Source organism: Vibrio chagasii (genome assembly GCF_024347355.1).
In the GTDB taxonomy this organism is placed as follows: domain Bacteria; phylum Pseudomonadota; class Gammaproteobacteria; order Enterobacterales; family Vibrionaceae; genus Vibrio; species Vibrio chagasii.
The window spans coordinates 1,787,820-1,845,490 of record NZ_AP025465.1; the positions used below are offsets into that span (position 1 = coordinate 1,787,820).

General features: G+C 47.3%; 31 protein-coding genes (2 of these 31 cut by a window edge). 15 read left to right on the forward strand and 16 right to left on the reverse strand.

Translation table 11 applies throughout. The features are described from left to right. The 10 genes from rlmKL to OCV52_RS08480 form a co-directional block, all read right to left on the reverse strand. On the reverse strand, window positions 1–1,296 hold the 5' portion of the coding sequence (gene rlmKL / locus OCV52_RS08435) for a bifunctional 23S rRNA (guanine(2069)-N(7))-methyltransferase RlmK/23S rRNA (guanine(2445)-N(2))-methyltransferase RlmL (protein WP_137406465.1). Its footprint begins 825 nt before the window's first position; only the first 1,296 of its 2,121 coding nucleotides appear in the window; the start codon lies at window positions 1,294–1,296; its stop codon lies beyond the left edge, outside the window. Between the two features lie 505 nt (window positions 1,297–1,801). Then, entirely contained in the window at window positions 1,802–2,353 is a 552-nt protein-coding gene (locus OCV52_RS08440) for a cell division protein ZapC (RefSeq protein WP_008221983.1), read from the reverse strand. A 220-nt stretch (window positions 2,354–2,573) separates the two neighbouring features. Next, window positions 2,574–3,584, reverse strand: a complete 1,011-nt coding sequence (pyrD, locus tag OCV52_RS08445) for a quinone-dependent dihydroorotate dehydrogenase (protein WP_137406466.1) — start codon at window positions 3,582–3,584, stop codon at window positions 2,574–2,576. Window positions 3,585–3,889: 305 nt separating this feature from the next. After that, on the reverse strand, window positions 3,890–8,731 hold the full coding sequence (locus tag OCV52_RS08450) for an NAD-glutamate dehydrogenase (RefSeq protein ID WP_137406467.1): 4,842 nt from the start codon (window positions 8,729–8,731) through the stop codon (window positions 3,890–3,892). 228 nt (window positions 8,732–8,959) lie between these two features. Continuing rightward, window positions 8,960–9,178 (reverse strand): DUF2835 domain-containing protein, encoded by a 219-nt coding sequence (locus tag OCV52_RS08455; protein WP_081090361.1) that lies wholly within the window; start codon window positions 9,176–9,178, stop codon window positions 8,960–8,962. Window positions 9,179–9,384: 206 nt separating this feature from the next. Further along, the gene (pepN, locus tag OCV52_RS08460) at window positions 9,385–11,991 is read right to left on the reverse strand and encodes an aminopeptidase N (RefSeq protein WP_137406468.1); all 2,607 of its coding nucleotides are present in this window, start codon (window positions 11,989–11,991) and stop codon (window positions 9,385–9,387) included. Window positions 11,992–12,209: 218 nt separating this feature from the next. Further along, on the reverse strand, window positions 12,210–12,893 hold the full coding sequence (locus OCV52_RS08465) for a hypothetical protein (RefSeq protein ID WP_137406469.1): 684 nt from the start codon (window positions 12,891–12,893) through the stop codon (window positions 12,210–12,212). 260 nt (window positions 12,894–13,153) lie between these two features. After that, window positions 13,154–15,148 (reverse strand): carboxy terminal-processing peptidase, encoded by a 1,995-nt coding sequence (gene prc, locus OCV52_RS08470; protein ID WP_102426440.1) that lies wholly within the window; start codon window positions 15,146–15,148, stop codon window positions 13,154–13,156. A gap of 17 nt (window positions 15,149–15,165) precedes the next feature. After that, window positions 15,166–15,789 carry an RNA chaperone ProQ gene (gene proQ, locus OCV52_RS08475; protein WP_004742319.1) on the reverse strand — a complete coding sequence of 208 codons (624 nt, stop codon included), beginning with the start codon at window positions 15,787–15,789 and terminating at the stop codon, window positions 15,166–15,168. 97 nt (window positions 15,790–15,886) lie between these two features. Further along, entirely contained in the window at window positions 15,887–16,360 is a 474-nt protein-coding gene (locus tag OCV52_RS08480) for a GAF domain-containing protein (protein ID WP_137406470.1), read from the reverse strand. Window positions 16,361–16,449: 89 nt separating this feature from the next. Here OCV52_RS08480 and OCV52_RS08485 point away from each other — a divergent pair, with 89 nt between their 5' ends. The 4 genes from OCV52_RS08485 to rsmF all read left to right on the forward strand — a co-directional run bounded on the left by OCV52_RS08485 (window position 16,450) and on the right by rsmF (window position 23,810). Continuing rightward, window positions 16,450–18,246 carry an ABC transporter ATP-binding protein gene (locus OCV52_RS08485; RefSeq protein WP_137406471.1) on the forward strand — a complete coding sequence of 599 codons (1,797 nt, stop codon included), beginning with the start codon at window positions 16,450–16,452 and terminating at the stop codon, window positions 18,244–18,246. A 54-nt stretch (window positions 18,247–18,300) separates the two neighbouring features. Beyond that, window positions 18,301–19,584 (forward strand): paraquat-inducible protein A, encoded by a 1,284-nt coding sequence (locus OCV52_RS08490; protein WP_137406472.1) that lies wholly within the window; start codon window positions 18,301–18,303, stop codon window positions 19,582–19,584. Beyond that, a complete protein-coding gene (locus tag OCV52_RS08495; protein WP_137406473.1) occupies window positions 19,571–22,228 on the forward strand; it encodes an MlaD family protein in 2,658 nt (885 codons plus the stop codon). The genes OCV52_RS08490 and OCV52_RS08495 overlap by 14 nt, the downstream gene beginning before the upstream one ends. A 160-nt stretch (window positions 22,229–22,388) precedes the next feature. After that, window positions 22,389–23,810, forward strand: a complete 1,422-nt coding sequence (gene rsmF / locus OCV52_RS08500) for a 16S rRNA (cytosine(1407)-C(5))-methyltransferase RsmF (protein WP_137406474.1) — start codon at window positions 22,389–22,391, stop codon at window positions 23,808–23,810. Window positions 23,811–23,910: 100 nt separating this feature from the next. On the opposite strand, the gene OCV52_RS08505 is transcribed toward rsmF, so the two are convergent. Beyond that, on the reverse strand, window positions 23,911–24,819 hold the full coding sequence (locus OCV52_RS08505; protein ID WP_206383558.1) for a CvfB family protein: 909 nt from the start codon (window positions 24,817–24,819) through the stop codon (window positions 23,911–23,913). Window positions 24,820–24,847: 28 nt separating this feature from the next. Between OCV52_RS08505 and OCV52_RS08510 the strand changes: the two genes are divergently transcribed. After that, window positions 24,848–26,203: a hypothetical protein gene (locus tag OCV52_RS08510; protein ID WP_061033454.1), complete on the forward strand. Its 1,356-nt coding sequence runs from the start codon at window positions 24,848–24,850 to the stop codon at window positions 26,201–26,203. A 102-nt stretch (window positions 26,204–26,305) separates the two neighbouring features. Here OCV52_RS08510 and OCV52_RS08515 read toward each other — a convergent pair whose 3' ends face one another. Continuing rightward, window positions 26,306–26,791, reverse strand: coding sequence for a PaaI family thioesterase (locus OCV52_RS08515; protein ID WP_102425695.1), 486 nt, complete (start codon window positions 26,789–26,791; stop codon window positions 26,306–26,308). Window positions 26,792–26,967: 176 nt separating this feature from the next. Beyond that, on the reverse strand, window positions 26,968–27,855 hold the full coding sequence (locus tag OCV52_RS08520; RefSeq protein ID WP_137406476.1) for a putative PEP-binding protein: 888 nt from the start codon (window positions 27,853–27,855) through the stop codon (window positions 26,968–26,970). Window positions 27,856–28,063: 208 nt separating this feature from the next. Here OCV52_RS08520 and OCV52_RS08525 point away from each other — a divergent pair, with 208 nt between their 5' ends. Continuing rightward, window positions 28,064–29,122: a 3-deoxy-7-phosphoheptulonate synthase gene (locus OCV52_RS08525; protein ID WP_137406477.1), complete on the forward strand. Its 1,059-nt coding sequence runs from the start codon at window positions 28,064–28,066 to the stop codon at window positions 29,120–29,122. A gap of 12 nt (window positions 29,123–29,134) precedes the next feature. Next, the gene (locus tag OCV52_RS08530) at window positions 29,135–29,617 is read left to right on the forward strand and encodes a YajQ family cyclic di-GMP-binding protein (RefSeq protein WP_105024851.1); all 483 of its coding nucleotides are present in this window, start codon (window positions 29,135–29,137) and stop codon (window positions 29,615–29,617) included. A gap of 157 nt (window positions 29,618–29,774) precedes the next feature. On the opposite strand, the gene OCV52_RS08535 is transcribed toward OCV52_RS08530, so the two are convergent. Next, window positions 29,775–30,716 carry a precorrin-2 dehydrogenase/sirohydrochlorin ferrochelatase family protein gene (locus tag OCV52_RS08535; RefSeq protein WP_137406478.1) on the reverse strand — a complete coding sequence of 314 codons (942 nt, stop codon included), beginning with the start codon at window positions 30,714–30,716 and terminating at the stop codon, window positions 29,775–29,777. Window positions 30,717–31,196: 480 nt separating this feature from the next. Here OCV52_RS08535 and OCV52_RS08540 point away from each other — a divergent pair, with 480 nt between their 5' ends. The 6 genes from OCV52_RS08540 to OCV52_RS08565 all read left to right on the forward strand — a co-directional run bounded on the left by OCV52_RS08540 (window position 31,197) and on the right by OCV52_RS08565 (window position 36,915). Continuing rightward, the gene (locus OCV52_RS08540) at window positions 31,197–32,225 is read left to right on the forward strand and encodes an amino acid ABC transporter substrate-binding protein (RefSeq protein ID WP_137406479.1); all 1,029 of its coding nucleotides are present in this window, start codon (window positions 31,197–31,199) and stop codon (window positions 32,223–32,225) included. A gap of 147 nt (window positions 32,226–32,372) precedes the next feature. Further along, window positions 32,373–33,578, forward strand: coding sequence for an amino acid ABC transporter permease (locus tag OCV52_RS08545; RefSeq protein WP_137406480.1), 1,206 nt, complete (start codon window positions 32,373–32,375; stop codon window positions 33,576–33,578). Window position 33,579: 1 nt separating this feature from the next. Then, entirely contained in the window at window positions 33,580–34,677 is a 1,098-nt protein-coding gene (locus OCV52_RS08550) for an amino acid ABC transporter permease (protein ID WP_004742335.1), read from the forward strand. 22 nt (window positions 34,678–34,699) lie between these two features. After that, window positions 34,700–35,464 carry an amino acid ABC transporter ATP-binding protein gene (locus OCV52_RS08555; RefSeq protein ID WP_004742336.1) on the forward strand — a complete coding sequence of 255 codons (765 nt, stop codon included), beginning with the start codon at window positions 34,700–34,702 and terminating at the stop codon, window positions 35,462–35,464. A 295-nt stretch (window positions 35,465–35,759) separates the two neighbouring features. Then, window positions 35,760–36,425 (forward strand): Bax inhibitor-1/YccA family protein, encoded by a 666-nt coding sequence (locus OCV52_RS08560; RefSeq protein WP_008223498.1) that lies wholly within the window; start codon window positions 35,760–35,762, stop codon window positions 36,423–36,425. A gap of 160 nt (window positions 36,426–36,585) precedes the next feature. Further along, window positions 36,586–36,915 carry a TusE/DsrC/DsvC family sulfur relay protein gene (locus OCV52_RS08565; RefSeq protein WP_008223499.1) on the forward strand — a complete coding sequence of 110 codons (330 nt, stop codon included), beginning with the start codon at window positions 36,586–36,588 and terminating at the stop codon, window positions 36,913–36,915. A gap of 44 nt (window positions 36,916–36,959) precedes the next feature. Here the strand turns inward: OCV52_RS08565 and yccX are convergent, their stop codons facing one another. After that, window positions 36,960–37,247 (reverse strand): acylphosphatase, encoded by a 288-nt coding sequence (yccX, locus tag OCV52_RS08570; protein WP_008223500.1) that lies wholly within the window; start codon window positions 37,245–37,247, stop codon window positions 36,960–36,962. A gap of 88 nt (window positions 37,248–37,335) precedes the next feature. On the opposite strand from yccX, the gene OCV52_RS08575 reads away from it, so the two are divergent. Both OCV52_RS08575 and OCV52_RS08580 read left to right on the forward strand, forming a co-directional pair. Further along, window positions 37,336–38,739, forward strand: coding sequence for a methyl-accepting chemotaxis protein (locus tag OCV52_RS08575; protein WP_137406481.1), 1,404 nt, complete (start codon window positions 37,336–37,338; stop codon window positions 38,737–38,739). 150 nt (window positions 38,740–38,889) lie between these two features. Next, on the forward strand, window positions 38,890–40,083 hold the full coding sequence (locus OCV52_RS08580) for a class I SAM-dependent methyltransferase (protein ID WP_008223506.1): 1,194 nt from the start codon (window positions 38,890–38,892) through the stop codon (window positions 40,081–40,083). A gap of 55 nt (window positions 40,084–40,138) precedes the next feature. On the opposite strand, the gene OCV52_RS08585 is transcribed toward OCV52_RS08580, so the two are convergent. Continuing rightward, on the reverse strand, window positions 40,139–57,671 hold the 3' portion of the coding sequence (locus tag OCV52_RS08585) for an Ig-like domain-containing protein (protein WP_261900839.1). It continues 1,052 nt past the right edge of the window; 17,533 of the gene's 18,585 nt are visible here — the last part of the coding sequence; the start codon falls outside the window, past its right edge; the stop codon is at window positions 40,139–40,141.

Consider the following 57,671-nt stretch of genomic DNA (forward strand, 5'->3'; position numbering starts at 1 on the left):
GTATTCAGGTAAGTCTGCATCGTAGATACGGTAACAATCTAGTTGTTCCTTCTTAGCCCACTTGCCAATTTTGCCGATGTTCTTCTTAAGGCGGTTCGCGAAATCAGGCGCAATCTGCTGTTCTTGCTGTTCTGTTGGGCGCTCTGACATAGGACGATCGGAAATTGAGTAGTTCTTTTGGTGACACGGTAACGCACCGTTATTCAATTTGAACTGTTTGTCTGCACGCATACGCAAGCAGCTTAGAAGCTCGTCTGAGCTAGAGAAGATAGATGCGTGACAACCACCAAACTCAGCTTTTAGCTGCGCGCCAAACGCCGTGTATAGTGCAATCAAGCCAGGCTCAGTACCTAGACGCTCACCATAAGGTGGGTTTGATACAACCACGCCATTGTCGAATTCCGCAGGACGCTTAACAAGTGCAGCATCGCCTACTTCAAATTGAATTAAATCTTCAACACCGGCACGACGCGCATTGTCACGTGCAGTCTTGATCATTCGCTCATCGTTGTCATAGCCGTAGAACTTACACTCTACTTTCTTCACACCACGGCGACCTTGTACATTCGCCTCTGACTTAACTTCAGCCCATAGCTCTGGTTCAAAATCTTCTAGAGCCTCGAAACACCATTTCTGACGCTTAACACCCGGAGCCATGTTCGCAGCCATCATTGCCGCTTCAATCACAAGCGTACCTGAACCACACATCGGATCTAAGAAAGGTTTTGTTGCGTCCCAGCCACTACGAAGAAGAATCGCTGCAGCAAGAGTTTCGCGCAACGGTGCGCGACCTGATTCAGGACGGTAACCACGCTGGTGAAGACCGCTGCCGACCATATCAAGGCCAAGAATCGCTTTGTCACGGTGTAAACGAACGTGAATACGAACATCTGGATTTTCTTTGCTAATAGAAGGACGAGGTAATGACTTCTTCTCGAAGCAATCGACGATAGCGTCTTTCACTTTCATCGCGCCGTATTGGCTGTTGCGGATTTCACGGTTAGTACCATTAAAGTCAACCACAAAACGCTTAGAGCTATGGAATTGATTCACCCAGTTAACCGCAGTGGTCGATAGGTACAAATCCATGTCGTCCTGACAAGTGAATTCAGAAAGGACACGTACAAATCGAGAAGCCAAACGACTCCACAAACAACAACGATAAATTTGCTCATTGGTCGCTTTGAATTTAACACCTGCTTGAACAGGTTTTGCGTTTGTAATCCCTAGTTGGGTTAGTTCTTCAACTAATAAATTCTCAAGGCCGTTTGAGGTAACCGCTAGATATTGATTCATAGTGTTCTTTTATTGATAAAAATGAGCTCGATTATACCTGATTTTGTTACCAGAGCATCACTCTAAACTCGTCTTTTCATTGAATCTTTCGACTAACTGGCTAGCAAACACACAGTACTGAAGCGATCGCTTACCCAGTCCCCCTTACAGCATAAGACCTAACAAACCCAATTTTTTACATCCAATTCTCGACCGAATCAACATTGTGAATTAATATTCACCTTAAAATTGGTATATACCAATAGGAAGTGATGGGTGAAATTTAGCTACAAAAGAGCGAAAACAGGGAATAAAGAAGACTAAATTACACTTTTGAGGAATTAAATGAGGTGAAATTAACGTAAAAAAATTGTCTTAACTTCACTATTTTGATGGTTAGCGAGTGATGCATTTATCAGTATGAGGTTTTTTAGGCACAAAAAAATCGGCTATTAAGCCGATTATTTGGAAGGTTTGGTGAGGTTGTTCTGTGCGACGTATGGCGAAATGATGTATAAAACTTGGGTTAGCCTACCATCGCAATATGATGAGATTGATGCAGAATTGCGTTAGCATCAAGCATTCTATCGTGCATCACCTTGATTGAGTCGCCAAAGCGTAATCCTTTTGAAGGAGTCAGTAGGAACTCTTCTAGGTCTACAAACGCGCACAAGCTCGCACACTCGCCCACTTCTAATACAATGAAGTAACCAAGGCTATGCTCGTTATTCATTTGTACAATATCCCCTTCCTGAGGATACTCATGGCCTGCACCTTGGGGAGCGAAAAACCAACTCTTTGGTTGTACAGGCTTATGGAAACGCTTCGCAGCCACGCAGTAAAGCGCCAGTTCTGCTTGACGAGGCTCAGATAGCTCTAAGCCAGAAATTTGTTCTTTGAAGGTTTGGTATGATGATGCGTCATCAACGGTGAATTCATTATCTCGAAACGCACAGTCCACCAGCTTATTGCGGACCAGATTCGTTTTGAAAATCATATCCTCTCCGAGGTTTAGCATTAATGAACATTGCTGCTCATCGTAATACCAACTCCATGTATCGCTAGGTTTAAGCATCATTTCGTCTCACACTGTTGAACCATTCCATTAGGTAAAACGCAAAATTACCTTCAATTGCAGTAATTTTACTGAGCAATAGGCAAAAAAAAAGAGGAAATGAATTCCTCTTTCTTATCGCTTTTCTCTACAACTCGGGGAGTTACAGTGTCTCTTTTAGTAAGACGATGTCAGTTTATAGATACTTTTAGATTAGTGCTCTATAACGACTATAGTTGGTGAACTACAGGTTTTTGACAATGTCAGCTACAAGGCGTGGACCTTTGTAGATGAAACCAGAGTAAACTTGAACAAGCTGAGCACCTGCCATCATTTTCTCTTTTGCAGCAACATAAGAGTCAACGCCACCTACCCCGATGATCGGCAGTTTGTCACCTAGCTCTTGGTGAAGTTTACGAACTACTTCAGTGCTACGAGATTGAACTGGACGTCCACTTAGGCCACCCGCTTCGTCGCAGTGTTTCATGCCTTCGACAATTGAACGATCCAAAGTCGTGTTTGTTGCGATCACACAATCGATCTTATTTTTGATCAATGATTCGCAAATTTGGCTGATTTCATCATCACTTAGATCCGGAGCAATCTTAAGAGCTAGAGGAACATACTTACCATGCTTCTCTTCTAGTTCCGCTTGTTTTGCTTTGAGCTCAGACAACAAATCATCAAGTGCTTCGCCGTATTGTAGAGAACGTAGCCCTGGTGTGTTTGGTGAAGAGATATTTACCGCAATGTAACCCGCGTATTGATATACCTTCTCCATACAGATCAAGTAGTCTTCTGCACCCTTTTCAATCGGCGTGTCTTTGTTTTTACCGATGTTGATACCTAAGATGCCGTCGTAGTTTGACTTCTTAACATTCTCAACCAAGTTATCTACACCTAGGTTGTTGAAACCCATTCGGTTGATGATACCTTCAGCTTCAACAAGACGGAATAAACGAGGTTTATCGTTACCCGCTTGTGGACGTGGAGTCACAGTCCCTACTTCTACAAAACCAAAACCCATCGCGCCAAATGCATCAATACATTCGCCGTTTTTATCTAGGCCAGCCGCAAGACCAACTGGGTTTTTAAAAGTAAGACCCATGCATTCTACAGGTCGATGAGGTAATTGTTGGCGATACAAAAGATCAATGGGAGTGCCGGTAAAGCGTTTGAAATTTTGAATTGCAAGATCATGTGCCTTTTCGGCATCAAGTTGGAAAAAGCCAGTTCTGGCTAGACGGTAAAGCATTGTGCCTCCGATAGAAAAAAGCCCCGTGTAAACGGGGCGATATTATTTACTTATTTACCCAACTATTCAATCTATTACTGTCTGTAAGGGTAAGATAATCGAGTTTGCTAACGAATGAGCTTCTTTATTAAGCAAACGTTACCGTTATATAGGCAGTCAGCACTCTTTAATTCACCGTCCAGTGAATCGGTTTGAGACATTGCGAATTTACGGCTACTCACTTTCCAGGGTAAGCAATAATAATCCGAAACGAAAAAGGCAGACCAAATGGCCTGCCCTTAAATCGTTTTACTTGAGTCTAATCGTTAGTCTTTCGACATGCAGTTTAGATTCAGTAGCATCAATTCACGCAACGCAACTGAGAACTTAGCAAACTCGTGAACAGAACCCACTTTGAATTCGTTCAGGATACTTTCCCAACGATGTAGAGAAACAGAATTGCTTTCCATCCAATCGTCGAGCGCCTTGATCACATCAAGATCCGAACCACAACCGCAGCTAAGTACTTGACCTGTTAATTGACGTTGTTGCCAATCCAGATCTTCTCTGAATGCAGCACGTGCCAATGCTTGCCAGTTGTTATCGACTGCTTGACCATTGATTTGCTTCAAGAACCAGTGCAGAGACAAACGGTCGCCTAGATTGAAGTAAAGCTTAGACGCTTGTTGTACTGTTTTACCCGTTTCACGGGCCACTGTGGATATATCCAGTGCTGAGTACAAGCTAGACAGACGCGCTACTGAATTCGCCAATTCTGCAGTTACGCCTTGATCAATCCATACTTGCGCCATTGCTTGATGCTCTTCTACTTCTGAAGCAACCAGGTTTTCGTCCAGTTTCTCAGTAATAGCCACTACATCGCCTTGGTAAAGTTCAACCAGTGCTTTCACAGATTGCTTACCAGTACGATTTCTTAGCAACCAACGAGTCAAACGGCGCAGTGTACGACGTACGTGGTACAGCAACTCATATTGAGCCTGTGAGCTAGAGATGTTATCCAGTTCACGGATGCTCTTAAGCACTTGACCCAAACCATAGATTTCACGTGATGCCGCGTAAGCATTAGCGATATCGACAATGTTTGCGCCCGTCTCTTCTTGCAGACGAGTGATGAAGTTACAACCCATCTCGTTAACCATTTGGTTAGCAAGAGCCGTCGCAATGATCTCTGCACGCAGTGGATGGTTATCCATGTGCTGAGAGTAGTTACGGCGTAACTCAGTTGGGAAGTATTGCATCAATTGTTGAGCATGGAACTCATCATTCGCAATATCATCGCTCACAAGATCTTCTTTCAGAACCATCTTACCGTAAGCGATCAATACAGATAGCTCTGGTCTTGTCAGGCCTTGACCTTGCTTCTCACGCTCTAGCAGAGTTTCGTCATCAGGGATGTATTCTAGGCCGCGATCCAGATACCCTGCTTTCTCCATTGTGTGAATGAAGCGGATTTGCTCTTTAACTAAGCTCACGCCTTGGTGTTCAGTTACCGAAATAGACTCAGCTTGGCAGTAGGCGTCATCAAGTACAATCTCACCAACTTCATCTTCCATAGACTCTAGAACTTGGTTACGTTGCTTAACCGTTAGATCACCATTAGACACCAAGCCGTTCAAGAAGATCTTAATGTTCACTTCGTTATCTGAACAGTCAACACCACCCACGTTATCAACAAAGTCTGTGTTCACTCGGCCGCCTGTAAGCGCATATTCAATACGACCCAATTGAGTCATACCCAAGTTACCGCCTTCGCCAACAACTTTTGCTTTCAAATCGCCGCCGTTGATACGCAACACGTCGTTAGCGCGGTCGCCAACATCAGTGTGAGTTTCACTTGAAGACTTAACGTAAGTACCGATACCACCATTCCAAAGTAGATCAACTTCCATAGACAAGACCGCTTTGATCAAATCATTTGGCGCCATTGATGCTTTCTTGGTACCCAACATTTTCTGAATTTCAGGCGTTAGAGAGATAGACTTCGCTCGACGAGAGAAGATGCCACCACCTTGAGAAATCAATTCTTTGTTGTAATCTTCCCAGCTTGAGCGAGGTAGATTGAACAAACGATCACGCTCTACCCAGCTTGATGCTGAATCTGGATTCGGATCAACGAAGATGTGCATGTGGTTAAATGCCGCTTGTAGACGGATGTGCTTAGATAGAAGCATACCGTTACCAAATACGTCACCCGCCATATCACCAACACCGATAGCAGTGAAGTCTGTAGTCTGGCAGTTAATACCCATTTCACGGAAGTGACGCTTAACCGATTCCCAACCACCTTTTGCTGTGATACCCATCGCTTTGTGGTCGTAGCCGTTAGAGCCACCCGAAGCAAACGCATCACCTAACCAGAAGTTGTACTCTTCAGATACTGAGTTCGCTAAGTCAGAGAATGTTGCTGTACCTTTATCGGCTGCAACAACCAAGTACGGGTCATCTTCATCATGACGAACAACGTTCTTAGGTGGGATTACCTCACCTTCAATGATGTTGTCTGAAACGTCTAGTAGTGCACGGATGAAGCGCTTGTAACAACGTTGCCCTTCAGCAAAGATCTCGTCACGGCCAGACATTGTGTGCTGACGTTTACAAACGAAACCACCTTTTGCACCCACTGGTACAATTACCGTGTTCTTAACTTGTTGTGCTTTAACTAGGCCCAGAATCTCGGTACGGAAATCTTCTTGACGATCTGACCAACGAAGACCACCACGAGCCACTTTACCGCCACGTAGGTGAACACCTTCAATATCTGGTGCGTATACGAAGATCTCAAATGCAGGTACTGGTGCCGGGATATCTGGAATCTCGCTTGGTCTCATTTTTAGAGCCAACCAAGGCTTCGCTTGTTTGTTGTCGTCTACTTGGTAGTAGTTAGTACGAAGCGTTGCAGTGATCATCTCCATGTAGCGACGAATGATACGATCATCATCCAAGCTTTCTACATGATCGAGCTGCTCAGTGATCTTCTTAATAAGATCTTGTTGACCCTTCGCGCTGCCCTTCAATTTCGGATCAAAACGCTTACCGAATAAGCTCACCAAACCTTTCGCTAACTCTGGGTAATGGGACAATGTGTCTTCGATATATTGTTGGCTGAATGGGAAGCCCACTTGACGCATGTAACGAGCATAAGCACGCAAAATAGAAATTTCACGACCAGAAAGACCCGCGCCCAGTACCAAGCGGTTGAAACCATCGCTGTCTAGTTCACCCGCCCAAATTGCTGCGAATGCTTGTTGGAAAAGATCACGAGCTTCACGAAGATCAATCGTTTGGTCACTCTTATGAAGCATAGAGAAATCTAAGATCCAATAGGTTGTACCGTTGGTCTTACGCACTTCGTATGGCGACTCACCGATTACGCGTAGGCCAAAGTTTTCAAGCATTGGCATCACATCAGAAAGGTGAATTGGCTCTGCACTGTGGTAGAACAGTTTTAAGCGTACTGCTTTCGAGTCTGCCGCTTCTTCCTGAGGACGGTAGAAAAGCATACCAAGTTTATTATCTTCACTTAGTGCTTCTAAACGCTCAATATCTGCAACAGCAGAACCTGGCATCATGTCTTCTTTGTACGAACGTGGGAATGCACGCATGTACTCTTTCGACAATGGAAGACCTTTGCTCTCACCGAAGTTTGCAATGATTGATTCAGATAAGCGGTCATCCCACGTAGACGATACTTCCATTAAATTTTGCTCGATTGTTTTCACGTCCACGTCCATGTTGTTGTTATCAACACGAACAATATAGTGTGTTCTTGCCAGAGGGCTTTCAGAGAAATACGTTGTAAATTCAACTTCTTCTTCACAGCCAAAGTATTGCTTCAAGATGCGCTGAGTTTGGCGACGAAGCTCGGTGTTGTAACGATCTTTTGTTACGTAAACCATACAGCTAAAGAAACGGCCAAACGGGTCTTTGCGAACGAACAGACGCAGAAGATCACGATCTTGCATCTGTACGACACCCGTTCCCACTTCAAGCAGTTCTTCTTCTCGAGCTTGAAGCAGTTCATCACGTGGGTAGTTTTCAAGAATGTTGTGCAGAGCTTTGTAAGAGTATGAACCCTCACGATAACCACTCGCGTTTAAGATACGCTCTACTTTCTCACGAACTAGAGGAATCGTTTCAACGGTTTGGTTATAAACAGCAGAAGTGTAAAGACCAGTGAAACGGTGCTCACCAATTACCTTGCCGTTCTTATCGAATTTCTTAATGCCGATGTAGTCATTGTAAGCTGGGCGGTGAATGCGTGAAGCCGTGTTGCCCTTTGTTACGATAAGTACATACGGTTTTTTTGCTTCTAAACGCGCCGAGTCAGAAAACTCAGACAACTTAACGTTACGTACACGATCTGAATTCGCAAACAAACCAAGACCTTGCTCCTTGGTCGGTTGCAGCTCAGTATCGCCGTTAACTGAAACTAGGTCATATTCCTTATAACCCATAAAGGTAAAGTTGTGTTCACCTAACCAACGAAGAAACGCCAACGTCTCATCAAAACGTTGACCATCTACTGGAATGCTTTCTTTTTGCTGTTCAACTTGGTCAGTGACTTCTTTCAGCTTTTCAACCATCGTTAACCAGTCGTTAACCACTAGGCTAGTGTCAGTGAAAATGTCTAGAAGCTCTGTCTTAAGTGCCGTCATTTCTGCTTTGCTACTTAGACGGTCAACCTCGATGTGGAACAAAGATTGGAAAACACCTTCACCACTGCTCACACCCACTACACTTCCCGAATCAGAGCGAGAGATTTGCGTTGGGTTATGCAGCATAAGGTGAGAAGAAAGGTCTAGGCGAGTCAATGCCATTTTTACAGAATCAACAAGGAAAGGACTATCCGGTACAACTATCTCAACGATAGTGTGAGTGGACTGCCAACCTTGACGACTTACCGTCGGGTTGAAAACGCGTACCGAGATTTCATCGGCTTTCTTTTCGTTGATGTGGTGCCATAAACTAACTACAGCACCATATAAATCGGATTCATTTCTCTGAGTCAGGTCGTCATGAGAAACGTTACTAAACAAGTGTTGAGCAAGTTGAGTTACGAGAGGTCGATGAGCAAGGTCAAGTTTGTCTTGAATCAGCTTGTAAACTTTTTCAAGTAAAACTGGAACCACAGTTTCACGTGCGGTCATAGTCACACTCCACAATTAGAATTATATTTTATTATTAGGGGTATCACTTAATCTGGCGTTTGAATCGCGTTTTTTAACACTTTTCTACTAACGAGTTAAGCAAAGGTAATGCATTCATTTATTGTAAAAGCATTATTGAAAAATGGTTAATTGTTTTGGAGGTGGTAAGAGGTGAAATGTTTGATTATGTGATTAAGATTCCTTTTAACTCACTAGGCATGCCAAGCTTTACAGAGCTTCTAACTTAATAAACTTATTTTTTTGGTCAGTTGTCAGCCTAAATTGCCCTCTAACCCCTATTTGTGTAAGAAAAGGTCTGAACCGAGTTGCAGGTAACTGAATACGCAATCCTGTTGTTGTCATTACTTGTACTTTACTTGCCGCACCAGAATAACTGGCCAAAAACTGCTGATATGAGATGTTAAGTTGGAAAATATAGTGATTCATACGATACCTGTATAAGTATACAGTGCCGGTGTTTTTTGGCACTTAACGATGTCTGACAGTGAGACTGAGCTTGAAACTGTTCTAGCTTATCCAAAATTCGATGAGCCAGAAACAAAAAATCAGTGGCAGATATTCTCTACCACTGATGACTTTTCTTTGGAAGTAAACAGTTTATAAGTAAACCGTTAGCCTTGAGAACGCTTAACTTAAGCTTCTAGTGCTTTCGCTACTTTCTCAAATAAGTCTTTTGCTAGGTTATCCATGTTCTTCAATGTCTCAAGTTCCTGCTTGATAAGAGCTTGGCGATCATCATCATACTTACGGAATTTAAGCAGTGGATCAATCAGACGTGAAGCCACTTGCGGGTTACTGCTGTTTAGCTCACGTAAGATCTCACCAGCAAATGCGTAGCCCTGACCTGATTTGTCATGGAACTGAACCGGGTTCATGTTTAAGAACGAACCGACCAGGTTACGAGTACGGTTTGGGTTCTTTAAGCTGAACGCTTGATGTGACATAGACTCTTTGATCACTTCAAGGGCATTTGAACTTGGGTTTGTACCTTGCAATGCAAACCACTTATCCATAACAAGACCATCGTGTTTCCACTTGTCACTGTAATCCGCCATCAAGGCTTCACGACATGGTAGTTGCGCACTGTTTGCCGCGCCCATTGCTGCCATGGTGTCAGTCATGTTGTTTGCCGTTTGATACATCTCAACTACCAAGTCGTTACCCTGCTCAGTGTGAGCTAAGTAACTTAGGCAAACTTTACGTAGAGTACGCTTACCAATCGAATCGTGATCGATCGTGTATTCCGTTAGCGCATGGGTGTGATAAACCGCCGCTAACTCGTCTTCAAGTTCTGCAGCTAGTGTTACTTTCATCGAGTTAAGGACCGATGCGACCGCATCAATATCAACACGCTCGTACCAACCCGATACTTCATTGTGGCTTGGCAGTGAAAGCATTTCTGCAATAAACGCAGGCTCTAGTGAATCACTCAGCAGTACGCCACGGAATGCGTCAATAACAGAATCAGAAAGCTCAAACGCTTGACCCTGTTGAACCTTCTCCACGTTACTGCGGATGTACTTCGCTAATAGCATTTGACCCGCATTCCAACGAGAGAACTCATTGCGAGCATTCACCATCAAGAAGATCAGCTCTTCATCTGAATAGTCGTATTCCAATTTCACTGGCGCAGAAAATTCACGCAGCAATGATGGCACTGGTTTCTCGCTTACGTTCTCGAACACAAAAGTTTGTTCCACTTCTTTCACGTCTAACACGTTATGAACTGGCTCACCGTTACATTGTAACTCAACAACATCACCCGACGCAGTGTACAACTCGATATCTAGAGGGATATGCAAAGCCTGCTTTTCAGCTTGTTCGTGAGTTGGCGCCGTTACTTGGCGAGTTGTTAATGTGTACTGTTTCTTATCTGCGTCGTAATGGCTTTCAACAGATAGCGTCGGCGTACCAGACTGGCTGTACCATAAACGGAACTGAGACAGATCAACACCCGATGCATCTTCCATTGCGGCAACAAAATCTTCACACGTTGCTGCCGTGCCATCGTGACGTTCGAAGTACAGTTTCATGCCTTTTTGGAAACCGTCTTCACCCAACAATGTGTGGATCATACGGATCACTTCACTTCCCTTTTCGTACACGGTCAATGTATAGAAGTTATTCATTTCTATCACTTTTTCAGGACGAATTGGGTGAGACATTGGGCTTGCATCTTCGGCAAATTGTGGACCGCGAATGATACGCACATTGTTAATACGGTTTACTGCGCGAGAGCCAAGATCCGATGAGAACTCTTGGTCACGGAATACCGTTAGACCTTCTTTCAAACTCAGCTGGAACCAATCACGACAAGTCACTCGGTTACCTGTCCAGTTATGGAAGTATTCATGGCCAATTACCGCTTCAATACCTAAGTAATCGGTATCCGTTGCGGTTTGGTCGTTCGCCAAAACAAACTTAGAGTTAAATACGTTCAAGCCTTTGTTTTCCATCGCACCCATGTTGAAGAAATCTACCGCGACGATCATGTAGATATCTAGGTCGTACTCTAAGTTGAAACGCTCTTCATCCCACTTCATTGAGTTAATCAAAGACACCATTGCATGGTTTGCACGGTCTAGGTTGCCTTTATCAACAAAGATTTCTAGGTCAACTTTGCGACCCGATTGCGTGGTGTATGCGTCACGAAGTACATCGAAGTCACCGGCTACGAGTGCAAACAAGTACGCTGGTTTTGGATGCGGGTCTTGCCATTTCACCCAATGACGACCATTTTCTGCCTCGCCTTCATCAACACGGTTACCGTTACTTAATAAGAACGGGTTCTCTGCTTTGTCGGCGATAACTGTTGTTGTGAATTTCGCCAACACATCTGGACGGTCCATGTAGTAAGTAATACGACGGAAACCTTCGGCTTCACACTGAGTACAGAAAGCGCCGCCTGACTTGTATAAACCTTCTAGTGCACTGTTACCTTCTGGGTTCACTTCAGTAAAGATGGTTAACGTAAACTCCTTCGGAAGATCAGTTAACGTTAGTTGAGTTTCAGACAGCTCGTATTGCGTCCACTCGTTGCCTTCAACCAACACAGAAACCAACTTCAAGCCTTCACCATCCAGTACTAATGTTGAGCTGTCTTTTTCTTGCTTAACACTAGACACCGCAGTAATGATAGATGCTGAATCGTATAAATCGAAAGTAAGATCGATTTCAGAAATAGTGTGAGATGGTGATTGATAATCTTTACGATATTTGGCTTGAGGTGTATGTGCCATGACGAGTTCCTTTTGATCGTTATACGTAATAATTTTTTAACTGTATATATCTAAAGGTTGATCGCCAATAAAACAAGGGGAATATTAAAAAAAGGAGGCATTGTAGGAAAATGCCTCCATGTTTTGCTATTTTATCAATCAAATCAGACAGGAACGACTAAGAAATGAACTGTGCACAATATTATCAACGAGTACCACTTTACTGCTAAAACTCACGATTATCGGATGCGATTCAGCACCGCAAACATATCTCCCTCTTCACCTTGTAGCGTTAACACATCGCTGTTCAGTGTATATCGAGTGCCGTGTTCACCGTTTTCATAAAGTAACACTAGTTGGTCGCCTTCGGTGTAATACACCCCGCGACGAATAACTTCGCCACCTTCTTCATCAGACACGCGGAACATGAAGATAAAGTCAGGCTGCAAAACCAAATCCATTTTTTGGATGTTACTCGCTCTTAAATCGCTACCCGATAGCTCAGCGCTAGACCAAATACCCGCCAGTGCGTTGGGTAATGCTTTAGTAAACATCACACCATTAAGATTCAGCATGTTGTGATTACTGCTGTAAGAATAGACTTGAGGCTCAGAAGTGTTCAGACCCAGAATAATTGTGTCTTCATTGGCATTATATAAACCTTCCCAATGGTCGACACTATAGTCTTTTTTCTGGATATCGATAGTAAACGAGTAATTTGAATCGAGAGTCAGCTTTATTGCTCTAAAGTTTTCAGTGCCTTGCTCCGGATCTTGATTCATTAAATACCAGTCACCAAGCAACAAAGGAAGGTCAAAATGGGATAAGTTACTATCACTTTTTGATTGCTGACCGTTATGAGTAACTTCACTCCCAAAAGCAGCAAAACTTAAACAAGATAAAAATAGTAGAATCCATTTCATAAGCGCCCCCTCGTTTTTCTTTAAGCTTAGGCACGTAATGAATAGAAAGCGAAAAAATATGATCCAAGTCACTAAATTTTAAATGCGAAGTAACTTAAATGTCATTATTTACCAAACGGAAATCTAGAAAACTCACAGGGCATTCGCTTACTAACTAGCAATAAAAACCAAAAGAAACATATAGATAGAGATACATCAGACCGAACAGATACAAAAAAAGCGAGCCTAAGCTCGCTTTTTAATTTCAACAGGCGGTAAGCCTATTTCTTTATCATATCTAGCATGATTGCAACCGACTCATCAAGATAAGCGTCAGGGGCTTCATAGTCGTTCGGAACATCGTCCAACGTTTTGAAAGGCTCTAACTTAGCGACTTTTTGACGTTGATTAATACGTTCTAAACGAAGTGCTTCCGCATCATCACTCTCTTGCTGGCGAACCTTTTCATTCAGAGAAAGTTCGTTGTCGTCTTTATCCGCCTTATACTTTTCAATATCTTGCGCAATAAAGCCGAATTCCATGTCTGTCGCGATACGAGCTTGGTGTTTAGCCGTTAACGCTGCGATTTTCTCATCGTTACGCTGTAACACTGAGTACTTCGCTTTGTCGATGCTATCCCAAGGTAGTGCATTATCTTCGACACTTTCACCTGTATCTGCTGGATCAATCGGCGTTGGGTAAGCAATATCAGGAACTACCCCTTTATTTTGCGTACTACCACCATTGATACGGTAGAATTTTTGGATTGTGTATTGAACATAGCCTAACTCTTTATCGAACAAATCATAGATATGATTCAAAGAGCGATGCTGTTGCACCGTTCCTTTACCGAAAGAGTTCTCACCTAGGATTATCGCACGACCATAGTCTTGCATTGCAGCGGCAAAGATCTCAGATGCTGATGCACTGTAACGATTCACCAATACCGTTAACGGACCTTGGTAACTGATCTTACCATCGGTGTCGCTGTTCACTTTGACACGACCATAGCTATCACGAACTTGGACAACAGGCCCCTCTTTGATAAATAGACCAGAGAGTTCCGTTGCTTCGGTCAATGCACCACCACCGTTATTACGAAGATCGACAATGATACCCTCGACACCTTGCTCTTTGAGCTCAGTGATCAGTTTGTCGGTATCTTTAGAAAGGCCAACGTAGAAACTTGGCACTTCTAGTACACCAATCTTCTTACCATCTTTCTCGATAACTTCTGATTTAACAGCGCGGTCTTCTAGACGAATCTTATCACGAACAATTGTGACAACGTGACTTTTTGCATCTTTACCATCAGGTAAGATCTGCAGCTTCACTTTAGTCCCTTTCGGGCCTTTAATAAGTTGTACTACATCGTCTAAGCGCCAGCCGATAACATCAACAATCTCTTCTCCATCTTGACCAACGCCGACAATACGATCGCCATCGCTCAATTGTTTACTGTTTGACGCAGGGCCACCAGCAACTAAAGAACGGATAACGGTGTAGTCGTCTGTCATTTGAAGCACAGCACCAATCCCTTCTAGAGAAAGATTCATCTCAGATTGGAATTGCTCTGCATTTCTTGGAGAAAGGTAGCTAGTGTGAGGATCGACCTCTCGTGCAAATGCGTTCATGTAGATCTGGAAAGCATCTTCATTATGCGATTGCGTAATACGCTTCATCGCATTGTTGTAACGCTTTTCCAAAACTTCTTGAATCTCTGGCCACTCTTTACCAGTTAGTTTTAGATTCAACGCATCGTATTTAACGCGTTTTCTCCAAAGCTCATTCACTTCAGCGATATCTTTAGGCCACGCTGCTTCACTACGATTAAGTTCGATAGTTTCATCGGTATCAAACTTGATTTCAGTATCGAGCAAAGACAATGCATACTGGAAACGTTCAAAACGCTTCTGCATAGACAAATTGTAAACATCGAAAGCAATCTGGTTATTGCCTGCTTTTAACTGGTCATCGATTTGCTTCGATGCCGCAGAGAAAGAGTCAATATCAGCTTGGGTGAAGATATTACGATTGTAATCCAGCATCTCTAAGTAACGATTAAAGATAGCTTGAGAGAAATCGTCGTTGAGATTGAAGTGTTTATAGTGGGAACGAGTAAATCGAGAAGTAACACGTTTACTAGCAGTTTCGTGTTGGACCTCAGGAGCGAGTAGAGGTAAATCGTCCTGATCTAATTTGGCTTCAAGAGCCTGAGCTGAAGCTGCTAGCAAAAAGCTAGCAGCAATCAGTGTCAATTTTGAACGGCATTTCATGCGTAGGAGTATCTCCTTTAAGCGCGCAAGTGCTCCGCTTTAACAACCATTTGTAGGCCGTTTGCTAACTGAACACGTACATCTTCCTTATTGATTTCAACAATGGTCGCAGCCATGTTTCCTTTACCCATGTTCACATTTACTTCTTTGCCAGCGATGAATTCGTCAGCGTTCAAAGCGCGTGTTTCTACAGGCTTTTCTACTTTTGGTGCTTTAGGCGCTTGGCGACGAGGCTGTGGAGCTTTCTTCGCCTTAGGTTTCGCTTTGCCTTCTTCGCGAGCTTTTTGTGCTTGCTCTTTACGACGAGCCTGAACTTTAGCTTTGCTTTCTGCAAGTGTAGCTTTAGCGTGCTCAACGTGCTCTTCTTCTAGTGTGCCACACGCGTTGCCGTCTAGGTCAACACGCTCTGCACCAGCTTTTACGCCGTGCAGGTAACGCCATGATGATGTGTACTGTCTTAACGCTGCACGAAGCTGAGTCTTACTTACTTTTTCGTCTTCATTTAGACGTTCAGCAAGATCTTGAAAAATACCAATTTTAAGTGGCTTCGCTTCACCTTCTAAAGTAAAGCATTTAGGGAAACATTCAGCAATATATGCGATAACTTCTTTGCTGTTTTTTAACTTTTCAGTGTTTTCCATGTGGGTTCCTGGTTTTTGCGGTTTTCCGCGAGCATTAAGAAAATATTTTTACGTATTATAGAGAGATGCTTGGGAAAAACCACAGTAAGAGAATAATTTATGCCTTGTTCGCGTGCGAATTAAGCAGCTTTTCCACTTCAGCCATGAAAAACGTCAGTCCTTCCTCGTCAATTTCGCTAAATCGACCAACATTTGGGCTATCGATATCCAGTACGCCTGCTATTTTTCCATCAATCGTAAACGGAATCACAATTTCTGAGTTACTTGCCGCGTCACAAGCAATGTGACCTTCGAACTCATGCACGTCGTATATACGTTGAGCGGTATTTGTCGAAACCGCAGTTCCGCATACACCACGACCGACAGGAATACGTACACATGCAGGCTTACCCTGAAATGGACCAAGAACCAATTCATCGCCTTTCATTAAGTAAAAGCCTGCCCAGTTAAGATCGTCAAGCTCCATCGACAGTAATGCACTGATATTTGACAAATTTGCGATCATATCGGTTTCTGATTCGATTAATGCAACAGCTTGTTTGGTTAAGCGATGGTAATGTTCTATTTTCATATTAACTTCCAATTAAATTGAGACTTCCATTATTAAGAGAACACAGTAGAATGCGACCACCCACCTAAATAGGACTTATTCTCATTAAAATGACCGATTCAGATGACACTATTAGCCGTTCTTGGCTGATAACTCAAGTAAAAAAACACAAGTCCAAACTGGTGTTTGCCAACATCATCGCGGTGCTCGCGACACTAATCAGTGTCCCTATCCCGCTGCTAATGCCACTCATGGTGGATGAAGTGCTTCTCGACAAGCCAGCATCTGGGCTTGAGATGATGAACCATCTGCTGCCAACCTCAATGCAAACCCCTACTGGCTACATTGCCTTGACTCTTTTACTTGTCATCTTGATGCGTACTGTCAGCCAAGGGCTTAACATCCTTCAAGGGCGTCAGTTCACTCTAGTCTCTAAAACCATCACTTATAAGATGCGCAGCAAAATGATCGACAAACTCGGTCGCATCAGCATCAGACAATACGAGACAAAAGGCAGTGGCGGCATCAATGCTCACTTAATCACAGACATAGAGACCATCGATAAGTTTATTGGTTCAACACTGTCTAAATTCCTAATCAGCTTTTTAACTGTGTTCGGCACAGCGATCGTTCTATTGTGGCTAGAGTGGCGTTTAGGACTGTTCATTTTACTGGTCAATCCTGTTGTCATTTACTTCTCACGCAGACTAGGCAGTAAAGTTAAGCACCTGAAGAAACACGAGAACCAATCATTTGAGCGTTTTCAAAACCGATTAGTAGAGACACTAGACGGCATCTATCAACTGCGCGCAGCTAACAAAGAACGTATTTTCCTTGATGAACTCAAAGTTCAAGCGAACCAAGTAAGAATCGATGCTGACAAATACGCATGGCAATCAGAAGCCGCTGGTCGAGTTTCCTTTCTACTTTTCCTACTAGGTTTTGAACTGTTCCGTGCGGTCGCGATGCTGATGGTTCTGTTCAGTGACTTAACCATTGGTCAAATCTTTGCAGTATTCGGCTACTTATGGTTTATGTTAGGACCTGTTCAAGAGCTACTCGGCATTCAATTCTCGTGGTATAGCGCTAAGGCAGCACTGCAGCGTATTAACGATCTCCTACAACTGGAAGAAGAGAGACGCCCGGTTAGTAAGGTAAATCCATTCCATGATGATAAGGAAGTGACAGTCGACATTGAAAACGTTACATTCTCTTACACATTAGAAAACACTGTTTTAAATAACCTTTCGCTACACATACCTGCTGGTAAAAAGGTGGCTTTGGTGGGCGCAAGCGGGGGTGGTAAATCCACGCTAATCCAGTTGCTGATTGGGGTTTATCAAGCTGACTCTGGGTGTATACGCTATAACGGTGAAACCACCGACGACATCAGCTTTGATATTATACGCAATCAAATTGCTGTTGTTTTACAACAACCTATACTCTTCAATGATACATTAAGGCATAATCTGACACTTGGTGCTGACTACGATGAGATGTCGTTGTGGCGTGCGCTTGAAGTCTCTCAAATGCAAGACGTAATCAAGCAGCTAAGTAACGGTTTAGATACTCAAATTGGTAGGAATGGCGTTCGCCTTTCAGGTGGTCAACGACAACGCCTAGCCATAGCCCGCATGGTGCTGAGTAATCCTAAGTTTGTTATTCTTGATGAAGCGACATCAGCACTAGATACGGCAACAGAGTCCGCTTTACACAAAGCATTGAGCGAGTTTTTGAAAGATCGCACAACTTTGATCGTGGCTCATCGATTATCAGCGGTGAAACAAGCCGATTTAATCTATGTTTTAGAAGATGGGCAAGTCACACAGACGGGAACACATGGTGAACTGGTTGAACAACAAGGACTTTATCAAACACTCTATGGCAGTGTGCAGTCGCACGCCTGATGTTTATTGTTCTACTTCCGTACACCACACTTCTAAACTGACGCACAATTCTATTTGGGAGGTCGCATGACCTCCCCATCCGTACCCCAAGACTTATCAACCGAACATCAATGCGACAGCAGCTCTGTGCGACTATGCCAAGGCTGCGAACTGCCCGTTGATAAAATGGATATCCCGTTAGGTAAGTCGGCCTATTGCCCAAGGTGCGGCACTCAACTTTACCGCGGCGGCACCCCTAGCCTATCTGGCAACCTAGCAATCGCGGTCACTTGCTTATTGCTGTTTATCCCTTCTCACTTTTTCGATTTTATTAGCATCCGCCTTATCGGGGTGATGATCCCTGCTACGCTACCTTCCGGCGTGTTTACCTTGATGGGTGAAGGCTTTCCACTACTTGGATTGCTTATCCTGTTCTGCAGTTCCATTGCCCCTTTATTGGTTTGTGGCTCTGTGCTCATTAGCCATTTTTCACTTCGTTTCGCACTTTTTACGCCGTTCCGCTACTCGCTGGCAATCATTCAAACCTTAAAACACTGGATGATGCTGGATGTATTCTTAGTCAGCGTTGCTATCTCGTGCTTTAAGCTACAAGACTATTCAGACATCTTTGTTGGCCCCGGCTTAATTGGCCTTATCTTGTTGCAGCTGTTTAGCGTTTTACTGGTAAGCCGAATTAGTGTTCGACGTTACTGGGAAGCATGGGCAAAAGAGTCGGAATACAGCTTTACCGAAAGCAAGAACGTGCACTGCCATAACTGCCATCTTTCTCAGCCCGAAGGTCACGCTTGTGTTCGTTGTCATCATGCTTTGTATCACCGCAAGCCTTACTCAATACAAAAGACATGGGTACTGCTTTTTGCTGCCGCCGTTGCGATTGTGCCAGCGAACGTGATTCCTATATCTATTCTTATTACAAACGGCCAACGACTCGAAGATACGATCATTTCCGGTGTCGCCTCTTTAATTAATAGCGACATGTACGGCATCGCTGCCATCATTTTTATTGCGAGTATTGTCGTTCCCGTGGCTAAAATTCTTGGGCTTGCTTACATACTGATTTGTATTCAAATGAAACGAGCGCTTTACCACAGACAACGCATGACCATCTATTTTATTGTGAAATGGGTGGGGAAATGGTCCGTTATGGATCTGTTCGTTATTTCGATCATGATGACATTGGTCGACCGTGGACAAATTTTAAACTTCACACCAGGTTATGGTGCAGTCGCTTTCGGCGTTGTTGTAGTTCTCACAATGCTGGCAGCGGAAAGCTTAGATCCTAGGCTAATTTGGGATAACTCTACCTCTAAAGATGAGTCAGTGAATGAACGACAATAACCAATCACAAAAATCATATTCACCGGAAGTCAGAAAAAACAAAGGCATTTCCCCTTTGTGGATTCTCCCGATCCTCACCGTCGCGCTTGCAGGCTGGCTCGTAATGAAGTCAGTCCATGATGCAGGCCAACGTGTGCAGATCTACTTCTCAGATGCGGCAGGCTTAGTCGCAGGACGCACCACAATTCGCTACCAAGGCTTAGAAGTGGGTATGGTTCGCGATATTACCCTCTCGAAAGACTTATCTAATATCTATGTTGATGCTGATATTTATCCGGAAGCGAAAAAGCTGCTGTCTAAAGGCACTCGATTTTGGTTAGTGAAGCCGACCGCAAGCTTGTCTGGTATTTCTGGGCTAGATGCACTTGTATCTGGTAACTACATTGCGATTCACCCAAGTGAGACCAAACAAGAGCCAGAAACTGTTTTCCAAGCTTTGGAGTCTGCACCTTCTGACTTGTTAGCTGCCGATGGCTTGAACATATCACTGACAACAAAAGATTTGGGTGGCGTCTCTGTTGGCTCTCAGATTGTTTATCGTAAGATCCCAATCGGTGAGGTCTACAACTACCAGCTTAACGAAAGCGGCAAGTCAGTCACGATTCAAGCGGCTATTAAAGATGAATACAGCCATATCATTACCGACCAAAGCCGTTTCTGGAATGTTAGTGGCTTAGGAGCAAGCATTGGGTTTTCAGGCGTTGATGTTCGTTTAGAGAGCCTAAGCGCTCTATTAGGTGGTTCTATCGCCGTAGACTCACCTGGAGATGGTCAGCCAGTTGAGATGAACACCAAATTCAAACTCTACCCAGATCTAAAAACTGCTGGTCGTGGTATCTCTATTAAGATCGCTGTTCCTGATGACAACAAGATCAGTGCAACTGGCGCTCCAATCATGTATCGCGGCATCGAAATCGGTCAAATTACCGACTTATCACTCAGCGAAGGCCGAGAAAACGTTGTTGCTTCAGCAGCTATCCAGCCTGCTTTCAGCGACTTCCTAAACAGTGGTAGTAAGTTCATTCTTGAGGAAGCCGAACTATCACTGACGGGTATGAAGAATATCGCGAACTTAGTAACAGGCAACTTCTTAACGCTAGTCCCTGGTGAGGGTGAAAAAGCGCGCCGCTTTACCGCGATTCGCAAAACGGAATACAGCCAAGAACAGGAAAAATCAGTAGCGATTCGCTTAACCTCCAATAACTCTTTCGGTTTAGATGTTGGTACGCAGCTACTTTACAAAGGGATTGCAGTCGGCTCTATCATCAAAGTCGGTTTAGTTGATGGCGTTGGCACAGGAAGCGATAAGCATGAAGTGTTCATGGATGCGTTGATCGATAATGAATACGCACATCTCATTAAAAGCAACAACCGCTTTTTCGTGACAGGTAGCGCGAGTGCAGAATTAACTGAGTCTGGTTTAAGCGTTACCGTTCCACCTGCAAAACAACTACTGACAGGCTCAATTAGCTTTGTGAGTGAAGGTAAGGCTCAAGCAAGACCAAGCTACCAACTGTTCCAAAGCAAATCACTCGCTGAAATTGCAAAGCTCAACCAATCGGGCTCTAAAACACTATCACTGTTCGCAAGTGAGTTACCGTCAATTTCTAAAGGCAGCCCACTACTCTACCGCAATCTTCAGGTCGGTAGCATCAGTGACTTCCAGCTTGCCGACGGTGGTGTGAGAATCCAGGTCACCATTGAAAACCGTTACACACACCTAATCAACAAACACACGGTTTTCTGGAACCGTTCAGGTGTTGAGGTTGACGCGTCTTTGTCTGGTATCAGCATCAAAGCGGCTCCGGTTAAAACTCTGATTCAAGGCGGTATCGCGTTTGATTCACTGCCAGGTATCGACAACAAACTGGGTGATGTTTGGAAACTCTATACTGATTCTAAATCTGCTCGTAAATTTGGTCGTGCCATCACGATTACTTCTTCGGGCGATCAAGAGATTAGCAAAGGTACACCAATTAAATATCAAGGCGTCAATGTCGGTGAAGTGACTTTAGTCGTTCCGAATTTCACTAAAGGTGGCATTGAGATTACGGCTCGTATCCTGCCAGAGTATGTCGATAAGATAGCTGTTGCTGGTAGCCATTTTTGGCTAGCTGAGCCGGAGATTGGGTTGAATGGGATTAAGAATGTCTCTTCTCTGATTTCCAAGCACATTAAAGTTGAACCGGGTAAAGGAAGCAAAACCACAGCATTCAAGCTAAGTAATGGTCCAGTTCAACCTGAAGGCAAGATTTTCACGCTGCAAAGTGAGAGTCGCGGTTCAGTATCAGAAGGTACGCCGATTCTATTCCGCGAACTAGAAATCGGCACAGTCATTGACGTTCAACTTGGTGAGTTTGCAGATCGTATTATCTCTACCATTCAAATCAAACCAGAGTTCGCTTACTTAATTCGTGCCAACAGTGTGTTCTGGAATGTATCGGGGGTGGATGTGTCTATCGGCTTGTCCGGCGCAAACATCAAAGCAGGTACTGTCGATAGCTTAATCAGAGGAGGCATAACCTTCTCAACACCACCGACTAATGAACTGCAGCCTTTGGCACAAGAAGACCAGTCTTTCTACTTGTACCCTAAAGCGGAAGACGAATGGAAATCGTGGAGAACGGCTATCCCTCGCCCATAAACGCGCGTTATAGCCATCGGTTCTCTGAGCGAATAGCCGACAATTAACATCCAAATGCAGCCTTTGAGCTGCATTTTTATTGTTTAAAGCAAATTTGGTTTAGGACAATCTCATTTTGCTTTAAACTGCCCGCATTAACGCTATAAATCGAGATACCCTTTTGCACGCTAACGTATATATCCCAGAAGAATTCCTTACTCATATTGAAAGCATCATGCCTAGCCATTTAGATATGGCTTCGTTTGTCGCTTCTTGTCAAAAGCCACTTCGTAAAAGTATTCGCGTAAACACACTCAAGATCAGTGTTGAAGACTTTCTAGTGCGCGCGAAAGATAAAGGTTGGGAACTGGAACCAGTACCTTGGTGTGAAACGGGTTTTTGGATCACGGCCGATGAAACTGAAGCTCCACTAGGTAATACTGCCGAGCACATGTCTGGTTTGTTCTACATCCAAGAAGCGAGCTCTATGATGCCACCGTCAGCGCTTTTCCAAGGCGAAGAGAACTATCAAGCAGTTCTCGACACCGCTGCGGCTCCAGGTTCTAAAACCACTCAAATCGCAGCGTTGATGCACAACAGTGGTGTGTTGGTTGCCAATGAATATGCAGCAAGCCGAGTTAAAGTGCTTCACGCTAACATTGAACGCTGCGGCGTAAGAAATGCAGCGCTAAGTAATTTTGATGGTCGTGTGTTTGGTGGTTGGTTACCTGAACAATTCGACGCTGTATTGTTGGATGCGCCCTGCTCTGGTGAAGGCACGATTCGCAAAGATGCCGACGCAATGAAGAACTGGACGTATCAGTCGGTTGTTGAAATTGCTGACACGCAAAAAGACCTCATTGAAAGTGCATTCCACGCTCTCAAACCTAATGGTGTATTGGTCTACTCGACGTGCACGTTAAGCACAGAAGAAAACCAACAAGTGTGTCATCACTTAAAAGAGACCTTTGGTGATGCGGTTGAGTTTGAATCTTTAGAATCTCTATTCGATAACGCGAAAGCAACCACAACAGAAGAAGGCTTCCTACACATATTCCCTCAGGTTTATGACTCTGAAGGTTTCTTCGTTGCTCGCATCCGAAAATTAGCATCTGTGACACCAACAGAAGTGAAGAAGCGTTTAGGCAAGTTTCCATTCGAGAAGGCTTCGAAGAAAGCACAACAAGAAGTTGCAGAGCAGCTTTTAAGTGCATTGGACATCGAGCTACCATCAGATACTCAAGTCTGGACTCGTGACAAAGACGTCTGGCTATTTCCCGAAGCATTAGAGCCTATGATCGGTGAATTCCGTTTCTCTCGCATGGGTATCAAGATCGCTGAAACCCACAAAAAAGGCTACCGTTGGCAACACCAAGTGGCAACGACATTAGCCAAAGGCAACGAAGCTAACATCGTTGAGCTGACTATCGACGATGCTCGCGAATGGTTCATGGGTAGAGATGTTCGCCCAGAAGGCTTATCCGGCAAAGGTGAAGTGCTGGTCAAATACAATGGCGCAATCATTGGCCTTGGTAAGTGGGTCGGAAACCGAGTCAAAAACGGTCTACCACGAGAATTAGTGCGTGATAAAAACCTGTTCTAGCCAGAGTTACAGCCCTATCGCTGAATAGGCAGATAGGCGAACAAACAAAAAGCCCAAACAACGTGCGTTGCTTGGGCTTTTTTTTAACCGAGAGCTCGGCTTATTTAGCTAAGCTAATGCCTTCTTTATCGATAGAGATCTTTCCAGCTTTGTACAAACCACCGATGGTCTTTTTGAATGTACCTTTACTGGTTCTGAAAGCAGAGAAAATAGCTTCAGGTGAAGACTTATCATTCAAAGGCAAAAAGCCGCCTTTCTTCACAAGCAAGTCTAAGATCTTAATGCTTAGGTCATCCATCTTAGCTACGCCAACTTTCTGAAGAGAAAGGTCAATCTTACCGTCTTCTTCACGAATGTTTTTAATGTAGCCTTTCAGCGTCTTACCGATAAATAATTTACCGATGATGTCTGATGGGAAAATCATGCCCCAGTGTTCGCCATTAACGATCGCTTTGTAACCTAACTGACTACGTTCAGCGATGATTAAGTCAACTTGCTGGTTGCGTTTGTAATTCGCCGGAGTGTTGTCTAACCACTTGTTAAACTTAGTTGTACCTACAATGCGACTAGATGCTTTATCAATGTACACATATACTAAGATTGACTGGCCTTCGTTTAATCGACCACGTTGTTCGCTGAAAGGAACCAATAGGTCTTTGCCTTTCACGCCCCAGTTCATGAATGCACCGGTGCTGTTTACACCTTCAACAGTCATCAAGCCAAACTGGCCAACTTGTGCGATAGGTTTTTCAGTCGTTGCAGCGATCTGGTTGTCAGAATCAATGTATAAGAACACATCTAACTTTTGACCAATTTCAACACCTTCAGGAGTAAATCGTTTCGGCAGCAACACCGTTCCATAGTCGCTAGCGTCAAGGAATACACCGAAATCTGCTTGTTTTACTACTTCTAAGTTGTTTATTTGACCAATATTTATCATCAAGATTGTCTCTACTTTAAATTTGGCGGAGATTATACGTGATCTCTGATATGCTTTCGCTAGTTTCATTCATATTTTTACATTCTAGGAGCCATCGTTGATCACCGTTGATAAACAAGATGCGATAACACTCAAAATTAACCATGCAATGGCTAAGACAAAAAAGCTCGACATGGATGTTTATCTATTCATTCCCGGTGAACTTGGACTCACTCCAGAAGTACTTTCTGAGAGCGCATTTTTCTATAGCTCAATCACTCAAAAACGCGCGTACTACAGTGATAAAACACTACTCCCCCTAGTACACAGCCGTTTAGCAAAACGGGGACGACTGTCTACCACTCAATACCGTGTAAGTTTGAGCTTGTTCGCCTACCAATATGTTATCGCTTTAGATAAAGCGGTCAGCAGCTTAAATAAAAATGATAGTGACGACGTAACGGCTGACGAAGTGGATGAGGTTATTGAACTTGCTTTAGACATATTAAAGAAGCTGCGTCGAAGTATCCCTTATGAAGAAAACCTGAAACGCTACTATGCCAATATAGACAACTACCTATCTTGGTATACCGAGCAAAAATTCCTATCGCTAGTGTCACACATGCCTCGTGGTAGCGAGTACTCAACCATCAAAGAGCGACTTTTAACCCTTTGCGATAAAGAGACCGCTCACCGCAAACTGAACCGATACAACTCAGCGAAGGTACGAGAAGACGTAACCCGCTTGAGTAACAAGATGCGATTGCTGCGTCGTTTGATTGAGCACCCTATCGTACTCAAAGAGAAAACCACCTCAATGGGTAAAAACGTTAAACGAGCAGTAAAAGGTGTTGCGACAGGTTTAGTGATGGTGGTTGTGACCACAACGGTTATCTTAGCCCGAGATTTCTTAGGAGAGATTACCGCTTCTTTCATCGTCGCAATGTCTTTCATCTATGCACTACGTGAGATATTCAAAGACGATTTAAGAGACATTCTTTGGCGCTGGCTTCGTAAAGGTAAGCCAAAATGGAAACGCCGTTATTACGATCCAACAACCAATAAGTCAGTTGGTCATAAACTTGAGTGGTTGGACTACGCAAACTTTTCTAAGCTCGCTGACCGCATTCAGTCGATACGTAAGAAACGTGTGGTACAGCGTGAAGAGCAAATCTTGCATTACCGGTCGCACACAGAGATGTCGACATCAACCTTTATGAGTGGCTACGAGGAAACGCGTGAAACCTTGTCGATCAGTCTAAGAGCGCTGACACGCTTAATGGATAAGGGCTCGAACAAGATTTATCGATTGAATGAAGGTCAAGTGAGTCGAGAGTCCGTTGAGAAGCGTCACCTGCTCAATCTGATCATTAAAGAGAACAACCACGATAATGAACCAACTTACTATCGTTGGAAAATAGTCATGAACCGTTCAAAGATTGTCGATATCGAGCAAATCACACAAGAGTCATAGAACTACTGCGATTCGTGCTATTACGGTATGTGGATATACATTCACATACCGTTTTTGTTAGTTCGAGCCCCACCAAATACCATTCTAAGCAGATACTTGTGGTTACTTTCTAGATGGGATTTTTTTGATAGAGAGCGTGAGTGTAAATTCTGCCATGGGCTCTTCGCCATGCAGTGATGGGCAGGTTGCGATAATGGTTACTGGCTGATTTACTCGCTCTCCGGTCGACATGGTTTCTGCCAGCATAGTGTTGATCAGCTCACCGTCAGTACAAGTGAAATGCACATCGCCTTCAGGTCGCTTCAGAAAGTTACCTGTCACCTCTTTAAACGCCAAAGAGATCTTCTCACCTTGCTGTTGAGATTTACTCATAGCAAGAAAGCCACCTGCTACATCCGCACCTACAGCTAAAACTCCGAAATACATGCTATTAAGATGATTTTTGGTGCGCCTTCTAAGCGGAATTTTCACCTCTACACGCTCGTTATCGAGTACCAGAAGCTTTGGTCGACACAGCCAGATGAGTGGGACTTTGAAAAAGCCAAACATGCTTAAATAGAAATTTGCTTTTTGTAGAGGGGTTAACATTGGAATCACCTAGCCTAATCAGTCATCAGACCAGTTAATCGACTAACGATTTAAATGTCAAAAAAATGTTACAAAAAAAGAGATACATCACACAATGATATCTCTTTTATTCTCAAAGCATTAGCGCTTCGAACCAAATCATACGCCAAGTTGATAAATTACAGCAACAGACTGATTTATGCCGTCACGACGGTTTCAACACCTTCAAGGTCAGCGATGTAACCTTGTAAGCGCGGATAATCAACCAAACCTTGAGTGACAAGTAAAACGGGTTTCTTAGCGTTCTGTGTCGCCTTAACAATCATATCTAGCAGTGTAATTACCGCTTCGTTTTGTGGATCAAAAGCGTGTTGCTGCGCTTCATTCTGCTTATCAACACCAAGTGTAAAAGACGCTAGGCTGTCGACATTCACCACAACACCATCAAAGTAATGCAGTAGACGTTCACTCAGTAGAACGGCAGATGGCACATCGCATGAGAACAATACCTTCAAGCCATTCAAGCCGCGAGGCAAACCTTGCTCTGCAAGTAAATCGATGATCTTAGCCGCGTCGCTTAATGCGCGTACATAAGGAACCACGACTTCGACATTGATGCCTTGTTCGCGCAGTGTTTTAACTACCTGACACTCTAAAGCAAACGCTTTGCTGTACTCTGGCGTCGCATAACGAGCAACACCACGAACACCCAGTGCCGGGTTCACCTCTTCTACCTCGCAATTACCACCTAATAGCGAACGAAAGCCGTAGCTATCAGCATTACTTAAAGCGATACGCACAGAACTATGGTTTGGTTGAACAGCCGCTTGAATCGCCGTTACCAAGGTCGAAACGAAATGTTCATCAACGCTTTTGCCACCAAGAATCGCGTCTAGAGAGGTTTTCTCTATATCAGAAAGTGTGTCTAAATGGCTTTCAATACTTGGGTGATAGAAGACACGATCCATGACCAATTCAGAGAGAGATACGTATAAGTGGTTGGAATTATTATTATCGTTATAAGAAGGCAGCACATCGCCTAAGACCAGTTCTGGGTGCAAAGTGCTTTGATTTTCTTGAGTCATTGCTGCTCCAGCATTTTTTATGTTGTGTTCAAACGAAAATACCGATAGCTGCCTGTTAATACAAGTGAAAATCCCGTATTTAGCGTCAGGCTGCTGATAAAAATAAGAATATTAGTAATAACAGAGATAACTTTGACTTAAGAGAGTTTATTCCTCGGTTCAATTCCGTTATCTTAACCACTTCGCAATAGAATAAAAAAGCTATCACATGCCATTAAAAACTGATGAGTTGAGAACCCAAGCTCTGGGTCCTATGCCAACTCCTGCCGAATTAGGCAACGCACACCCTATTACTGACGACGTTGCTGAGCGTATTGCAAATTCTCGCCGCCAAATCGAAGATATCCTAACTGGTCGTGATAACCGCCTATTAGTTATCGTAGGCCCTTGCTCTGTTCACGATACAGAAGCGGCACTTGATTACGCTGAGCGTCTAAGCCAAATTCAAGAACAATACAAAGACGAATTGTTTGTTGTCATGAGAACCTACTTCGAGAAACCTCGTACGGTTGTAGGTTGGAAAGGCTTAATTACCGATCCAAACCTTGATGGTTCTTACGCACTTGAAACTGGCTTAAACAAAGCACGTAAGCTTCTGCTTGATATCAACAAGCTTGGTCTAGCAACCGCAACTGAATTCCTTGATATGATCACAGGTCAATACATTGCAGACCTGATAACTTGGGGCGCAATCGGCGCACGTACTACCGAATCTCAGATTCACCGTGAAATGGCTTCAGCATTGTCTTGCCCAGTTGGCTTCAAAAACGCGACAAACGGCAACATCAAGATCGCTATTGATGCAATTCGCGCGTCACAAGCTTCTCACTACTTCTACTCACCAGATAAAAATGGTCGTATGACAGTTTACCGCACTTCGGGCAACCCATACGGTCACGTAATTCTGCGTGGTGGTGATAAAGGTCCAAACTTTGATGCACAATCTGTGGATAGCGCATGTAAGCAACTAGCTGAGTTCGACCTACCTCGACGTTTGGTTGTAGACTTCAGCCACGCTAACTGTGAAAAGCAACACCGCAAACAGTTGGACGTTGCAAAAGACATCTGTGAACAGATCAAATCGAACAAAAATCAAATTGCAGGCATCATGGCAGAAAGCTTCATTAAAGAAGGTAACCAGCCAATGACGGATATCAACAACCTAGAATACGGCAAGTCGATTACTGACCCGTGTCTAAGCTGGGAAGATACCGCGACAATGTTAGACATGCTTGCAACAGCAATCAAAGATAGAAACTTAGCTTAAGGAAATAAAACAATGCCATCATTTGACATTATCTCTGAAGTAGAAGCAGTAGAACTACGTAACGCTGTAGACAATGCTAACCGTGAACTATCGACTCGTTTCGATTTCCGCGGTGTTGACGCTAGCTTTGACTACAAAGATGAGTCGGTAAAACTGACTGCTCAAGACGATTTCCAGCTTAAGCAAATGCGCGATATTCTTCGTAGTAACCTAACGAAGCGCAATGTTGATCCTAACGCGATGGAAGCGAAAACAGCAGATCAAACAGGTCGCACTTGGCACCAAACGGTTATCTTTAAGCAAGGTATCGAAACTGATGTTGCAAAGAAAATCGTTAAGCTAATTAAAGACAACAAGATTAAAGTTCAAGCGTCTATTCAAGGTGAAAAAGTACGCGTAACAGGTAAGAAGCGTGACGATCTACAAGCTGTAATGGCACTAGTTCGTAACGGTGAACTTGGTCAACCTTTCCAATTCGATAACTTCCGCGACTAATTTTGATTTAAGTAACTACGTTTATTTGTTGCTCATTGGTCGTCACGATATTGTGTTCGAAATAACAAAAAGCCACTTCCTGCGAAGTGGCTTTTTATTTATCTAGTGATATTAGCGTATTAGACACCAGTTTTACGACAGCTAGCTGGTCTGCCTTTTAGCTCAAAACCTTGGCAGAAGACAGCTTGAGGTCTTTCCCTACCAACAAATTGAATTCAACGCTCGCTGGTGGGATGAACACACATACTCTTAAGTTTTCAGCTTTTGCTTGCTCGAGCTTCGTTGAGAGCTCTCCACTGTTCGCGTAACTTTCTCTTTCCGCATCACGACGACATAGATCTACGTATTCGAATGGGCACTCTTCCGGAGACAATACCAGCTCAGCTTCCTGCATCAGACGTAACGCCTTCATAGACAGCAACTCGACATCTTGTTCAAATTCGATCCAGGTTACCTGCCCTTCACTATCAACGCCTTCTGTCAGCGCTTGCTGATAATACGTTTCTAATTGCTCTCTATCCGTTACCTGCTCGATAAAACTGGACGATAAAAAGCGTTCCCAAAACTTGCGACGTTCATCGACGGTAGGAAACGACTCTTTGATCGAGTTGCGTTTTGATGCACCAAAGTCTGCGAGAAGACCGATATTCTGTGGCAATACGGTTTCGAGTTTTTCTCTAATATTTCTCACTAAAACAGGTGATGCACCACCACTAGATATGGCAATTTGGATTCTTCCACGATTTATCATTGAAGGTGTAATGAAGTCACAGTATGGCAAATCATCAACCACATTGACTAAAATACCCAGTTTTTTTGCATCATTATACACCTGATGATTCAAGCTAGGGTTATCTGTGGTCGCCCATACTTGAAGGTATTCTTTCGAGATAATTTGTGACGAGTAAAAGTTTTGAACCCAGTGAAGTTTGTTCTCATCAACAAGCTGCTGTAAGTACGGCGCAACCTTAGGAGAAACTAACGTAACGTTAGCGCCTGCTCTTAACAAGCTATCCACTTTACGGCAAGCAACCTCACCCCCACCGACCACGAGAATCGGCTTATTCTCTACATCCAAAAACATTGGGAAATAACGCATGTTCTTCCTTGAGACGACTTCAATAACTATTCAGCCATGCTACCAAATTTGGAGCATATTAATAACTATCGAAGTGTAATAAAAATATTTATTGACCAAATTTCAATCTTTTTTAAGTTTAATGTTTCACCAACGTGAGATTCATTCAGGATTTTTATCTAGTCGATTATCAATATAAAAATCTAAATCTTGTTGCACCAACAGTGTGAACCCTTGCACTATTTACATTCAGTTAACATTTAGTCATTCTAAATGTGTTCGGATTTGTGATTTCATTCAAAATTCTTTTTAAATTATACATTTGTGAAACTACGGATCCTTTCCTAACCTTATAAACAGTTGATTAAATCGCACACAGTTTCATTTGCAAAATGCAACTCGTTTGATTTAGACAACAAGGTCATAGAAAACGCAACACATATAGAAAACTCAAATGAGCACGAGTATCAGGTGTCACCTGGTTAACAAGGAAGGATACAAATGACAAATAAACTAACACTTCTTGCTTCAGTAGTAGCTGCATCAACTGCGATGATGGCAACATCAGCATCAGCGGCAGAAAGCACTCTGGACAAAGTCACATCTCAAGGCTTCTTAACTTGTGGTGTAAGTACAGGTCTTCCAGGGTTCTCTAACCCAAACTCAAAAGGTGAATGGGAAGGAATCGATGTTGAGTATTGTCAAGCTCTTGCAGCGGCTGTACTCGGTGACAAGACTAAAGTTAAGTATGTACCTCTAACAGCAAAAGAGCGTTTTACTGCGCTTCAATCTGGCGAAATCGACGTACTGTCTCGCAACACAACATGGACACTGCATCGTGATACCGCTCTAGGTCTTAACTTCGTAGGCGTTAACTACTACGATGGTCAAGGCTTCATGGTTAAGAAAGATCTTGGCCTAACCAGCGCTTTAGAACTTGATGGCGCGTCTGTATGTGTTCAATCAGGCACAACGACTGAGCTTAACCTAGCCGATTACTTCCGTAACAACGACATGTCTTACAAGCCAGTGGTATTTGATACAGCAGCACAAACATCTAAAGGTTTCGACGCAGGTCGTTGTGATGTGCTAACCACTGACCAATCTGGTCTATACGCGCTTCGCCTTAACCTAGCTGATCCTAAATCTGCACAAGTACTTCCTGAAATTATCTCTAAAGAGCCTCTAGGTCCAGTTGTTCGTCAAGATGATGACAAATGGTTCAACGTAGCTAAGTGGACACTTTCAGCAATGGTCAATGCGGAAGAATACGGCATCACTTCTAAAAATGCTGATGAAATGCTCAAGTCAAAAGATCCAAACATCAAACGTATTCTTGGTGTAGACGGTCCTAAAGGTAAAGGCCTTGGCATTCGTGACGACTGGGGTTATCAAGTAATCAAACAAGTTGGTAACTACGGTGAAAGTTTTGAGCGTACTGTTGGTACAGGTTCTCCACTTCAGATCGATCGTGGTGTAAATGCGTTATGGAATGCGGGTGGCTTTATGTACGCTCCACCAATCCGTTGATAGCACAGGACGTGATTACTTGTTCGTAATCGTTGCTATCGCTCTTGTTGAGGGTGATAGCAACAACCCAAAAATGAATGTTTGAGTAACACGATTTAGGGCGGTTTTTCCGCCCTAAATGTTAAATGGATTTGAGGTTATTGCAGTATGAAACCTAACAACACTCTTACTCCTTCCCAGGAAAAGCCCGAAGCTAAAAGTGCTAACCTTTTATACAACCCGACTTTTCGATCTGTCGTTTTCCAGATCATCGCCATCGGAGCACTTGGCGCTTTCTTCTATACCATCGTAAACAACGCCCTTACCAACCTTGAAGCCCGAGGCATTGCCACTGGTTTTGACTTTTTAAGTCAAGAGGCGGGGTTTGGTATCGGCCTTACCCTCGTCGAATATGACGAAACCTTCTCATATGGTCGAACATTCGTTGTCGGCTTATTAAACACCGCTTTAGTATCTGTGTTAGGTATTATCTTAGCAACGGTTCTTGGCTTCTCTATGGGTGTCGCTCGTCTGTCATCTAACTGGCTAGTGAGCCGATTTGCCGCGGTATACATTGAAATCTTCCGAAATATCCCACTACTACTTCAAATCTTCTTTTGGTATTTCGCGGTTCTTCAAGCTCTCCCCTCTGCAAGACAAAGTCTCAGTTTGGGCGAAGCGATTTTCCTAAATGTGCGTGGTCTTTATTTCCCAGCCCCTGTTCTTGAGCAAGGAAGCAGCATCGTTATTGCGTCAGTGATTGCTGGTATCGTAGCTACCATAATCATCAACATTTGGGCTAACAACAAACAGAAACTAACTGGGCAACAAACCCCTATGTTTCGAATTGCTCTTAGCTTGATCGTGGGTTTGCCTCTAGTTGTCTATTTTGTGCTTGGTATGCCGATTTCAGCTGAATACCCGGAACTGAAAGGCTTTAACTTCAGAGGTGGTATCAGCATTATTCCTGAATTAGCCGCTCTTGTATTAGCACTAAGTATCTATACGGCGTCTTTCATCGCAGAGATCGTTCGTTCTGGTATTAATGCAGTTAGCCACGGCCAAACAGAAGCTGCGATGTCTCTAGGTCTTCCTCGAGCTCGCACATTAAAGCTGGTTATTATCCCTCAAGCGTTGCGAATCATTATTCCACCGCTAACTAGCCAATACTTAAACCTCACTAAGAACTCTTCGTTAGCAATGGCTATTGGCTACCCTGACTTAGTTTCTGTGTTCGCAGGTACAACTCTCAACCAAACAGGTCAAGCTATCGAAATCATTGCCATGACCATGGGTGTATACCTAACGCTAAGCTTATTGACCTCTGCGTTAATGAATATCTATAACCGTAAAGTCGCATTGGTGGAGAGATAATATGAGCACACATCAATTTCAACCGGATCTTCCACCTCCCGCTAATACCGTTGGCGTAGTCGGCTGGTTGAGAAAGAATCTCTTTAATGGCCCAATCAATAGTATCGTTACCGTTGTTCTAGGTTACATCGCTTTTTCATTACTCTGGACAACCTTCGACTGGGCTTTCCTAAATGCAGACTGGGTCGGAACAACTCGTGATGCTTGTACTAGCGAAGGGGCTTGCTGGGTATTTATCAGCGTACGTTGGGATCAGTTCATGTATGGCTTCTACCCTGAAGCGGAACTGTGGCGCCCTCGCCTTTTCTACGCAACATTGGCTATCTTCGTCGCGCTATTAGCCTACGAGAAAACACCTAAACGCACGTGGATTTGGTTATTTTTCGTAAACATCTACCCATTCATCATTGCTGGTTTGCTATACGGCGGTGTGTTTGGATTGGAAGTTGTTGATACGCACAAATGGGGTGGCCTACTCGTTACGCTTATCATTGCATTGGTGGGTATCGTTGTATCGCTGCCGATTGGTGTAGCACTAGCGCTTGGCCGTCGCTCTGAAATGCCAATTATCCGTAGTATTTGTACTGTGTACATCGAAATTTGGCGTGGTGTTCCACTGATTACTGTGCTGTTCATGGCGTCTGTAATGCTGCCACTATTCCTTACTGCGGGTTCTGAGACCGATAAGTTATTCCGTGCGCTAGTAGGTGTTGTTCTATTTAGTGCGGCTTATATGGCCGAGGTAATTCGCGGTGGCCTGCAAGCTATTCCCAAAGGACAATATGAAGCCGCTGACGCACTGGGCTTAACCTATTGGAAAAAGATGGGGCTGATTATTCTTCCTCAAGCGCTGAAAATCACAATCCCATCAATCGTAAACACATTCATTGGCTTGTTTAAAGATACCAGTCTGGTACTTATCATTGGTATGTTCGATGTACTGGGTATTGGTCAAGCAGCGAACACCGACCCTGAGTGGTTAGGTTTCGCTACAGAAAGTTATGTATTTGTCGCGTTAGTGTTCTGGGTGTTCTGTTTTGGCATGTCGAGATACTCGATATGGCTAGAAAACAGACTTCACACCGGTCACAAACGATAGTTAAGAAGATCAAGGACGTATTATGACGCAACAACTAAATCCAGAATCGCAAGAGTTGATGATTGAACTGAAAGACATGAACAAGTGGTACGGTGAGTTCCACGTTCTTAAGAACATCAACTTAGAAGTAAAAAAAGGCGAGAAAATCGTTATCTGTGGGCCTTCTGGCTCAGGCAAATCGACTATGATTCGCTGTATCAATAGACTAGAAGAGCATCAAAAGGGACACATCTTTGTGTCTGGCAATGAGCTTACCGAAGATCTAAAAAACATCGAAGCCGTTCGTCGTGACGTTGGCATGTGTTTCCAGCACTTCAATCTATTTCCGCATCTTACGGTACTAGAAAACTGTACCTTAGCCCCTATTTGGGTGAAAAAGATGCCGAAAGAAGAAGCTGAAGCGATTGCGATGAAATATCTAGAGCGTGTAAAGATCCCTGAGCAAGCAGACAAGTTCCCAGGTCAGCTTTCTGGTGGTCAGCAACAGCGTGTAGCGATTGCACGCTCTCTATGTATGAACCCACAAGTCATGCTGTTTGATGAACCAACATCAGCGCTCGACCCAGAAATGGTTCGTGAAGTTCTAGACGTTATGGTTGAACTGGCAGAAGAAGGCATGACCATGCTTTGTGTAACGCACGAGATGGGCTTTGCTAAGGAGGTAGCCGATAGGGTTATCTTCATGGATGCCGGGGAAATCATTGAAGAGAACAACCCTGTCGACTTCTTTGAAAATCCGCAGTCAGACAGAACTCAAAACTTCTTGAGTCAAATCTTACACCATTAATGTGTTATGATGCATAATTAAGAGAGGCGGCTTAGGTCGCCTTTTTATTTTTCAAATTGATAGTTGGTTTATAGAAGGATATAAATAGGTAACGCAAGTATAAAAGGTTAAACATCGGGTGCTCGTAGCTCTTGGATATCAGTATAAGACATACTTTGTTACACCTTCAGAAATACTTAACCAGCTATTTTGATTATTATTTTAAGTATACAAGTGGACTGTAAGACTTGATTTTTCGAACTTTCAGCCCCATAAATGTACTAATAACTATTGAAGTCACCTTACGAGGAAGATTATGAACAGCCCTATGTTTTCACGCACAGCATCTCAAGAAAGTGCTCTGCAAACCAATAAAGTGTTGCGTAATACCTACGCACTACTGTCTATGACACTACTTTGGTCTGCTGTTGTAGCAGGCGTATCTATGGCGATGAACCTTCCTCGTCCTGGTCTTATCATGATGTTAGTCGGTTTCTACGGCCTACTTTTCTTAACAGAGAAGAACCGTGACAACAGCATGGGTCTAGTCTTTACATTCCTGTTCACAGGTTTCCTAGGCTACACCATCGGTCCAATCTTAAACATGTACGTTGGCGCAGGCATGGGTGATGTTATCCTAACTGCTCTAGGCGGCACGGCATTGGCATTCATGGGTGCATCGGCTTACGCTCTTACTACTAAGCGTGACCTGTCTTTCCTTAACGGTATGCTACTAGCAGGTTTCGTCGTGCTACTTGTAGGTATGGTTGCAAATATCTTCCTACAAATGCCGATTCTGTCATTAGCAATGAGTGGTATGTTCATCCTGTTCTCAACTGGTGTTATTTTGCTAACAACGCAAAACATCATCCGTGGCGGTGAGACTAACTACATCTCAGCGACAGTTAGCCTATACGTATCAATCTACAACATCTTCATCAGCCTACTAAGCATCCTAGGCATCATGGGCAGCGACGACTAATCGCTCGCCTAATTGAAGAACATCTAGCCCAAGAGCCTATCTCTTGGGCTTGTTTGTATCTATAGGATCAATATTTTTCAAGATCGCTACGATATCTATTGAGAAAGGTAAACTTGGTCATGTACCCTACCCAAATAGTTAATTGGATTCTGGACTAAACATGTTTGAATATAACGGCAAGCAAATCGAAACCGACGCTCAAGGCTACCTGTTGGACTACACACAATGGGAAGAAGGTATGATTGAAATTCTTGCACAAGATGAAGCCATTGAGCTTACAGAAGCACACTTAGAAGTCGTGCATTTTGTAAGGAGCTTTTACGAAGAGTTCAACACTTCCCCTGCGGTTCGCATGCTGGTTAAAGCGATGGAAAAAGCCCACGGCCCAGAAAAAGGCAACAGTAAATATCTGTTCAAATTATTCAAAAAAGGCCCAGCGAAACAAGCGACCAAGCTCGCAGGCTTACCTAAACCAGCAAAGTGTCTGTAACAACAGGTTACTGACTATCTCAATCAAATACTGTGGCCTGTTAGCTACAGTATTTGGAACTCCCCAACACGCACATTGCGCTTTTCACCTTCTCCCAACCTTTGCTTAACCACATTATCTACAGTTGCGCTCGCAGGACCTACTTGCAACCATTGGTATAGCTTGTCTACCTGACCACTTTCGCCAACAGCCAACACTTCAACTCGACCATCATTTAAGTTCTTAGCGTACCCTGAAATGGCAAGCTTCTGCGCTTCTCTGCTGGTGTGATAGCGGAATCCAACACACTGAACTACGCCTGATACGACAAATATAGATTGTGAATTTTTCATAACGTTGCCTCATAAATTGTATGAATGATATAGTTGAGACTCTATTCATTCACCGCTTATTGGTGGACTTACTTCGAGTATAACGATTATGAAAGAAATCCCATTTCGTTGGATTGATAAATATCTCATTCACCTAAAAATCCAAGAAAAGTTTTATCTCCTCTTTTTATTACCTCTTCTCGCTCTTGTTATATTAACTCTCGTTTTAGATAGTGCTGCAGATTCATTACTGGCCCACCTCTATCAAGAAGAATTGCTCTTAATGAAGGGGCTTATCGAAGCTGGTCAACTCACCAAAGAACAAGTTGCGCAACTGGTTAATAGCTCCGAAACTATCTCCCTTGGTTATGGCGCAGGCTCTGTTTCAGTTATGAATGGTGCATTTAGTTTGGTTGCTAACCACGACCAAAACCTGTGGTCTGCGCTTTCAGCAACACAGGTATCGATCATTGCGGTCACCCTAACTTTGATTGCACTCGGTGTTTACTACATCATGACTTTCATTGGCGGAGCAATGTTCTCAATGAACAAAGCACTGAGCACACTCGCGAATGGTGACCTAACTTGTCGTATGAACTACTTCCCTGTTCGTGATGAGTTTAGTGAAATCGCAATTACTATCGACAAGGTAGCAGAACGCGAGCAAAACATGGTGCTTTCGATTCAAGAGTCCGTAGCGCTCATGCAGCAAATCAGTTCTGACCTAAATCAGTCGACGCAACAGAGTTCAGATATTTCAGGTAATCAGCAAGAACACTTGAACAGCTTAGCAAGCGCAACAGAGCAAATGGCGGCGACAATTCGTGAGGTAGCAACTTTGGCTCATGCATCGAGTTCACAGACGATAGACGCTCGTGGTGTTGCACAAAGTGGTCAAGTCAAGGTTTCAAACACGCTGGAATCTATCTCTAACCTATCTCAAGAGATTAAGTCTGCATCACAGGCCGTTGAAGAACTGGATGCTAACGCAGCGCAAATTGATGAAGTCGTCACAACAATCAATGGTATTTCAGAGCAGACCAATCTACTTGCATTGAACGCTGCTATCGAGGCGGCTCGCGCGGGCGAGCAAGGCAGAGGTTTTGCGGTTGTTGCCGATGAAGTTCGTGCACTTGCCGGTCGAACTCAACAAGCAACGGTTGAGATCCAAAGTATGATTGAATCATTACAACGTAACAGCCAGTCGCTGACAAAGCTGATGGAAGTGACGGTGAACAACGCCAATGAAGGACAAACATTGATGTCTGAAGTGAATGTTGAGATCGGCTCGCTAGCTGAAAAGAATCAATCCATTTCTGATAGCAGTACCCAAATCGCGACCGCAGCTGAAGAGCAAGGTGTTGTTGCCGATAACATTGCACAGAGCGTCGAAGAAATTCGTCATCAATCAGATAGCATCTGTGAAATGATCAGTAAGAGTAATTCTAATATTGACCAGCTTCGTAAGCAAAGTGACACCATGGAAGGCTTATTGACAGGTCTTAAAGCATAATCTTGGTCTTTCAAAGGCAGTATTTAGAATATTGCTATCTAACTGATTAAAATCATGACAAGGGCTGCTCACGCGGCCCTTTCTTATTTGCTTTTCACCTGCACTTCCCCGACAATACCCCTTCTTCAAATTCAACAAACAGAGTAAATTATGACTCCTTCTATTCATCTAGCGAAAGGCCGTGACAAATCATTACGCCGCAAACACCCATGGGTATTTTCACGCGGTATCGATAAAGTCGAGGGTGAGCCAAAACAGGGTGAAACGGTAGACGTATATGCTCAAAATGGTCAGTGGTTAGCGAAGGCTGCTTACTCACCATCTTCTCAAATTCGAGCACGTGTTTGGACATTTGAAAAAGAAGACATCAACAAAGCGTTCTTCGTAAAACGAATTCAAGACGCACAGTCATTACGCGAAGACATCATCGAACGTGACGGCCTAACAGGTTACCGCCTGACTGCAGCAGAATCAGACGGCTTACCAGGTATCACCATCGATAAATATCAAGACTACTTAGTTTGCCAACTCCTTAGTGCTGGTGCTGAATTTAACAAAAGCGTATTGGTTGAAGCGCTAATTGAGTGCTTCCCAGACTGCAATATTTACGAGCGCTCTGACGTCGCAGTTCGTAAGAAAGAAGGCTTAGAACAAGTGGTTGGCGTTCTTCACGGTGAAGAGCCACCAAAGTCTATCGTAATTGAAGAAAACGGCGTTAAGATCAGCGTAAACATCATGGAAGGTCACAAAACAGGCTTCTACATGGACCAACGTGATAGCCGTAAAGAGTCAATGAAATACGTAAAAGGCAAAGATGTCCTTAACTGTTTCTCGTACACTGGTGGTTTTGGCCTGTACGCGCTTAAAGGCGATGCAAAACGAGTCATCAACGCAGACGTATCTCAACTTGCTCTTGATACAGCCAAATTCAACGCTGAGCTTAACGAGTTTGATATCTCGAAAAAGCGCGCCGTATTCCTAAATGCTGACGTCTTCAAGCTACTTCGCGAATACCGTGACCAAGGCACTAAGTTTGACGTGGTGATCATGGACCCACCGAAGTTTGTTTCAAGTAAGAACAACCTGACGTCAGGTGCAAACGGCTATAAAGATGTAAACATGCTTGCAATGCAAATCCTAAAGCCAGGCGGTACGCTACTTACCTACTCTTGCTCTGGCCTAATGGGTACAGACCTATTCCAAAAGATCATCGCTGATGCAGCCATTGACGCTGGCAGAACCGTTAAGTTCGTCGAGCGCTTCGAGCAAGCCGCTGACCATTTAACAGACACGGCTTACCCTGAAGGCTTCTACCTAAAAGGCTTTGCTTGTAAGGTACTTTAAGCTATCTAGTTTTAAATAACTACTTAATAAAAAAGGGCCTTTCGGCCCTTTTTTGTTATTGGTCTGGTAACTGTTTGAACAACTGGTTCATCAGGTCGTTCAATTGTTGCCCAGTCACCTCTCCTGAGCTCAAGCTAGAAACCTGGTTAGCTGCCCCATCAAGGACGATCGTTTGTGTATCTCCTGTATGACCTGCCGATTCCGAAATCGTAATAACTAAGTCGTTTCCAGAAGCCTTTTCAATAACAATATGCTCTAATAGATCACTCATCGTATTCTCATTCGGTAGTAACTGAGAAATATCTAAGTGGTCTTCATCAAGGGTAAAGTCAGTTATTGTATCGACATCATTCTGGAATGGTTGATCAACCCACTGGAACAAATCGTCACCATCATCCCCTGTTAAGATATCGTCACCAATACCGCCAATAAGAATGTCGTCATCACCTTCACCTCTCAAGTGATCGTCGCCTGTTCCACCAATAACAATATCCCTGCCACTACCAGCACGAATATAATCATTTTCAGAACCACCATCCAAATAATCGTCACCAGAACCACCTGATATCAGATCGATGCCGGCTTCACCCAAAATCACATCATTACCAGAACCGCCCTGACCAACATCAGCCCAACTCGGCGCTACATAAGGTGAGTCTAGTGTGCCATCTTCAGAATCTCCTTGATAAATTTGAGAAGCATCTGCCTCTACAAACTCTTCGGCGTCTTGAACATCGAATGCCGCATTACTGCCACTATCTCCTAAGTGAATAATGTCGTTGAAATCGCCACCTTCAACATGATCATTATCGCCACCTGTTACAATTAAATCGGAGTTGTCAGTAAGCTGAGGATTTTGTTGCCCTCGCTCAACTTTTACGCCATTAACCGTTATGGAAGGTTCTGGCTGACTTTGCCAATTGTCGCCATGATTACTTGAAACAATCCCTTGTGGCATATATACCGCATTTATACCGTTTCCGTCAGATATTGTGTTACCGCTATGCGCTGTTATCGAAACCGACATAGTAGCGCTATCACTATTTCCATTTTTATCCGTTGCAGTGTATGAAATTTCAACGACATCACCGGCATTAGCATTATCACTAGGTACGAACAACACTTGTCCATCAACGATTGAAACTTGGCCGAGCGCTGGATTTAGTAATGTTACGCTTGATAGAGTCAAAATCGATGTCAAAGCATGTGGGTTGTAGTCATTTGCCAATACATCAATCAACACCGGAACCAATTCCGTAGTAGACACGTCATCGTCATTAGCTTCCATCACCGGAGCTTTTATATTGAAAGTCATATTACTGCTACTAGTATCCCCATCGTTATCTGACAACTCATAGTCGAAATCCAACGAAATATCTGATCCCACGACTGCAGCAAAGAATTGATAAGAGCCTGTGGCCATATCCAAAACCAATGTGTGACTATCATCAATAAATATAGAAACTTGGCTTCCGTCTATCGCCGTACTCACACCAGAATCAAAACCAGAAACAGAGGCCTCTACACCATTATAACTGACCGTCACCCCACCAAAGGTAACTTCAGATACGTAGCCACCATCTGCACCGAAACCACTTATGGAGCCATTGCTACCATCGTTAACCACTTGACCGGATATAGGATCGACGACCGATTGCAAAATAATAGGAGGAAGCTGAGTAATATCAGGAACTACGACAGCTCCGATCTCGCTATCGGTAGCACCATTGTATGCTATATCCTCTAGGTAAGTGATTGGCACGGCTTCACCCATACCGTAAGCAAGTGCCGTAATGTCATTGGAATCTACAAAGCTCTCCCAACTCGATTTTTCAGAATCTGTTAGGCTACCGCCAGAGTTTGGTGCACCGTCAGACAAGAAATAAGTTATGTTTGATGGATTACCATCAACCTTTCCAGTGTCATCCCAGTGATCCATAGCCGCATCAATAGCAGTGTCGTAATAAGTCGCGCCGCCAGCAGCCAAGTTATCTATCAAGTCAATAGCTTCTGTCACAGACATCCAACTCGTACCGCTTGCTCCATTTTGCGCATCAGAACTACCTGAGAATGTGACTATTTGTACTTGTGTAACACCTAAGCTTTGGTACTCGCTAAGTAACTGCTTTGCCCCATCTTGCATAATGGATAGACGAGATACATTAGTCACCGTCGAACTACCAGTTACTGAATCCCAGGCCATCGATCCAGATACATCTAAAATAAGCTGTACGTTTGCTCCCGCCTTAGCAGAAGGCTGTAAATCATTAATTATTGGCCGTGCAATTGGATTATCGTCAGCAATAGAGAGTGATATAGTACCGGTTTGACTGCCGTTGCTGTTCGACGCAACTACCCCAATATCGATCGACATTTGGTCTAGCTGTGTATTGCCATCCAAATGATCAACGGGTCCACTCAAACTTAAGTCATAGTTACCGGCATCATCGATAGTCGCAGTTAAAATTACTGACCCGTTGACAGTACCAACAAGCGTTTGCCCAGCGTTCGAAGAAATCCAAGTAATACCATGCCCATTAGATGTGTAGCTTTCAGAAGGTTCCTGCAAAATAATACTGTCAGCGTAGAGTACGTCTATATTCCCCACAACAGATTGTGTCGCGCTAGCGTCTTCAGACACATCACGCAAGACACTAGTCACTTCAGGGGAAGGTTTCACGATAGATTCCGTCTCAATCGTAACTTGCGCTGTTGAACTCTCTAAGTCACTAGAGTCTTCTGCTTTGTAATCAATGGTCTCTGTAACTTTTGCATCAACTACCTCAACGCCTTTAAAGGTAATATTTGAATTTCTATTAGGGTTCGATGATCCATCTTGAGTTGTGAACACTCTTAGCTCAGTAAACGGAATAAAACCTCCGTTACCATCGGGAATCGAAACGTTAACAGTCGCATTACCGCTAGAATCAATAGATAAAGTATACTCGTCGCCGAAATTGGAATTGTTTTCAGTATTGAAGTTGAACGTACCAACAACGTTACCATCAGAGTCCAATGCAACAACGTTAATCTCACCGTCAGCGCTACTGTTAGGGTTGTAATTCCCATAAACGCTACCGAAATCTAGATTAGCAGACAAAATTTCCGCACCACTATTCCCAAAATCGACCGCAATGAATTCTTTCGAGGTTACGTCAAGTTCGCTACTTCCGTTCTTACTTGTTGATACACCAAAACCATCTTCTACACTATAGCCATCGTAATTCAAGTAAACCCCAGGGTTACTAACTACATCGTTACCAACAGGTGAACTTCCCGTGTATGTACCAGCAGAAATCGAAATAAGATCGTTAAAATAAGAAATCGATGTACTTCCGTTTGATGTATCAATATCAGAAGCAAGATCAGATGCACTAAAGCTAAGTTGGTCAGCAATATCTGAATCTAAAACATATTCAAAATTGTCTGCATCACCATACTCTTGTCCGACCACAACCTCAGTTTTAGTACCATCATCCGCCACTTCGTACAAAGTACCGAAAATAGGCTCACTCTCGATAATTACCGAAGTTTCGAAACCAGCAGCATCATCTTCTTCATCGCTTGTATGTGGTGCGAAATCAACAGATGTTACGCAGTCGACAGTTGTTTCCGTGAAGTTATCTGCCTCTGGGCCGTCATTTTGAGCGTTATAAGTTGGTGTATCGCTGTCAACCGCCGTCGCATTGTCGCTATCGGTCGCCGTTAGGCTCACCGCTGGCAGTGTCTCGCCTGCATTCACCGCGTCAACACCCGCTTGCGTCAGTACCACATCGGTGCCGCTGATCGCGTAGTAACCATCGGTGTTTGTGCCCGGCGTGAAGGCCACACTTGGTGTGCCGTCTTCTTCATCCGACGCCGTGAACGTCGCCACCACGGTATCTACCGCCGCGTCGTTTTCATTGAACGCTGCCTCTGCCACCACATCGATGGTTGGGCCGTCATTTTGAGCGTTATAAGTTGGTGTATCGCTGTCAACCGCCGTCGCATTGTCGCTATCGGTCGCCGTTAGGCTCACCGCTGGCAGTGTCTCGCCTGCATTCACCGCGTCAACACCCGCTTGCGTCAGTACCACATCGGTGCCGCTGATCGCGTAGTAACCATCGGTGTTTGTGCCCGGCGTGAAGGCCACACTTGGTGTGCCGTCTTCTTCATCCGACGCCGTGAACGTCGCCACCACGGTATCTACCGCCGCGTCGTTTTCATTGAACGCTGCCTCTGCCACCACATCGATGGTTGGGCCGTCATTTTGAGCGTTATAAGTTGGTGTATCGCTGTCAACCGCCGTCGCATTGTCGCTATCGGTCGCCGTTAGGCTCACCGCTGGCAGTGTCTCGCCTGCATTCACCGCGTCAACACCCGCTTGCGTCAGTACCACATCGGTGCCGCTGATCGCGTAGTAACCATCGGTGTTTGTGCCCGGCGTGAAGGCCACACTTGGTGTGCCGTCTTCTTCATCCGACGCCGTGAACGTCGCCACCACGGTATCTACCGCCGCGTCGTTTTCATTGAACGCTGCCTCTGCCACCACATCGATGGTTGGGCCGTCATTTTGAGCGTTATAAGTTGGTGTATCGCTGTCAACCGCCGTCGCATTGTCGCTATCGGTCGCCGTTAGGCTCACCGCTGGCAGTGTCTCGCCTGCATTCACCGCGTCAACACCCGCTTGCGTCAGTACCACATCGGTGCCGCTGATCGCGTAGTAACCATCGGTGTTTGTGCCCGGCGTGAAGGCCACACTTGGTGTGCCGTCTTCTTCATCCGACGCCGTGAACGTCGCCACCACGGTATCTACCGCCGCGTCGTTTTCATTGAACGCTGCCTCTGCCACCACATCGATGGTTGGGCCGTCATTTTGAGCGTTATAAGTTGGTGTATCGCTGTCAACCGCCGTCGCATTGTCGCTATCGGTCGCCGTTAGGCTCACCGCTGGCAGTGTCTCGCCTGCATTCACCGCGTCAACACCCGCTTGCGTCAGTACCACATCGGTGCCGCTGATCGCGTAGTAACCATCGGTGTTTGTGCCCGGCGTGAAGGCCACACTTGGTGTGCCGTCTTCTTCATCCGACGCCGTGAACGTCGCCACCACGGTATCTACCGCCGCGTCGTTTTCATTGAACGCTGCCTCTGCCACCACATCGATGGTTGGGCCGTCATTTTGAGCGTTATAAGTTGGTGTATCGCTGTCAACCGCCGTCGCATTGTCGCTATCGGTCGCCGTTAGGCTCACCGCTGGCAGTGTCTCGCCTGCATTCACCGCGTCAACACCCGCTTGCGTCAGTACCACATCGGTGCCGCTGATCGCGTAGTAACCATCGGTGTTTGTGCCCGGCGTGAAGGCCACACTTGGTGTGCCGTCTTCTTCATCCGACGCCGTGAACGTCGCCACCACGGTATCTACCGCCGCGTCGTTTTCATTGAACGCTGCCTCTGCCACCACATCGATGGTTGGGCCGTCATTTTGAGCGTTATAAGTTGGTGTATCGCTGTCAACCGCCGTCGCATTGTCGCTATCGGTCGCCGTTAGGCTCACCGCTGGCAGTGTCTCGCCTGCATTCACCGCGTCAACACCCGCTTGCGTCAGTACCACATCGGTGCCGCTGATCGCGTAGTAACCATCGGTGTTTGTGCCCGGCGTGAAGGCCACACTTGGTGTGCCGTCTTCTTCATCCGACGCCGTGAACGTCGCCACCACGGTATCTACCGCCGCGTCGTTTTCATTGAACGCTGCCTCTGCCACCACATCGATGGTTGGGCCGTCATTTTGAGCGTTATAAGTTGGTGTATCGCTGTCAACCGCCGTCGCATTGTCGCTATCGGTCGCCGTTAGGCTCACCGCTGGCAGTGTCTCGCCTGCATTCACCGCGTCAACACCCGCTTGCGTCAGTACCACATCGGTGCCGCTGATCGCGTAGTAACCATCGGTGTTTGTGCCCGGCGTGAAGGCCACACTTGGTGTGCCGTCTTCTTCATCCGACGCCGTGAACGTCGCCACCACGGTATCTACCGCCGCGTCGTTTTCATTGAACGCTGCCTCTGCCACCACATCGATGGTTGGGCCGTCATTTTGAGCGTTATAAGTTGGTGTATCGCTGTCAACCGCCGTCGCATTGTCGCTATCGGTCGCCGTTAGGCTCACCGCTGGCAGTGTCTCGCCTGCATTCACCGCGTCAACACCCGCTTGCGTCAGTACCACATCGGTGCCGCTGATCGCGTAGTAACCATCGGTGTTTGTGCCCGGCGTGAAGGCCACACTTGGTGTGCCGTCTTCTTCATCCGACGCCGTGAACGTCGCCACCACGGTATCTACCGCCGCGTCGTTTTCATTGAACGCTGCCTCTGCCACCACATCGATGGTTGGGCCGTCATTTTGAGCGTTATAAGTTGGTGTATCGCTGTCAACCGCCGTCGCATTGTCGCTATCGGTCGCCGTTAGGCTCACCGCTGGCAGTGTCTCGCCTGCATTCACCGCGTCAACACCCGCTTGCGTCAGTACCACATCGGTGCCGCTGATCGCGTAGTAACCATCGGTGTTTGTGCCCGGCGTGAAGGCCACACTTGGTGTGCCGTCTTCTTCATCCGACGCCGTGAACGTCGCCACCACGGTATCTACCGCCGCGTCGTTTTCATTGAACGCTGCCTCTGCCACCACATCGATGGTTGGGCCGTCATTTTGAGCGTTATAAGTTGGTGTATCGCTGTCAACCGCCGTCGCATTGTCGCTATCGGTCGCCGTTAGGCTCACCGCTGGCAGTGTCTCGCCTGCATTCACCGCGTCAACACCCGCTTGCGTCAGTACCACATCGGTGCCGCTGATCGCGTAGTAACCATCGGTGTTTGTGCCCGGCGTGAAGGCCACACTTGGTGTGCCGTCTTCTTCATCCGACGCCGTGAACGTCGCCACCACGGTATCTACCGCCGCGTCGTTTTCATTGAACGCTGCCTCTGCCACCACATCGATGGTTGGGCCGTCATTTTGAGCGTTATAAGTTGGTGTATCGCTGTCAACCGCCGTCGCATTGTCGCTATCGGTCGCCGTTAGGCTCACCGCTGGCAGTGTCTCGCCTGCATTCACCGCGTCAACACCCGCTTGCGTCAGTACCACATCGGTGCCGCTGATCGCGTAGTAACCATCGGTGTTTGTGCCCGGCGTGAAGGCCACACTTGGTGTGCCGTCTTCTTCATCCGACGCCGTGAACGTCGCCACCACGGTATCTACCGCCGCGTCGTTTTCATTGAACGCTGCCTCTGCCACCACATCGATGGTTGGGCCGTCATTTTGAGCGTTATAAGTTGGTGTATCGCTGTCAACCGCCGTCGCATTGTCGCTATCGGTCGCCGTTAGGCTCACCGCTGGCAGTGTCTCGCCTGCATTCACCGCGTCAACACCCGCTTGCGTCAGTACCACATCGGTGCCGCTGATCGCGTAGTAACCATCGGTGTTTGTGCCCGGCGTGAAGGCCACACTTGGTGTGCCGTCTTCTTCATCCGACGCCGTGAACGTCGCCACCACGGTATCTACCGCCGCGTCGTTTTCATTGAACGCTGCCTCTGCCACCACATCGATGGTTGGGCCGTCATTTTGAGCGTTATAAGTTGGTGTATCGCTGTCAACCGCCGTCGCATTGTCGCTATCGGTCGCCGTTAGGCTCACCGCTGGCAGTGTCTCGCCTGCATTCACCGCGTCAACACCCGCTTGCGTCAGTACCACATCGGTGCCGCTGATCGCGTAGTAACCATCGGTGTTTGTGCCCGGCGTGAAGGCCACACTTGGTGTGCCGTCTTCTTCATCCGACGCCGTGAACGTCGCCACCACGGTATCTACCGCCGCGTCGTTTTCATTGAACGCTGCCTCTGCCACCACATCGATGGTTGGGCCGTCATTTTGAGCGTTATAAGTTGGTGTATCGCTGTCAACCGCCGTCGCATTGTCGCTATCGGTCGCCGTTAGGCTCACCGCTGGCAGTGTCTCGCCTGCATTCACCGCGTCAACACCCGCTTGCGTCAGTACCACATCGGTGCCGCTGATCGCGTAGTAACCATCGGTGTTTGTGCCCGGCGTGAAGGCCACACTTGGTGTGCCGTCTTCTTCATCCGACGCCGTGAACGTCGCCACCACGGTATCTACCGCCGCGTCGTTTTCATTGAACGCTGCCTCTGCCACCACATCGATGGTTGGGCCGTCATTTTGAGCGTTATAAGTTGGTGTATCGCTGTCAACCGCCGTCGCATTGTCGCTATCGGTCGCCGTTAGGCTCACCGCTGGCAGTGTCTCGCCTGCATTCACCGCGTCAACACCCGCTTGCGTCAGTACCACATCGGTGCCGCTGATCGCGTAGTAACCATCGGTGTTTGTGCCCGGCGTGAAGGCCACACTTGGTGTGCCGTCTTCTTCATCCGACGCCGTGAACGTCGCCACCACGGTATCTACCGCCGCGTCGTTTTCATTGAACGCTGCCTCTGCCACCACATCGATGGTTGGGCCGTCATTTTGAGCGTTATAAGTTGGTGTATCGCTGTCAACCGCCGTCGCATTGTCGCTATCGGTCGCCGTTAGGCTCACCGCTGGCAGTGTCTCGCCTGCATTCACCGCGTCAACACCCGCTTGCGTCAGTACCACATCGGTGCCGCTGATCGCGTAGTAACCATCGGTGTTTGTGCCCGGCGTGAAGGCCACACTTGGTGTGCCGTCTTCTTCATCCGACGCCGTGAACGTCGCCACCACGGTATCTACCGCCGCGTCGTTTTCATTGAACGCTGCCTCTGCCACCACATCGATGGTTGGGCCGTCATTTTGAGCGTTATAAGTTGGTGTATCGCTGTCAACCGCCGTCGCATTGTCGCTATCGGTCGCCGTTAGGCTCACCGCTGGCAGTGTCTCGCCTGCATTCACCGCGTCAACACCCGCTTGCGTCAGTACCACATCGGTGCCGCTGATCGCGTAGTAACCATCGGTGTTTGTGCCCGGCGTGAAGGCCACACTTGGTGTGCCGTCTTCTTCATCCGACGCCGTGAACGTCGCCACCACGGTATCTACCGCCGCGTCGTTTTCATTGAACGCTGCCTCTGCCACCACATCGATGGTTGGGCCGTCATTTTGAGCGTTATAAGTTGGTGTATCGCTGTCAACCGCCGTCGCATTGTCGCTATCGGTCGCCGTTAGGCTCACCGCTGGCAGTGTCTCGCCTGCATTCACCGCGTCAACACCCGCTTGCGTCAGTACCACATCGGTGCCGCTGATCGCGTAGTAACCATCGGTGTTTGTGCCCGGCGTGAAGGCCACACTTGGTGTGCCGTCTTCTTCATCCGACGCCGTGAACGTCGCCACCACGGTATCTACCGCCGCGTCGTTTTCATTGAACGCTGCCTCTGCCACCACATCGATGGTTGGGCCGTCATTTTGAGCGTTATAAGTTGGTGTATCGCTGTCAACCGCCGTCGCATTGTCGCTATCGGTCGCCGTTAGGCTCACCGCTGGCAGTGTCTCGCCTGCATTCACCGCGTCAACACCCGCTTGCGTCAGTACCACATCGGTGCCGCTGATCGCGTAGTAACCATCGGTGTTTGTGCCCGGCGTGAAGGCCACACTTGGTGTGCCGTCTTCTTCATCCGACGCCGTGAACGTCGCCACCACGGTATCTACCGCCGCGTCGTTTTCATTGAACGCTGCCTCTGCCACCACATCGATGGTTGGGCCGTCATTTTGAGCGTTATAAGTTGGTGTATCGCTGTCAACCGCCGTCGCATTGTCGCTATCGGTCGCCGTTAGGCTCACCGCTGGCAGTGTCTCGCCTGCATTCACCGCGTCAACACCCGCTTGCGTCAGTACCACATCGGTGCCGCTGATCGCGTAGTAACCATCGGTGTTTGTGCCCGGCGTGAAGGCCACACTTGGTGTGCCGTCTTCTTCATCCGACGCCGTGAACGTCGCCACCACGGTATCTACCGCCGCGTCGTTTTCATTGAACGCTGCCTCTGCCACCACATCGATGGTTGGGCCGTCATTTTGAGCGTTATAAGTTGGTGTATCGCTGTCAACCGCCGTCGCATTGTCGCTATCGGTCGCCGTTAGGCTCACCGCTGGCAGTGTCTCGCCTGCATTCACCGCGTCAACACCCGCTTGCGTCAGTACCACATCGGTGCCGCTGATCGCGTAGTAACCATCGGTGTTTGTGCCCGGCGTGAAGGCCACACTTGGTGTGCCGTCTTCTTCATCCGACGCCGTGAACGTCGCCACCACGGTATCTACCGCCGCGTCGTTTTCATTGAACGCTGCCTCTGCCACCACATCGATGGTTGGGCCGTCATTTTGAGCGTTATAAGTTGGTGTATCGCTGTCAACCGCCGTCGCATTGTCGCTATCGGTCGCCGTTAGGCTCACCGCTGGCAGTGTCTCGCCTGCATTCACCGCGTCAACACCCGCTTGCGTCAGTACCACATCGGTGCCGCTGATCGCGTAGTAACCATCGGTGTTTGTGCCCGGCGTGAAGGCCACACTTGGTGTGCCGTCTTCTTCATCCGACGCCGTGAACGTCGCCACCACGGTATCTACCGCCGCGTCGTTTTCATTGAACGCTGCCTCTGCCACCACATCGATGGTTGGGCCGTCATTTTGAGCGTTATAAGTTGGTGTATCGCTGTCAACCGCCGTCGCATTGTCGCTATCGGTCGCCGTTAGGCTCACCGCTGGCAGTGTCTCGCCTGCATTCACCGCGTCAACACCCGCTTGCGTCAGTACCACATCGGTGCCGCTGATCGCGTAGTAACCATCGGTGTTTGTGCCCGGCGTGAAGGCCACACTTGGTGTGCCGTCTTCTTCATCCGACGCCGTGAACGTCGCCACCACGGTATCTACCGCCGCGTCGTTTTCATTGAACGCTGCCTCTGCCACCACATCGATGGTTGGGCCGTCATTTTGAGCGTTATAAGTTGGTGTATCGCTGTCAACCGCCGTCGCATTGTCGCTATCGGTCGCCGTTAGGCTCACCGCTGGCAGTGTCTCGCCTGCATTCACCGCGTCAACACCCGCTTGCGTCAGTACCACATCGGTGCCGCTGATCGCGTAGTAACCATCGGTGTTTGTGCCCGGCGTGAAGGCCACACTTGGTGTGCCGTCTTCTTCATCCGACGCCGTGAACGTCGCCACCACGGTATCTACCGCCGCGTCGTTTTCATTGAACGCTGCCTCTGCCACCACATCGATGGTTGGGCCGTCATTTTGAGCGTTATAAGTTGGTGTATCGCTGTCAACCGCCGTCGCATTGTCGCTATCGGTCGCCGTTAGGCTCACCGCTGGCAGTGTCTCGCCTGCATTCACCGCGTCAACACCCGCTTGCGTCAGTACCACATCGGTGCCGCTGATCGCGTAGTAACCATCGGTGTTTGTGCCCGGCGTGAAGGCCACACTTGGTGTGCCGTCTTCTTCATCCGACGCCGTGAACGTCGCCACCACGGTATCTACCGCCGCGTCGTTTTCATTGAACGCTGCCTCTGCCACCACATCGATGGTTGGGCCGTCATTTTGAGCGTTATAAGTTGGTGTATCGCTGTCAACCGCCGTCGCATTGTCGCTATCGGTCGCCGTTAGGCTCACCGCTGGCAGTGTCTCGCCTGCATTCACCGCGTCAACACCCGCTTGCGTCAGTACCACATCGGTGCCGCTGATCGCGTAGTAACCATCGGTGTTTGTGCCCGGCGTGAAGGCCACACTTGGTGTGCCGTCTTCTTCATCCGACGCCGTGAACGTCGCCACCACGGTATCTACCGCCGCGTCGTTTTCATTGAACGCTGCCTCTGCCACCACATCGATGGTTGGGCCGTCATTTTGAGCGTTATAAGTTGGTGTATCGCTGTCAACCGCCGTCGCATTGTCGCTATCGGTCGCCGTTAGGCTCACCGCTGGCAGTGTCTCGCCTGCATTCACCGCGTCAACACCCGCTTGCGTCAGTACCACATCGGTGCCGCTGATCGCGTAGTAACCATCGGTGTTTGTGCCCGGCGTGAAGGCCACACTTGGTGTGCCGTCTTCTTCATCCGACGCCGTGAACGTCGCCACCACGGTATCTACCGCCGCGTCGTTTTCATTGAACGCTGCCTCTGCCACCACATCGATGGTTGGGCCGTCATTTTGAGCGTTATAAGTTGGTGTATCGCTGTCAACCGCCGTCGCATTGTCGCTATCGGTCGCCGTTAGGCTCACCGCTGGCAGTGTCTCGCCTGCATTCACCGCGTCAACACCCGCTTGCGTCAGTACCACATCGGTGCCGCTGATCGCGTAGTAACCATCGGTGTTTGTGCCCGGCGTGAAGGCCACACTTGGTGTGCCGTCTTCTTCATCCGACGCCGTGAACGTCGCCACCACGGTATCTACCGCCGCGTCGTTTTCATTGAACGCTGCCTCTGCCACCACATCGATGGTTGGGCCGTCATTTTGAGCGTTATAAGTTGGTGTATCGCTGTCAACCGCCGTCGCATTGTCGCTATCGGTCGCCGTTAGGCTCACCGCTGGCAGTGTCTCGCCTGCATTCACCGCGTCAACACCCGCTTGCGTCAGTACCACATCGGTGCCGCTGATCGCGTAGTAACCATCGGTGTTTGTGCCCGGCGTGAAGGCCACACTTGGTGTGCCGTCTTCTTCATCCGACGCCGTGAACGTCGCCACCACGGTATCTACCGCCGCGTCGTTTTCATTGAACGCTGCCTCTGCCACCACATCGATGGTTGGGCCGTCATTTTGAGCGTTATAAGTTGGTGTATCGCTGTCAACCGCCGTCGCATTGTCGCTATCGGTCGCCGTTAGGCTCACCGCTGGCAGTGTCTCGCCTGCATTCACCGCGTCAACACCCGCTTGCGTCAGTACCACATCGGTGCCGCTGATCGCGTAGTAACCATCGGTGTTTGTGCCCGGCGTGAAGGCCACACTTGGTGTGCCGTCTTCTTCATCCGACGCCGTGAACGTCGCCACCACGGTATCTACCGCCGCGTCGTTTTCATTGAACGCTGCCTCTGCCACCACATCGATGGTTGGGCCGTCATTTTGAGCGTTATAAGTTGGTGTATCGCTGTCAACCGCCGTCGCATTGTCGCTATCGGTCGCCGTTAGGCTCACCGCTGGCAGTGTCTCGCCTGCATTCACCGCGTCAACACCCGCTTGCGTCAGTACCACATCGGTGCCGCTGATCGCGTAGTAACCATCGGTGTTTGTGCCCGGCGTGAAGGCCACACTTGGTGTGCCGTCTTCTTCATCCGACGCCGTGAACGTCGCCACCACGGTATCTACCGCCGCGTCGTTTTCATTGAACGCTGCCTCTGCCACCACATCGATGGTTGGGCCGTCATTTTGAGCGTTATAAGTTGGTGTATCGCTGTCAACCGCCGTCGCATTGTCGCTATCGGTCGCCGTTAGGCTCACCGCTGGCAGTGTCTCGCCTGCATTCACCGCGTCAACACCCGCTTGCGTCAGTACCACATCGGTGCCGCTGATCGCGTAGTAACCATCGGTGTTTGTGCCCGGCGTGAAGGCCACACTTGGTGTGCCGTCTTCTTCATCCGACGCCGTGAACGTCGCCACCACGGTATCTACCGCCGCGTCGTTTTCATTGAACGCTGCCTCTGCCACCACATCGATGGTTGGGCCGTCATTTTGAGCGTTATAAGTTGGTGTATCGCTGTCAACCGCCGTCGCATTGTCGCTATCGGTCGCCGTTAGGCTCACCGCTGGCAGTGTCTCGCCTGCATTCACCGCGTCAACACCCGCTTGCGTCAGTACCACATCGGTGCCGCTGATCGCGTAGTAACCATCGGTGTTTGTGCCCGGCGTGAAGGCCACACTTGGTGTGCCGTCTTCTTCATCCGACGCCGTGAACGTCGCCACCACGGTATCTACCGCCGCGTCGTTTTCATTGAACGCTGCCTCTGCCACCACATCGATGGTTGGGCCGTCATTTTGAGCGTTATAAGTTGGTGTATCGCTGTCAACCGCCGTCGCATTGTCGCTATCGGTCGCCGTTAGGCTCACCGCTGGCAGTGTCTCGCCTGCATTCACCGCGTCAACACCCGCTTGCGTCAGTACCACATCGGTGCCGCTGATCGCGTAGTAACCATCGGTGTTTGTGCCCGGCGTGAAGGCCACACTTGGTGTGCCGTCTTCTTCATCCGACGCCGTGAACGTCGCCACCACGGTATCTACCGCCGCGTCGTTTTCATTGAACGCTGCCTCTGCCACCACATCGATGGTTGGGCCGTCATTTTGAGCGTTATAAGTTGGTGTATCGCTGTCAACCGCCGTCGCATTGTCGCTATCGGTCGCCGTTAGGCTCACCGCTGGCAGTGTCTCGCCTGCATTCACCGCGTCAACACCCGCTTGCGTCAGTACCACATCGGTGCCGCTGATCGCGTAGTAACCATCGGTGTTTGTGCCCGGCGTGAAGGCCACACTTGGTGTGCCGTCTTCTTCATCCGACGCCGTGAACGTCGCCACCACGGTATCTACCGCCGCGTCGTTTTCATTGAACGCTGCCTCTGCCACCACATCGATGGTTGGGCCGTCATTTTGAGCGTTATAAGTTGGTGTATCGCTGTCAACCGCCGTCGCATTGTCGCTATCGGTCGCCGTTAGGCTCACCGCTGGCAGTGTCTCGCCTGCATTCACCGCGTCAACACCCGCTTGCGTCAGTACCACATCGGTGCCGCTGATCGCGTAGTAACCATCGGTGTTTGTGCCCGGCGTGAAGGCCACACTTGGTGTGCCGTCTTCTTCATCCGACGCCGTGAACGTCGCCACCACGGTATCTACCGCCGCGTCGTTTTCATTGAACGCTGCCTCTGCCACCACATCGATGGTTGGGCCGTCATTTTGAGCGTTATAAGTTGGTGTATCGCTGTCAACCGCCGTCGCATTGTCGCTATCGGTCGCCGTTAGGCTCACCGCTGGCAGTGTCTCGCCTGCATTCACCGCGTCAACACCCGCTTGCGTCAGTACCACATCGGTGCCGCTGATCGCGTAGTAACCATCGGTGTTTGTGCCCGGCGTGAAGGCCACACTTGGTGTGCCGTCTTCTTCATCCGACGCCGTGAACGTCGCCACCACGGTATCTACCGCCGCGTCGTTTTCATTGAACGCTGCCTCTGCCACCACATCGATGGTTGGGCCGTCATTTTGAGCGTTATAAGTTGGTGTATCGCTGTCAACCGCCGTCGCATTGTCGCTATCGGTCGCCGTTAGGCTCACCGCTGGCAGTGTCTCGCCTGCATTCACCGCGTCAACACCCGCTTGCGTCAGTACCACATCGGTGCCGCTGATCGCGTAGTAACCATCGGTGTTTGTGCCCGGCGTGAAGGCCACACTTGGTGTGCCGTCTTCTTCATCCGACGCCGTGAACGTCGCCACCACGGTATCTACCGCCGCGTCGTTTTCATTGAACGCTGCCTCTGCCACCACATCGATGGTTGGGCCGTCATTTTGAGCGTTATAAGTTGGTGTATCGCTGTCAACCGCCGTCGCATTGTCGCTATCGGTCGCCGTTAGGCTCACCGCTGGCAGTGTCTCGCCTGCATTCACCGCGTCAACACCCGCTTGCGTCAGTACCACATCGGTGCCGCTGATCGCGTAGTAACCATCGGTGTTTGTGCCCGGCGTGAAGGCCACACTTGGTGTGCCGTCTTCTTCATCCGACGCCGTGAACGTCGCCACCACGGTATCTACCGCCGCGTCGTTTTCATTGAACGCTGCCTCTGCCACCACATCGATGGTTGGGCCGTCATTTTGAGCGTTATAAGTTGGTGTATCGCTGTCAACCGCCGTCGCATTGTCGCTATCGGTCGCCGTTAGGCTCACCGCTGGCAGTGTCTCGCCTGCATTCACCGCGTCAACACCCGCTTGCGTCAGTACCACATCGGTGCCGCTGATCGCGTAGTAACCATCGGTGTTTGTGCCCGGCGTGAAGGCCACACTTGGTGTGCCGTCTTCTTCATCCGACGCCGTGAACGTCGCCACCACGGTATCTACCGCCGCGTCGTTTTCATTGAACGCTGCCTCTGCCACCACATCGATGGTTGGGCCGTCATTTTGAGCGTTATAAGTTGGTGTATCGCTGTCAACCGCCGTCGCATTGTCGCTATCGGTCGCCGTTAGGCTCACCGCTGGCAGTGTCTCGCCTGCATTCACCGCGTCAACACCCGCTTGCGTCAGTACCACATCGGTGCCGCTGATCGCGTAGTAACCATCGGTGTTTGTGCCCGGCGTGAAGGCCACACTTGGTGTGCCGTCTTCTTCATCCGACGCCGTGAACGTCGCCACCACGGTATCTACCGCCGCGTCGTTTTCATTGAACGCTGCCTCTGCCACCACATCGATGGTTGGGCCGTCATTTTGAGCGTTATAAGTTGGTGTATCGCTGTCAACCGCCGTCGCATTGTCGCTATCGGTCGCCGTTAGGCTCACCGCTGGCAGTGTCTCGCCTGCATTCACCGCGTCAACACCCGCTTGCGTCAGTACCACATCGGTGCCGCTGATCGCGTAGTAACCATCGGTGTTTGTGCCCGGCGTGAAGGCCACACTTGGTGTGCCGTCTTCTTCATCCGACGCCGTGAACGTCGCCACCACGGTATCTACCGCCGCGTCGTTTTCATTGAACGCTGCCTCTGCCACCACATCGATGGTTGGGCCGTCATTTTGAGCGTTATAAGTTGGTGTATCGCTGTCAACCGCCGTCGCATTGTCGCTATCGGTCGCCGTTAGGCTCACCGCTGGCAGTGTCTCGCCTGCATTCACCGCGTCAACACCCGCTTGCGTCAGTACCACATCGGTGCCGCTGATCGCGTAGTAACCATCGGTGTTTGTGCCCGGCGTGAAGGCCACACTTGGTGTGCCGTCTTCTTCATCCGACGCCGTGAACGTCGCCACCACGGTATCTACCGCCGCGTCGTTTTCATTGAACGCTGCCTCTGCCACCACATCGATGGTTGGGCCGTCATTTTGAGCGTTATAAGTTGGTGTATCGCTGTCAACCGCCGTCGCATTGTCGCTATCGGTCGCCGTTAGGCTCACCGCTGGCAGTGTCTCGCCTGCATTCACCGCGTCAACACCCGCTTGCGTCAGTACCACATCGGTGCCGCTGATCGCGTAGTAACCATCGGTGTTTGTGCCCGGCGTGAAGGCCACACTTGGTGTGCCGTCTTCTTCATCCGACGCCGTGAACGTCGCCACCACGGTATCTACCGCCGCGTCGTTTTCATTGAACGCTGCCTCTGCCACCACATCGATGGTTGGGCCGTCATTTTGAGCGTTATAAGTTGGTGTATCGCTGTCAACCGCCGTCGCATTGTCGCTATCGGTCGCCGTTAGGCTCACCGCTGGCAGTGTCTCGCCTGCATTCACCGCGTCAACACCCGCTTGCGTCAGTACCACATCGGTGCCGCTGATCGCGTAGTAACCATCGGTGTTTGTGCCCGGCGTGAAGGCCACACTTGGTGTGCCGTCTTCTTCATCCGACGCCGTGAACGTCGCCACCACGGTATCTACCGCCGCGTCGTTTTCATTGAACGCTGCCTCTGCCACCACATCGATGGTTGGGCCGTCATTGATTTCC

What these genes read in the sequence shown, in the direction of transcription:
- OCV52_RS08440 (WP_008221983.1), bottom strand. Translation starts at nt 2,353, where the DNA reads ATGATGCTTAAACCTAGCGATACATGGAGTTGGTATTACGATGAGCAG.
- pyrD (WP_137406466.1), bottom strand. Translation starts at nt 3,584, where the DNA reads ATGCTTTACCGTCTAGCCAGAACTGGCTTTTTCCAACTTGATGCCGAA.
- OCV52_RS08450 (WP_137406467.1), bottom strand. Translation starts at nt 8,731, where the DNA reads ATGACCGCACGTGAAACTGTGGTTCCAGTTTTACTTGAAAAAGTTTAC.
- OCV52_RS08455 (WP_081090361.1), bottom strand. Translation starts at nt 9,178, where the DNA reads ATGAATCACTATATTTTCCAACTTAACATCTCATATCAGCAGTTTTTG.
- pepN (WP_137406468.1), bottom strand. Translation starts at nt 11,991, where the DNA reads ATGGCACATACACCTCAAGCCAAATATCGTAAAGATTATCAATCACCA.
- OCV52_RS08465 (WP_137406469.1), bottom strand. Translation starts at nt 12,893, where the DNA reads ATGAAATGGATTCTACTATTTTTATCTTGTTTAAGTTTTGCTGCTTTT.
- prc (WP_102426440.1), bottom strand. Translation starts at nt 15,148, where the DNA reads ATGAAATGCCGTTCAAAATTGACACTGATTGCTGCTAGCTTTTTGCTA.
- proQ (WP_004742319.1), bottom strand. Translation starts at nt 15,789, where the DNA reads ATGGAAAACACTGAAAAGTTAAAAAACAGCAAAGAAGTTATCGCATAT.
- OCV52_RS08480 (WP_137406470.1), bottom strand. Translation starts at nt 16,360, where the DNA reads ATGAAAATAGAACATTACCATCGCTTAACCAAACAAGCTGTTGCATTA.
- OCV52_RS08485 (WP_137406471.1), top strand. Translation starts at nt 16,450, where the DNA reads ATGACCGATTCAGATGACACTATTAGCCGTTCTTGGCTGATAACTCAA.
- OCV52_RS08495 (WP_137406473.1), top strand. Translation starts at nt 19,571, where the DNA reads ATGAACGACAATAACCAATCACAAAAATCATATTCACCGGAAGTCAGA.
- OCV52_RS08505 (WP_206383558.1), bottom strand. Translation starts at nt 24,819, where the DNA reads ATGAAACTAGCGAAAGCATATCAGAGATCACGTATAATCTCCGCCAAA.
- OCV52_RS08515 (WP_102425695.1), bottom strand. Translation starts at nt 26,791, where the DNA reads ATGTTAACCCCTCTACAAAAAGCAAATTTCTATTTAAGCATGTTTGGC.
- OCV52_RS08520 (WP_137406476.1), bottom strand. Translation starts at nt 27,855, where the DNA reads ATGACTCAAGAAAATCAAAGCACTTTGCACCCAGAACTGGTCTTAGGC.
- OCV52_RS08525 (WP_137406477.1), top strand. Translation starts at nt 28,064, where the DNA reads ATGCCATTAAAAACTGATGAGTTGAGAACCCAAGCTCTGGGTCCTATG.
- OCV52_RS08530 (WP_105024851.1), top strand. Translation starts at nt 29,135, where the DNA reads ATGCCATCATTTGACATTATCTCTGAAGTAGAAGCAGTAGAACTACGT.
- OCV52_RS08535 (WP_137406478.1), bottom strand. Translation starts at nt 30,716, where the DNA reads ATGCGTTATTTCCCAATGTTTTTGGATGTAGAGAATAAGCCGATTCTC.
- OCV52_RS08540 (WP_137406479.1), top strand. Translation starts at nt 31,197, where the DNA reads ATGACAAATAAACTAACACTTCTTGCTTCAGTAGTAGCTGCATCAACT.
- OCV52_RS08545 (WP_137406480.1), top strand. Translation starts at nt 32,373, where the DNA reads ATGAAACCTAACAACACTCTTACTCCTTCCCAGGAAAAGCCCGAAGCT.
- OCV52_RS08550 (WP_004742335.1), top strand. Translation starts at nt 33,580, where the DNA reads ATGAGCACACATCAATTTCAACCGGATCTTCCACCTCCCGCTAATACC.
- OCV52_RS08555 (WP_004742336.1), top strand. Translation starts at nt 34,700, where the DNA reads ATGACGCAACAACTAAATCCAGAATCGCAAGAGTTGATGATTGAACTG.
- OCV52_RS08560 (WP_008223498.1), top strand. Translation starts at nt 35,760, where the DNA reads ATGAACAGCCCTATGTTTTCACGCACAGCATCTCAAGAAAGTGCTCTG.
- OCV52_RS08565 (WP_008223499.1), top strand. Translation starts at nt 36,586, where the DNA reads ATGTTTGAATATAACGGCAAGCAAATCGAAACCGACGCTCAAGGCTAC.
- yccX (WP_008223500.1), bottom strand. Translation starts at nt 37,247, where the DNA reads ATGAAAAATTCACAATCTATATTTGTCGTATCAGGCGTAGTTCAGTGT.
- OCV52_RS08575 (WP_137406481.1), top strand. Translation starts at nt 37,336, where the DNA reads ATGAAAGAAATCCCATTTCGTTGGATTGATAAATATCTCATTCACCTA.
- OCV52_RS08580 (WP_008223506.1), top strand. Translation starts at nt 38,890, where the DNA reads ATGACTCCTTCTATTCATCTAGCGAAAGGCCGTGACAAATCATTACGC.